Here is a 57,671-nt window from a genome sequence, read left to right on the forward strand (position 1 = left end):
AACGGACGCTTCCTTCGTACTCACCCTCTCGGGCTTTCCTCCGGGCGCTTCCCTTCGGTGTTTCCAACCTTACCAGATTCATTTTCCGTTCCGTTCCCGGTTCGGATTCTGTTTCCGGTGGCCGTTGGAGGGCCTTTTGTCTTTCGACTGCCTTTCGGCGGATCCGACTTTATCAGAGATTCTGAGCCGGAATTCCCGCCCCTCGGGTGGTCCATCCGAGCGCACGAGTGCGCCCCGGACTTCCCCTCAGGCGGAGCCGTAAACGTACTGGAGCGGGGCGGCCGATGCAAATCGGGGCGCCCCGCTCCAAGATCACTCCACCAGGTGTCAGTTCCGGTGCCAGGACCGGCTGCAGACCTGGTGTCAGACCTCGACCACGACCGGGAGGATCATCGGGCGCCGGCGGTAGCTGTCGGAGACCCACTTGCCGACCGACCGCCGGATGAGTTGCTGCAGCTGGTGGGGCTCGGAGACACCGTCCGCCGCCGACTTGTGGATGGCTTCCTCGATCTTCGGGATCACCGCGTCGAACGCGCCGTCCTCGATGCCGGAGCCCCGCGCGTGGATGTTGGGGCCGCCGACCACCTTGCCGGTCGTGGAGTCGACCACGACGAAGACCGAGATGATGCCCTCGTCGCCCAGAATGCGGCGGTCCTTCAGCGAGGCCTCGGTGACGTCGCCGACCGAGAGGCCGTCGACGTACACGTATCCCGCCTGCACCTTGCCGGTGATCTTGGCCTTGCCGTCGACCAGGTCGACGACCACGCCGTCCTCGGCGATGACGATGCGGTCCTTGGGGACTCCCGTCATCGCGCCGAGCTCGGCGTTGGCCCGGAGGTGGCGCCACTCGCCGTGGACCGGCATGAGGTTCTTCGGCTTGCAGATGTTGTAGAAGTACAGAAGTTCACCGGCCGAGGCGTGGCCCGAGACGTGAACCTTGGCGTTGCCCTTGTGGACGACGTTCGCACCCCAACGGGTGAGTCCGTTGATCACCCGGTAGACGGCGTTCTCGTTACCCGGAATGAGTGACGAGGCCAGGATGACGGTGTCGCCCTGGACGATGCGGATCTGGTGGTCGCGGTTGGCCATGCGGGAAAGGGCCGCCATCGGCTCGCCCTGGGAACCCGTGCAGACCAGCACGACCTCGTGGTCCGGGAGGTCGTCCAGCGACTTGACGTCCACGACCAGGCCGGCAGGGACCTTGAGGTACCCGAGATCACGGGCGATGCCCATGTTCCTGACCATCGAGCGGCCGACGAAGGCGACCCTGCGGCCGTACTCGTGTGCCGCGTCGAGGATCTGCTGGATGCGGTGCACGTGGCTGGCGAAGCTCGCCACGATGATGCGCTTCTGGGCGCCCGCGAAGACGCCGCGCAGCACGTTCGAGATGTCGCGCTCGGCCGGGACGAAGCCGGGGACCTCGGCGTTGGTCGAGTCGACCAGCAGGAGGTCGATGCCCTCCTCGCTCAGGCGCGCGAAGGCGTGCAGGTCCGTGAGGCGGCCGTCCATGGGGAGCTGGTCCATCTTGAAGTCGCCCGTGTGGACGGCCATGCCCGCGGGAGTGCGGATGGCGACGGCCAGGGCATCCGGGATGGAGTGGTTGACCGCGATGAACTCGCAGTCGAAGGGTCCGATGCGCTCGCGATTGCCCTCGCTGACCTCGAGGGTGTACGGGCGGATGCGGTGCTCCTGGAGCTTCGCCTCGATCAGGGCGAGGGTCAGCTTGGAGCCGATCAGCGGGATGTCCGGCTTCAGGCGGAGCAGGTACGGGACACCGCCGATGTGGTCCTCGTGGCCGTGCGTGAGGACGATGCCCTCGATGTCGTCGAGGCGGTCCTTGATCGTGGTGAAGTCCGGCAGGATCAGGTCGACGCCGGGCTGCTCCTCCTCGGGGAACAGGACGCCGCAGTCGACGATCAGGAGCCGGCCGTCGTACTCGAAGACCGTCATGTTTCGGCCGATCTCGCCGAGACCGCCGAGCGGGGTGACGCGCAGGCCACTCTTCGGGAGCTTCGGCGGTGCGCCGAGTTCAGGATGCGGATGACTCAAAAGACTCTCCTCACCACACGCGCCACGTACCGCTTGGGCACGTGGCGCGCATGCATTCGTGCACTTGCTGTTGTCGTTGTTGTGGTGCGTATTCACTTGGTTCGTATTCAGTTGTGAAGTCTGTGGCTACAGCTCTACCCCGCCGGCGGCGAGATCGATCTTGAGCTGTGCAGTCTCGGCCTCGGTGAGCTCGACGAGCGGGAGGCGCAGCGGGCCTGCGGGCAGACCCTGGAGGGCGAGCGCGGCCTTGGTGGTGATCACGCCCTGGGTCCGGAACATGCCCGTGAAGACCGGGAGCAGCTTCTGGTGGATCTCGGTGGCCTTCTGGACGTCGCCCGAGGTGTACGCGTCGACGAGGGCGCGCAGCTCCGGTGTGACGACGTGGCCGACCACGGAGACGAAGCCGATGGCGCCGACCGAGAGGAGCGGAAGGTTCAGCATGTCGTCGCCCGAGTACCAGGCGAGGCCGCTACGGGCGATGGCCCAGCTGGCCCGGCCGAGGTCGCCCTTGGCGTCCTTGTTGGCCACGATCCGCGGATGGTCGGCGAGGCGGACGATGGTCTCGGTGTCGATCGGAACGCCGCTGCGGCCCGGGATGTCGTACAGCATCACCGGGAGGCCCGTCGCGTCGGCGATGGCCGAGAAGTGGCGGTACAGGCCCTCTTGCGGGGGCTTGTTGTAGTACGGCGTCACGGCGAGCAGGCCGTGTGCGCCGGCGCGCTCGGCGGCGCGGGCGAGCTCGATGCTGTGGTGGGTGTCGTTGGTTCCGATTCCGGCGACGACATGGGCACGATCGCCCACGGCGTCGAGGACGGCTCGTACGAGCTGGTCTTTCTCCGCGTCGCTGGTCGTCGGGGACTCGCCGGTGGTGCCGTTGATGATCAGGCCGTCGTTGCCTGCGTCCACCAGGTGGGTGGCGAGCCGCTGCGCGCCGTCGAGGTCGAGTGCGCCGTCCGCCGTGAACGGCGTGACCATGGCGGTGAGGACCCGCCCGAAGGGGGTCTGCGGAGTGGAGATCGGAGCCATGGGTAACACGCTACTCGTTGCTCAGCGCGTAGGGTCCCCTTGGGGGCCGTGACGTATGCCGTGGTCAGTGGAGCCCGGCACTGCCTGCTCGGGGGTTCAAGCAGTGCCGGGTCCGTTTGATCAGCCTAGATGAACTTCTCGAAACGCCGCAATACGGACACCGAGTAAGGCTGACCGTACATCTGTGCTCTACGGGGCCACACGGCCGTTTGCATTGAAGGCGGCATAGGTGAGCGGCATGAGCTTGGCCCAGTGCTCCTCCATCTTCTCGCCCACCATCTCGATCTCCCGCTGCGGGAAGGATGGGACCTTCGCCTGCTCGTGCTGGGTGCGCAGGCCGAGGAAGTGCATCAGCGAGCGCGCATTGCACGTCGCGTACATCGACGAGTAGAGGCCGACGGGGAGGACCGCGCGGGCGACCTCGCGCGCCACACCCGCGGCGAGCATCTCCCGGTACGACTCGTACGACTGGCGGTACGAGTCCGCCATCACGCGGCCGGTGAGCTCCTGCTGGGCCTGGGTGCCCTCGACGAAGACGTACTTCCCGGGGCGGCCCTCCTGCACGAGCTTGCGGGACTCGTCCGGGACGTAGAAGACGGGCTGCAGCTCCCGGTAGCGACCGGACTCCTCGTTGTACGACCAGCCGACGCGGTGGCGCATGAACTCACGGAAGACGAAGATCGGGGCGCTGATGAAGAACGTCATCGAGTTGTGCTCGAAGGGGCTGCCGTGGCGGTCCCGCATCAGATAGTTGATGAGCCCTTTCGAGCGCTCCGGGTCCTTGGAGATCTCCTCCAGGGACTGCTCGCCCGCGGTGGAGACCCTGGCCGCCCACAGCACGTCGGAGTCGCCGGCGGTGTGCTTCACCAGCTCGACGGTGACATCGCTGCGGAAGCCGGGCTTGTAGTCGGCGGGGATCTCGGTCACCGGCGGGGGTCCTTCCAGTTGCGTCGCTCGGGCGGCGCCCACTCTACGGCTCACCGCTGACAACGCAGGGCGGCGCAGCGCCCGACGCCTCCGGTCGCCGGGTCGCGACGGGACCGACGGGGCCTCCTGTGATTCTTCGGTCAATTCACTGGAATCGGGCACCTCCCGGACGTTCTGCGCGTCTGTACCTGTGGCAGCGACCGGACACATGGCGCGCGCATGACTCACCAGGCTCCAGGAGGCCCCATGTCCCTCACCCAGCAATCGCTGGGCGGTACCACCACCCCCGGGCGAGAGGCCGTTCCCTTCGCATTCGTCGCCGAGGCCGATCGCTTCCGCAGCAACGTCACTCCGCCGCCCAGGGAGCGCCCGAGCTGGTCGCAGCTGGCCGGACGTACGCTGATCGGCCTGACCGTCGTGGCCGGGCTGATCGGGTCGCTGCTGCTCGGAATGCCGGCGCTGGAATCACCGAAGGTGCCTTCGCATGCGCAGCAGGCCGAGGCGTCCGACGGCCGCTGACTCCTCCCGAACTGCCCCGACGGACAGGACAGGCGCCCCCATGGGCCCCCTGGGGTGGTCCGTCCGTGGCCGCCTCGGTAGCCTCACCAGGCACAGCCATTCGTGCTTGATGAGTGAGGTTCAGCCGTGCCCCTGCCCTTCCTGACGGCCGACCGCGCCTTCGACGCCCCGGCGGACGACGATGTCGCGCTGCCGTTCGACGACCATGACCGGTGGCGGCGGCCTTACCGCCCGGGTCCCTGGCGGGTGGCGGCCTCGGCGCTGGTACTGCTTCTGGCGGCGTTCGTGCTGATCGCCGCGGTGATCATCGCCTTCGCCGGTGCCGTGCGGGGCGCGGGGCTGTGCTTCGGGCTCGCCTCGCTGATGATCGCGGCGGCACTGCGGCTGCTGCGCATCGGCGCCTGGGTGAGCAGGCGCGGTCTGCGGTGCGTGGGCTTCGTCTCGACCAGCACCGTGGCCTGGGAGCAGATCACGGGGCTGCGCACGGTGCAGCAGCCGGTGCGCTGGCTGGGACTGCCACGGACCGTGCAGGGTCAGGCGCTCGTGCTCGTGCGCGAAGGGCGCGATCCGCTGACGCTGCTCACGGACCACAACGCGGACTTCCTGGCGCGGGTCGAGGCCTTCGACCGTGCGGCGGACACCGTCGAGGCGTGGGGCGCGGAGTACGGCGCGGTCAGGCCCTGACCGGCTTTCCGTCGTGCAGTGCGATCGCGCGCTGCATCGCCTGGCGGGCGCGCGGGGTGTCGCGGGCGTCGTGGTAGGCCACGGCCAGCCGGAACCAGCAGCGCCAGTCGTCGGGTGAGTCCTCGGTCTCCGCGCGGCGCTCGGCGAAGACGGCGTCCGCGGAGTCGCGGTCGATACGGCCGCCCGGGGTGCGGAGCAGCTCGTCGACCGGCAGTCCGCCCTCCGCATCCAGCTCCGCGGCCAGCGCATTGGCCTTGTTGACGAACTGGGTGTTCTTCCAGAGGAACCAGACACCGATCACCGGCAGGATCAGCACCGCGGCACCGAACGCGACGGTGAGCGCGGTGCCCTGCTGGATCAGCATCACGCCCCGGCTGCCGACCAGGACGAAGTAGACGACCAGGACGGCAGCCGTGACGAAGTACGAGATTCTCGCGCGCATGGCAGCCGGTCTCAGCCGAGGTCGAGGAAGTGCTCGAGGCCGAAGGTGAGCCCGGGCGTGGTCACCACGCGGCGCACACCGAGCAGGATGCCCGGCATGAAGCTGCTGTGGTGCAGGGAGTCGTGGCGGATGGTGAGGGTCTCGCCCTCGCCGCCGAGCAGGACCTCCTGGTGGGCCAGCAGACCGCGCAGCCGTACGGCGTGCACCGGCACCCCGTCGACGTCGGCGCCGCGCGCACCGTCCAGGGCAGTGACCGTCGCGTCGGGCTGCGGGGCGCAGCCCGCCTCGGCCCGGGCGGCGGCGATCAGCTGGGCGGTGCGCGTCGCGGTGCCGGAGGGGGCGTCCGCCTTGTTCGGGTGGTGCAGCTCGACGACCTCGACCGACTCGAAGTAGCGCGCGGCCTGGGCGGCGAACTTCATCGTCAGCACGGCGCCGATGGAGAAGTTGGGCGCGATGAGCACGCCCGTCGAAGGGGTGGGGGAAGCGTCGAGCGAGGTGCGCAGATGCGCGAGGCGCTCATCCGTCCAGCCGGTGGTGCCCACGACGGCGTGGATGCCGTGACGTACGCAGAAGTCCAGGTTGCCCATCACCGAGGCGGGTGTGGTCAGTTCGACCGCGACCTGGGCGCCGTTCTCGGCGAGGGTCTCCAGCTTGTCGCCCCGGCCGAGCGCGGCGACGAGTTCCATGTCCTCGGCGGCCTCGACGGCTCGTACCGCCTCGGAGCCGATACGGCCCTGGGCGCCGAGGACGGCCACGCGCAGCTTGCTCATGTTGCGTTCGCTCTCTACGAGACGGATTCGTGCAGGCGGTCCGCCTGCTTGTCCTTCAGCGGGCCGATCACCGACAGCGAGGGGCGCTGTCCCAGTACGTCACGGGCGACCGCCCGTACGTCGTCGGGGGTGACCGCGGCTATGCTCGCCAGCATGTCGTCGACCGACATCTGGGAGCCCCAGCACAGCTCGCTCTTGCCGATACGGTTCATCAGCGCGCCGGTGTCCTCGAGGCCGAGGACGGTCGAGCCGGAGAGCTGGCCGACGGCCCGGTCGATCTCGTCGTCCGGCAGGCCCTCGTTCGCGACCCGGTCGAGTTCCCCGCGGCAGATCTTCAGCACGTCGTGGACCTGGCTGGGCCGGCAGCCGGCGTAGACGCCGAAGAGCCCGCAGTCGGCGAAGCCCGACGTGTACGAGTACACGCTGTAGGCGAGGCCGCGCTTCTCCCGTACCTCCTGGAAGAGGCGGGAGGACATGCCGCCGCCGAGGGCCGTGTTCAGCACACCGAGGGCCCACCGACGGTCATCGGTGCGGGCCAGGCCCGGCATGCCGAGGACCACATGGGCCTGCTCGGTCCTGCGGCCCAGCACCTCGACCCGTCCCGCGGTACTGATGGTCCGCCGGCCGTCGCGCGGGGCAACCGGCGTGGCGTCCGTGCGGGACAGGGCGCCGGCCTTGTCGAAGGCCTTGCGCACCTGGCGTACGACGGTGGCGTGGTCGATGTTGCCTGCGGCCGCGACGACGAGGTGCGTCGGGTCGTAGTGCTTCCTGTAGAAGCGGGCGATCTGCGAGCGGTTCAGCGCGTTGATGGTGTCGACGGTGCCGAGGACCGGCCGACCGAGCGGGGTGTCGCCGAACATGGTGCGCGCGAAGAGGTCGTGGACGACATCGCCCGGGTCGTCCTCGGTCATCGCGATCTCTTCGAGGATGACGCCCCGCTCGGCGTCGACGTCCTCGTCGAGGATCAGCGAGCCGGTGAGCATGTCGCAGACGACGTCGATCGCCAGCGGCAGATCGGTGTCGAGCACCCGCGCGTAGTAGCAGGTGTACTCCTTCGCCGTGAAGGCGTTCATCTCACCGCCGACCGCGTCGACGGCGGAGGAGATGTCGAGGGCGGAGCGCTTGTGCGTGCCCTTGAAGAGGAGGTGCTCCAGGTAGTGCGTGGCGCCGCTGAGCGAGGGGGTCTCGTCGCGGGAGCCGACGTGCGCCCAGATGCCGAAGGTGGCGGAGCGCACGGACGGCAGGGTCTCGGTGACGATGCGCAGGCCCCCGGGGAGGGTGGTCTTGCGGACCGTGCCGATGCCGTGCTCTCCCTGGAGAAGCGTTTGGGTACGGGCGACGGCCCGCGCCTCCGAGGAGGTGCGGGCCGTCGTCCTGGAACTACGGGACGTCACTTGTCGGTGTCGTCCTTCGCCTCGTCGGCAGCGTCCTCGTCCGCGATCACGGGGATGAGGGACAGCTTGCCGCGCTGGTCGATCTCGGCGATCTCGACCTGGACCTTGGCCCCGACGGCGAGCACGTCCTCGACGTTCTCCACACGCTTGCCGCCGGCGAGCTTGCGGATCTGCGAGATGTGCAGCAGGCCGTCCTTGCCGGGGAGCAGGGAGACGAACGCACCGAAGGTCGTCGTCTTCACGACGGTGCCCAGGTAGCGCTCGCCGACCTCCGGCATGGTCGGGTTGGCGATGCCGTTGATCGTGGCGCGGGCGGCCTCGGCGGCCGGGCCGTCGGCGGCACCGATGTAGATGGTGCCGTCGTCCTCGATCGTGATCTCGGCGCCGGTGTCCTCCTGGATCTGGTTGATCATCTTGCCCTTGGGGCCGATGACCTCGCCGATCTTGTCCACGGGGATCTTGACGGTGATGATCCGCGGGGCGTTCGGGGACATCTCGTCCGGGGTGTCGATCGCTTCCATCATCACGTCGAGGATGTGGAGGCGGGCGTCGCGGGCCTGCTTGAGGGCCGCGGCCAGGACGGAGGCCGGGATGCCGTCCAGCTTGGTGTCGAGCTGGAGGGCGGTGACGAACTCCTTCGTACCGGCGACCTTGAAGTCCATGTCACCGAAGGCGTCCTCCGCACCGAGGATGTCGGTGAGGGCGACGTAGTGCGTCTTGCCGTCGATCTCCTGGGAGATCAGACCCATGGCGATACCGGCGACGGGGGCCTTGAGCGGCACACCGGCGTTCAGCAGCGACATGGTGGAGGCGCAGACGGAGCCCATGGACGTCGAGCCGTTGGAGCCGAGGGCCTCGGACACCTGGCGGATCGCGTACGGGAACTCCTCGCGGGTCGGCAGGACCGGCACGATGGCACGCTCGGCGAGGGCGCCGTGGCCGATCTCGCGGCGCTTCGGGGAGCCGACGCGGCCGGTCTCACCGACGGAGTACGGCGGGAAGTTGTAGTTGTGCATGTAGCGCTTGCGGGTCACCGGGGAAAGGGTGTCCAGCTGCTGCTCCATGCGGAGCATGTTGAGGGTGGTGACGCCCAGGATCTGGGTCTCGCCACGCTCGAACAGGGCGGATCCGTGCACACGCGGGATCGCCTCCACCTCGGCGGCGAGCGTACGGATGTCCGTGACGCCACGGCCGTCGATGCGCGTCTTCTCCTTGATGACGCGCTCACGGACCAGGGACTTGGTCAGCGAGCGGTACGCGGCGGAGATCTCCTTCTCGCGGCCCTCGAACTGCGGGAGCAGCTTCTCGGCGGCGAGACCCTTGACGCGGTCCAGCTCGGCCTCGCGGTCCTGCTTGCCGGCGATGGTCAGCGCCTGGGAGAGCTCGTCCTTGACCGCGGCGGTGAGCGCCTCCAGGACGTCGTCCTGGTACTCCAGGAAGACCGGGAACTCGCCGGTCGGCTTGGCGGCCTTGGCCGCGAGGTCCGACTGGGCCTTGCACAGGACCTTGATGAAGGGCTTCGCGGCCTCGAGACCCGCGGCGACGACCTCCTCCGTCGGGGCCTCGGCACCGCCCTTGACGAGCTCGATGGTCTTAACGGTGGCCTCGGCCTCCACCATCATGATCGCGACGTCGCCGTCCTCCAGGACGCGGCCCGCGACCACCATGTCGAAGACGGCGTCCTCGAGCTCGGTGTGGGTCGGGAAGGCCACCCACTGACCGTTGATCAGCGCGACACGGGTGCCGCCGATCGGGCCGGAGAAGGGCAGGCCGGCCAGCTGCGTGGAGCAGGAGGCGGCGTTGATCGCGACCACGTCGTACAGGTGGTCGGGGTTGAGCGCCATGATCGTCTCGACGATCTGGATCTCGTTGCGCAGGCCCTTCTTGAAGGACGGGCGCAGCGGGCGGTCGATCAGGCGACACGTGAGAACCGCGTCCTCGGACGGGCGGCCCTCACGGCGGAAGAACGAGCCGGGGATCTTGCCCGCGGCGTACATCCGCTCCTCGACGTCGACCGTCAGAGGGAAGAAGTCCAGCTGGTCCTTGGGGTTCTTGGATGCGGTGGTGGCCGACAGCACCATGGTGTCGTCGTCCAGGTACGCCACGGCGGAGCCGGCGGCCTGCTTGGCCAGGCGGCCCGTCTCGAAGCGGATGGTGCGGGTGCCGAAGGAGCCGTTGTCGATCACGGCTTCGGCGTAGTGGGTCTCGTTCTCCACCAGCGATATCTCCTCGTCTGCGTCCCCTCGCCCGTGTGGCGTGGGGGACGGTGGCGGAGAAGCGCGCCTTGCGTGCGGGCCGGTCTTCGATCGAAGCACCCGGGTGATGTGTTCCGGGGGCCACTACCGAGGACCGGCGGCGGAGGGGCGCTCCTCCTCTTCGGTATTGCGTTTTCGGATACTGCTTCGGTACTGCGTTATTGCGTTGTGCTGTGTGACCAGATTACTGAGGTTTCCCTCAGGACCGCACGTACAGCAAAGGGAGCGGCCCCCTCGGAGTGGGAACCGCTCCCTTCACGGCGTCTTACTTCGCGCCCGCCGCACCGCGACGGATGCCGAGGCGGTCGACCAGCGCACGGAAGCGCTGGATGTCCTTCTTGGCCAGGTACTGCAGCAGACGGCGGCGCTGGCCGACCAGGATCAGCAGACCACGGCGGGAGTGGTGGTCGTGCTTGTGGGTCTTGAGGTGCTCGGTCAGGTCCGAGATGCGGCGGGAGAGCATGGCGACCTGGACCTCGGGGGAGCCGGTGTCGCCCTCCTTGGTGCCGAACTCGGCCATGATCTGCTTCTTCGTAGCGGCGTCGAGAGACACTCGGTACTCCTCTTCGGTGTTCGATGCGCCTGCGAGTGCCCCTGGTCTTGGTCTCAGGGGAGCTTCCGTTACTCGGAGGCGAAGGCGCGATGGGCGCTGCTCCCAGATGGGTCCGGGGGCGCGTACACAAACGGCCGTCGATAAGCTTACACGCTGTGCTCACCGGTCCGAACCGGCGGCCCGGACCGGGCGTCCTAGCTGGTCAGCGACCTGGCCGCGTCGAAGACGTCCAGGACGGCCAGGCAGAGCGGGACGAGGGAGAGGAGCACCGCGCCCTCGGTGAGGTCGAGCAGCCGGCCCCAGAAGGGTGAGAGGCCCTTCTTCGGAATGACCAGCCCGATGGCGGTGAACAGCGCGGCTCCGGCGGCGACGGCCGCGGTGAGCCAGACCGTACGGATGTCGAGGCCGCCCCGGTCCCCGAAGATCAGCAGGTCCTTGACCAGGCCGGCGGGCGGGTTCAGGGAGAGGCCGAGGACGAGCAGGGCGATCGCGGCGATGCCCGCGACCAGCACGCAGGCGACCTGTGAGGTGTAGCGGAAGAGGCGGGCGCGCAACAGCATGGCCAGGCCCGCGGCCAGGGCCAGGAACTGGCCCCAGACGTTGCCGGCGAAACCGAGGACGGCCGCGGAGCCGACCACGACCGCGGCGCAGCCGCCGACGAGGCCGAGCAGCATCTCGTGGCCGCGGCGGGCCTGCAGTGCGATGCGCTCCGCATCGACGGGCTGGGCCTGCGGCGTCTCGTGCGGGTCGGCGTGGAAGTCGTCGTCGGTCGCGCTGCGTGGCGAGGCGTACCCGATGGGCAGCCGGGCGAAGCGGGCCGAGAGGCCGGGCAGGAAGGCGACCAGGGCGATCGCCGCGGGGGCGCAGACCGCGGCGGTCGCGGTCGCCGACGCCTCGGCGAGGATCGCGGCGAAGGTGGCGAGGGTGCCGACGGTGGCCAGGAAGGTTGCGGCGACGAACGGCGCGTCGCCGCTCGGGGTGAGGACGACCAGGGCGACCGAGGCGACCAGCACCGTCACACAGCCGAGCAGGAACTGCAGCCTGCCGGGTCCGTGGCCGGCCGCGGGGCCGACGATCCCCGAGCCGGCGATGAGCAGCAGCGGGAGCGCTCCGAGGCCGAGGGCGACGGCGGTGGCCCGGTCGGAGTAGACCCGGGCCCGTACGCCGGCGAAGGCGGTCAGCAGCACACCGGCGGCGCCTGCGACGACGCCGGGCAGGCTGTGCATGTCGTGACGGACCGGGTCGGCGAACCAGAGCACGAAGCCCATCAGGACGAGCAGCAGCACTCCGCCGACGAGTCCGGCGCCGCGCAGCAGGTCGTCGCTCCACAGATGGCGGTCGCGGGTGACGGCCGCGGCGACGGCGTCGGATACGTCGTCGAAGACCGCGGGAGGCAGCGACCGGGCGAAAGGGCGGAGGCTGAGCACCTCTCCGTCGAGCACCTGCTGGGCGGCGAGGGTGCGCGCGCCGTCGAGGACGGTGCCGTCACGGCGGACCAGGTGGTACCCGGTGGGAGTTCCGGCGGACTGCGTCTGGCCGGTGAGCCGCAGGATCTCCGGGTAGACGTCGGCGACGGCGATGTCCTCCGGGAGGGCGACGTCGATCCGGCTGTCGGGCGCCACGACAGTGACGCGGCAGAAGCCGGTCGCTGCGGTCGTACTCACGTGTCTGGACCCCCTGAACGGCGATGGCGCACGGGCTGATTCGCGGTTGCGCACGGTGCGCGGACACCCTACCGGGACGTGGTGTCACTGCCTGCAAGTAGGATCACCGTCGCGCGGAGGGAAGTCCGCGAAGCAAAGGCAGTCACGGGGGCGCCGGTGCGGATTCCGGCATCGTCAGGCCTCCGGCTTCCGTCCGTACCGAGGAATTGATGAACCGGTGAGCCAGATCGTCGTCAAACGCCCGCCGCGCTCCCTTCCGCCCGAAGTACCCAGCGAGGAGCTGACGCTGGAGTCCCCGCCGGAGCTGCCGCGGGGTCAGCAGGAGTCCATGCTGATGCAGCTTCTGCCGATGCTCGGCATGGGCTCGTCGGTGGTCTTCTTCTTCATGCCGAACGCCCATCCGTTCATGCGGATCATGGGTGTGCTGATGCTGGTGTCGACGGTCGCGATGGCGATCGCCCAACTCGTCAGATTCCGCAAGGGTACGCAGGGGCAAATTGCCGATGTCCGCCGCGACTACCTCAAATACCTCTCGCAGACGCGGCGTACGGTCCGCAGGACCGCGCGGGCGCAGCGCGATGCGCAGTTGTATCTGCACCCCGCCCCCGAGCAGCTGTGGTCCGTGGTGGCCGAGGGCTCGCGGGTGTGGGAACGGCGGGCCGGCGACAGGGACTTCGGGCAGGTACGCATCGGGCTCGGTGCGCAGCAGCTGTCGACGCCGCTGATCGCGCCCGACACGGCGCCGGTGGACGAGCTGGAGCCGCTGTGCGCGGGGGCCATGCAGCAGTTCCTGGCGGTGCACGGCTCGCTGGACGGACTGCCGATGGCCGTGTCGATGCGGGCGTTCTACCACGTGACGGTGTCCGGTGAGCCGGAGTCGGCGCAGTCGACGGCCCGTGCGCTGGTGTCGCAGCTGGTGACGCTGCACTCCCCCGGGGACCTGCAGGTCGCGGTGGTCGCGGCGCCCGGCGCGGTGGCGCGCTGGGACTGGACGAAGTGGCTGCCGCACGCCCAGGTGCCGGGGCAGGTCGACGGGGCCGGTACGAAGCGGCTGTTCGGCGACGACCTGGGCGAGCTGGAGCAGTTGCTGCGCAGCAGGCTGGACGGGCGGCCGCGGTTCGGCCGGGACAGCCAGCCGGTCCTGGACCAGCCGCACATCGTCGTCGTGCTCGACGGCGGGATGGTGCCGCCGGACTCGCTGTTCGCGGCCGCCGAGGGAGTGCAGGGCGTCACGATCGTCGAGGTCGTCCCGGGTGAGCTGGACGAGCCGCGGGGCGGGCTCTCGATCGTCGTACGGCCCGGCCGGCTGCGGCTGGAGTCGGGCGCCGGCTACGCGTACGAGGGTGTGCCGGACGGGATCTCGCTGCCGGCCGCCGAGGCGCTGGCGCGGCAGCTGGCGCCGCTGCGGATGGGCGGGGGCGACGACGACGAACCACTGCTCGCCAACCTGGACTTCACGGATCTGCTGAACCTGGGCGACGCGGCGTCGGTGGATGTCACGCGCACGTGGCGGCCGCGCTCGACGGCGGAGCGGCTGCGGGTGCCGATCGGTGTCGGCGAGGACGGCCGGCCGGTGATGCTCGACCTCAAGGAGGCCGCGCAGGAGGGCATGGGCCCGCACGGGCTGTGCGTGGGCGCGACCGGCTCCGGCAAGTCGGAGCTGCTGCGCACGCTGGTGCTCGGTCTTGCGGTGACGCACCCGTCCGAGACGCTGAACTTCGTGCTCGCGGACTTCAAGGGCGGTGCGACCTTCGCGGGCATGTCGCAGATGCCGCACGTGGCCGCGGTCATCACCAACCTCGCGGACGACCTGACGCTGGTCGACCGCATGGGCGACGCGATCCGCGGTGAGCTGCAGCGCCGTCAGGAGCTGCTGCGCTCGGCGGGCAACTACGCCAACATCCACGACTACGAGAGGGCGCGCGCGGCCGGTGCCCCGCTGGAGCCACTGGCCTCGCTGGTCCTGGTCATCGACGAGTTCAGCGAGCTGCTGACCGCCAAGCCGGACTTCATCGACATGTTCATCCAGATCGGCCGGATCGGCCGTTCGCTGGGTGTGCATCTGCTGCTCGCCTCGCAGCGCCTGGAGGAGGGCAAGCTGCGCGGACTGGACACGTATCTCTCGTACCGGATCGGTCTGCGGACGTTCTCGGCGGCCGAGTCGCGCACGGCGATCGGTGTGCCCGACGCGTACCACCTGCCGTCGGTGCCGGGCTCGGGCTATCTGAAGTTCGGCACGGACGAGATGACCCGCTTCAAGGCGGCGTACGTGTCCGGTACGTACCGCACGGGCGGGCCGCAGCTCTCCGCCGACCAGCTGCCGATCGAGCGGCGGCCCGCAGTCTTCACCGCGGCGCCGGTGCCGGTCGTGTACGCGGCGCCCGATCCGGCGCATCCCGCAGCCTCGCGCGACAGCGAGGACGACGCGCTCGCGGACACCGTGCTCGATGTGATCGTGCGCCGTCTGGAGGGGCAGGGCGTGCCCGCGCACCAGGTGTGGCTGCCGCCGCTGGACCAGGCACCGCCGCTCGACCAGTTGCTGCCGGGTCTCGCGCAGACGGCGGACCGCGGGCTGACGGCGACCGAGTACACGCGCCCCGGCGGTCTGGTCGTGCCGCTCGGTCTCATCGACAAGCCGTTCGAGCAGCGGCGCGAGGTGCTGTACCGGGACTTCTCGGGGGCGGCGGGCCACATGATGGTGGTCGGCGGTCCGCAGTCCGGCAAGTCGACGATGATGCGCACGCTGATCTCGTCGTTCGCCCTCACCCATACCCCGCACGAAGTGCAGTTCTACGCACTGGACTTCGGCGGTGGCGGTCTCGCCTCGCTCGCGGACCTGCCGCACGTGGGCGGGGTCGCGTCCCGGCTGGACCCGGAGCGGGTGCGGCGTACGGTCGCGGAGGTCGCGGGCGTGCTGAACCGGCGCGAGGAGTTCTTCCGCTCGCACGGCATCGACTCCATCGCCACGTACCGGCGCAAGCGGGCGGCGGGTGACCTGCCCGGCGAGGCCTGGGGAGATGTCTTCCTGGTCATCGACGGCTGGGGCGGCTTCAAGAACGACTACGACATGCTGGAGCCGGTCGTCGCGGACATCGCGGCGCGCGGTCTCGGCTACGGCATCCATGTCGTCATCACCGCCGCGCGCTACATGGAGGTGCGCGCGGCGCTCAAGGACCAGATGCTCGGCCGACTCGAGCTGCGTCTCGGTGACGTCATGGACTCCGAGTTCGACCGCAAGGTCGCGGCGAACGTACCGGCGGGCGTACCGGGCCGTGGCCAGGTGCCGGAGAAGCTGCACTTCATGGGGGCGCTGCCGCGGATCGACGGTTCGAGCAGCTCGGTCGATCTCGCGGACGGCACGGCGGCGTTCGTGCAGGCCGTGAAGGGCAGCTGGTCGGGCGCGGCGGCCCCGGGCGTACGGCTCCTGCCGCGCATGCTCCGCGCGGACCAGCTGCCGAAGGGCTTCGAGCACCCGCAGCACGGCATCGCGATCGGCATCGACGAGACCAACCTCGAGCCGGTGTTCGTCGACTTCGAGTCCGACCCGTTCTTCATGATCTTCGGCGAGAGCGAGTCCGGGAAGACGGGTCTGCTGCGGCTCATCGCCAAGCAGATCTCCGAGCGGTACACCCCGGAGCGGGCCCGGATCGTCGTCGGCGACTACCGGCGCACGATGCTGGAGGCGGTGCCGTCGTCGCATCTGCTGGAGTACGCGCCGATGGCGTCGGCCATGCAGATGCACATGGACGCGATCAACACGGTGATGACGAAGCGCGCCCCGAAGCCCGACATCACTCCCCAGCAGCTGCGCGACCGCAGCTGGTGGAGCGGCCCGCAGCTGTTCGTCCTCATCGACGACTACGAGCTCGTCGCGACCAACGCGGGCAACCCGATGCAGGCGCTCGTGGAGAACCTTCCGTTCGCGCGTGATGTCGGCATCCGCTTCATCGTTGCGCGGAGCGCGGCGGGCGCCTCCCGTGCGCTCTACGAACCCTTCATGCAGCGCATGAAGGAGCTGGGCGCCCAGGGCGTGATCCTCTCCGGCGACCCGGGCGAGGGCGACATCCTGGGCCACGTCCGCGCCCGCCCGATGCCTCCGGGCCGCGGCACGTTCGTGTCGCGCAAGCGGGGGACCCCGCTGGTGCAGCTGGGCTGGCCGGCGGCCCGGTAGGGGCACGGCGGGTGTCGTCGACGTCGCGCGCGGCCTCCACGCCCCCGGCATCGACAACCTGCCGCCTCGGCCCTGTACCTGCGGTGCGTCACCATGACGCTTGCCGGCCTGCCGGCTGACGGAGTTCGTCGGTGCGAAGGCCCGCGGCACGGCGCGGGCAGGGCTGCGCGTGGCGGCGGAGGAGGGGCTGGAGCCGGGCGCCGCACGTTTCCGAGCGGGCGATCCACGCGGACTCGGTCCGGCCCGCACGGGCCCAGGAGTTCGATGGGCGTCGTGGCCATCCGCCGCCCGTACGGCACCGGGCATGTCTTCCATGCGGGGAACACCCCTCACGGTGGAGTGTTCCCGGGCGGCCGGACGGGCAGGCTCGCCACGCTGGAACACGGTACAACGCGCATTTCCCCCATCCTCTACCGATAGATTCGGCGGCGGAATCAGCCATGCTCTCCAAGAACGACGCCGTCGAAGCCGGTCGGGCCTTCCTCGCCGAGGCGTATGCCGACGAGCCATGGGCGATCGTCGTGCAGCCGGAGCTGAGCCAGGAGCACCCGATCGCCCGGCAGGTCCGGTTCGACTCGAAGGAGCATCTCGACGCCGGGGAATTCGGCGAGGCCCCGTTCACGCGTGTGGTGGTGGTGCTGGTGCCGAAGGACGGATCGCCTGTGAACTTCCCGCCCTCGCACATACCGGTGGCCGACCACCTCGATCTGCCCATGCGCGGCGAGTGGCCGCCCAACAAGGCCTGAACCATGAACATCACCCCCCAGCACCTCGCACTCCACTGGCTCAACGCCACCTACCGCGGCCTCGTCGAGCTCGCCGTTCCCCATCCCGTCGCCGAGGACGCAGGCACCTGGCTGTTCGCGTGCCGGACGGTCGAGCAGCCCGGACATCCGCGTACGCCGATGCTGGCGGCGTCCCTCGTCGTGCCCAAGGACGGCGGGGTGCCCTTCCATCCGGCCGCCAACGATCCGTGGGGGGACGCCGCCTCGTATGCGAAGTCGCCGTCACCGCGTGAGGCGGCCACGCAGGCCCGGCGGCTGAACTCCCGTGGGTGTGTGGTCTCCGTCGCCGCCGCGCTGGCCGGGGGGCCGTCCACGCCGCTGCCCTGGCAGCCCGCACACGAGGCGCCGGGCTGGTGGGAGCTACTGCTCAAGCGGCACTTCCCGGAGGCGGAGCAGTTGCGTTGCGCGACGTGGGACCAGGTCATCGCGCAGGCGCGTGAGCCCGGTCCCGGCACGCAGGGTGTCGTCTGGGTGCGCAGGGCGGCCGGAGGTGTCGAGGCGAGCGGGCATCTGCTGTACGCGCACAACAACAACGGGAACGTGGTGTTCCTCGACGGGATGACGGGCGGTCTCGCCCGGCTCGACACGACCGGGGTGACGGAGCTGGTCTTCGCGCGGCTGGGACCCGAGGCGCTCGCGGCACCCGCCGTGGCGCCGGATCCGTACCGGGGAGCGGCGGACGACTTCGGCGCGGCCGTCGAGAAGGCGCAGGACTGGCTGCGGCGCGCGTACCACGAGCCGGTGCGGCTGGTGAATCCGAGTCCCGCCGACGAGATGGAGCGGGGCTGGCTCTTCGCCTGCAACACGGAGGCGTTCCTCAACACCGGCGACTGGCGGCACGGCATGCTCGATGCCGCTCTGGTCGTACCGAAGGCGGCGGTACAGCCCTTCGGCCTGCCGAACGCGTCCCCGTGGGCCTGGCTCGAGGCCTGGAACCGTGGCGGGGAGCCCGGCAACGGCTCGCTCGTCGCGCCGCCCGAGCCCCGGTATGCGGCCTGGCTCGGGCCCACGCTGGGCGAGCTCGGGCAGCCCGTCATCTCGGCCTCCGAGCACGGCGAATGGGGCTCGCTGCTCGACGAGCTGTCGGCCATGCCGGTGGGCGCGCGTGCGCTGATCTGGGCGCGGCGCACGGACCGGAGAAGACGGGAGTCCGTGGGGCTGCTGCTCACCGGCCTCCGGTCGGAGCAGGGCATCGGCGTGGTGGACAGTTCGGCGGCGCCGGTCACCGACCTCGGCGAGGTGGCGGCGGCGCGCTTTCACCTGATCCGGTACCGGTGATCACCGCTCAGGCGCACGGCAGGGCCCAGTAGGGTGAACTGGTAGCTCGCTCGCACGACCGGATTGACCCGAAGGGGCCGCACCCATGACCGACGCAGCTGACAAGGAACGCCAGAAGGAAGAGCTGTACGCGCTCGACATCTCGGACGTCGAGTGGCACGGTGCGCCCGGGACGAGTCCGGACGAGGAGCGGGTGGAGATCGCCTATCTGCCCGGTGGGGCGGTGGCCATGCGGTCGTCGCTCGACCCGGAGACGGTGCTGCGGTACACGGAGGCCGAGTGGCGTGCGTTCGTCCTGGGGGCGCGCGACGGGGAGTTCGACCTGACGTAGGTGTCGTCGTACGCGAAGGGGGTGCCGACCGGCACCCCCCTTCGCTTGCGAGCGAACGCGGCTCGTCAGTGCATCATGCGGAAGCGGGCGGCGTTGCCGCGGTCCGTGTCCTGGTAACCGATGACGGACTCGTCCAGCAGACGGGCGATGGTGGCCAGCTCCTGGTTCATGCCGGCCAGGTCGGTGGCGAGCTGCTTCTGGATGGCCCCGTAGGCCTCCTTGGTCTGACCGTCCCAGGTCTGCGCGACCTGGTTGACGTGCCGGAGGAGGGTCTCGAGCTGCTCGTTCAGGTACGTGGAGGTGGCGCGGACGTCGCCGGCCGCCTGGGTCACTGTGTCGTAATTGACGGCAGTGGTCATTGCTTTGCTCCTTGGTGACGAAGTTCAGGCGAGAGGCGCGGGGCGTCAGATGCTCAGGATGGCGCTCTGTCCACCGTTACCGCCCTCGGCGGCGGTGAAGGAGCGGATACGGCGCTGCTCCTCCTCGTCGAACCCGTCGGCACTCATCTTGATGAGGTTCTCGAGGTTCTCCAGGTCCTGCTGCACACCCCGCAGACGCCGGTTCAGGTTCGCCTGCGTCGCGTCGTACGCCTGCATGGCCGCGCCCTGCCAGCCCGCCTGGATGCGGTCGACCACGCCGTTGAGCGAGGTGATGCGGGCGTTGATCTCGCTCTGGAGCGTCTGGACCTTCCCCGCAAGGGAGACAAGCTCACTAGTGGTTACGTTCAGGTCTTTCGACACCTCGTGCCCCTTCTTCTCCATGTGCAGCGGACGGGAAGCCCTTGATGCCGCCCCCGTGCCAGGTCACTCGCGTGATCCCGTTCGTTCACTCTAGTCACTCGATATGACAGTTCCAACTGCAAAGCCCCGTAAGGAGACTTGGTTCACCGGCCCTGCCTGCGGCGGCTGTCCCGCACCACCGTCGCACTGCCCGCGACCACCGCGACCAGCACCCCGCCGATGCCGAGCGCGTACGTCGCGTACCGCTCGTCGCGCTCCTGCGGGGTCTCCGAGAGCGCGAGATGCGCCGGTTCGGGGGCCGGCGGCTTCGGCGGACCCGGGTCCGGGGCCGGGGCCTCCGGCGGGCCCGCGTCGCCGTCCAGCGCGCGTACGGGATCGACGACGCCCCAGCCGATGAAGTTGTCACGGCCGTTGACGGCGCGCTCGGCCGTCTGCTCGATCTGGGCGACGATCTGGTGCGCCTTCCACTTCGGGTACTTGGCGCGCAGCAGGGCCGCGACCCCGGCGACGTACGGGGCGGAGAAGCTCGTGCCGTTGTCGACGCACTGGCCGCCGCCGGGGACGGTGGAGACGATGTCGACACCGGGCGCCGCGACCCCCACGAACTCACCGGCCTGCGAGAACGCGGCACGTTCGTTGTTGCGGTCGGAGGAGGCGACGGCGAGTACGCCGTCGAAGGCGGCCGGATAGGTGTTCTTGAGCTCTCCGGCCATGCCGTCGTTCCCGGCGGACGCGACGACGACGATGTCCTGCGCGATCGCACGTGCGACCGCCCGGCCGAGGTCCGACTGCGGGCCCAGCGCCTGCGTCGTGTCCTGTGAGATGTTGATGACGTCGGCCCTGTTGGCGATGGCGTGGTCGATCGCGTCCGCCATCGTGTTGGACTTGCCGCTGTTCTTCTCGTCGTTCTGGCGGATCGGGATGATCGTGGCCTCGGGGGCGAGCCCGACGAAGCCGGTGCCCTTGCGGGGGCGGGCGGCGATGATTCCCGCGACCTTGGTGCCGTGGCCGACCTCGTCGACCGTGCCGTCGGTCTTCCCCCGGTCGCTGTCCCGGTCGTCCTTGCCGGGCTTGAGGAAGTCCCTGCCGGCCGAGGCGTCGACGGCGGGCCTGAGCTGCGGGTTGACGTCGTCGACTCCGGTGTCGATGACGGCGACACGGATGCCCTTGCCCTTGGTGTCCTGCCACAGTTCGTCGAGAAGCACCCGCTGGAGCGACCACGGGATGCTCGCGATCTGCTTCTTCATCGGGAAGGTGCACTCGCCGCTGCCGTCGAGGCCGACTGCAGGGCCGGGGCCGGGGCCGGCGGGGGGTTCCGCCGCCTGCGCGGCCGGGGCCACGGACATCAGGCCGGTGAGGGCGGCGGCGGCCAGCAGAGCAGCCGTACGGTACGTCACTGGCGCATCCCTCACGAACCCTGCGGCTGGCGCGCGCTGTTGGTGTCCAGGCGCGGGCCCTTGGACAGGAACTCCGACCAGGTGATCGGTACGAGCGTGGGGACGACCTGCTCGTAGCCGAGGCGGATCTGTGCCTGGCTGGGCTCGGGCCGGCCGTCCTGCTGCTTCTTCTGGTCGCCGGTGCCGATGTCGGAGCGGGCGGTGTCACTGTCGCCGTTCGACTGGACCGCGTACCGCAGACCGGTGTCCGTCACGAGGAACAGCGAGCCGTCAGGGCTGGTCTGCCTGCCCTGGACCTGGGTGTAGAGCAGGCCGCTGCCGGGAGTGACGTACGTGCTGGTGCCGCCCGCGGTGATGTCCGCCGGGTACGTGGTGCCGGCCCAGGCGGACAGGGTCGTCCGTCCCTTGTCGTCGACCTTGCGCAGGACGCTGCAGACCGTGTCCCGCGCGCCGGCCCCGCCCGTGGAGTTGACCTGCTCGGACCGCTTCGAGGGCCAGCGCAGCTCCGCGCCGAAGGCCTCGGACTCGGGCTCGAACGAGGCCGCGTCCACGGTCGTCGCGCTGCCGTCCATGTCGAGGGAGGCTGTCTGCGGGGAGTTGATGAGCAGCCAGGCGGTGAAGTCCGAGACCGGCCGGACCTTCCCGGGCAGCACGACGTAGTGCTGCGGGCCGGAGCCCGTCTGCGCCTGGAGGACCATGCCGATGCGGTCCTCGGTCTCGGTGAGACCGCCGCCGATGCCCGCGCTCGTCCCGGCCGCTCCGGGGATCTCGGGGAATTCGACGGGGCTGCCTTCGTGAAGCGTGGCCAGCCAGTCGTCGGTGACGGCCTGCGGCTCCCGGCTGCCGACGAGGGCGCGAGTGAGGACGGCGGCGTCCGAATCCTCCCCGAGCACCTGGTACTTGATGCCGCCCGCGTCGACGAGATAGCGGTCGCCGTTCTGGCCCTTGACGTAGAGCACCTGTCCGCTGGTGAGCCGCTGCTTGCCCTCGGTCTTGGGCAGATCGCGCTCGGCGAGGACGAACGTCGCCTTCTGCACGCTGGCGCCCTTTCCGCCGCCTGGCTGTTCGCAGACGGCCCAGCGCTTGGGCTTGGCAGCCTCCGCGTCGTCGGGCAAGCGGTCGGGGGCGTACGGAATGCCGAGGATCGGTCCGCGCGGAGGATTGCCCGCGTCGAGTACGTCATCACTGACCTGGATGACCCCGAACTCCTGCGGGTTGAGCAGGAGACGGGCGGAGGCAAGGTTGAGCACGGGGTGCAGCAGCTTCTTCTTGCCGGTGGAGAGCACCACGTAACGGGTCGTGGACTCCTTGCCGACGATCACCTTGGCGCCCGGCTTGTCCCAGCCCTTGGGCGCCTTGGGCTTGAACATGCCGAAGGCACCGAAGCCGGCCACGATGAGTGCGCCGACGACGAGGCTCGGGACGACGGCGCGCAACGGGCGCGGCGCCCCCTCCTCCGTACCCGTGGGTGAGGGTTGGAGGAATGCGGCCACCGTGCGCTTCTTCGCAAAGGTGTACGCGTTGAGCTCATCCCGCCGTGATGCCATGAGTCCCCATTGGTCGAAAAGCCACAGTCCTCACCGCGGGCCGGGAGCGAGCGCTCCCCGGAACCCGGTTGTCGGACCGGCCCCCTACTATGCCTGTTGATCGAGGGCGCTTGCGGGGCGGGTAGGGTGATGCCGCCGCCAATGCCCTGGCGGGCCAGGGTGATCGGGACGAATCGGGGGGTTTCTCCATCATGGCTTCCGCGACGCGCACGCGGGCGGCCGCGGCCGCGCCGTCCACCGTGGCCCCCTCCGCTCCGGCCCCCGGTACGCCCCGGCGGTCACGGTCCGCCGCACCGCCGGCAGGGGATCGGGGCACGGCCGCGCCGCGCCTCAAGGCCCGTGCCGGACACTTCGGTTCGTTCCGATTGCAACAGCTCGTGCTGATCGAGTGCGCGGCCGCGCTGCTCCTCGTCGCCTGGGTGACCCAGCCCCTGCTGCTCGTGCCGGCCGGCGTGGTTGCCGCGCTGCTGGTGCTGCTGGCCGTGCTCCGCAGGCACCGGCGCTCGCTGCCCGAGTGGCTCTCGACGGTGATGGCCCTGCGCGCACGGACGCGCAGGGCCGCCTCGCTGGTCCTGCCGCCGGACACCGAGCCCGGGCTCGCGCCCGTCGTCGAGTGCGACCCGGCCCTGCGCACCTATTCGTACAGCGACCGCGACCGGCGCCCGGTCGGAATGATCGGTGACGGCACGTTCCTGACGGCTGTCCTGCAGGTCGAGTCGGACGCGACGGCGCTGCGCCCGGACCGCGGCGCACAGCCGCTGCCCGTGCGTCTCGTACGGGACGTGCTCGACGTCGACGGGATACGCCTGGAGTCGGCGCAGGTCGTGCAGCACACCCAGCCCGCCCCGGCTCCGCATCTTCCGCAGCAGTCGGTGGCCGCGCGCAACTACGCGCCGCTGCAGGCGCAGACGGGTGCGCCTGCGCTCCGGATCACCTGGATCGCGCTCAAGCTCGACCCCGAGCTCTGCCCCGAGGCGGTCGAGGCGCGCGGCGGCGGACTGGCGGGTGCCCAGAAGTGCGTGGTGCGTGCGGCCGACCAGCTGGCAAGCCGACTGGTCGGGGCCGGGTTCGGCGCGACCGTGCTGACCGAGCAGGAGCTCATCGGGGCCGTCGCGACCTCCACCTGCGCCAACCCGATGGCGACAGCGCAGGCGAGCCGGGCCGATGTGCCGGGGCGGCGCACCGAGGAGACGTCGCGGACCTGGCGCTGCGACGACCGCAGGCACACGACGTACTGGGTCGGGCGATGGCCACAGCTGCGCGGAGGCGGCGCCCCGGGAGGCGCGTCGATGCCTCAGCTCGTCGCGCTGCTCACGTCGCTGCCCGCCCTCGCCACGACCTTCAGCCTCACGCTGGGGCGCGGCGACCGGCAGGAGGTGACCGTGACCGGGCATGTGCGGATCACCGGACGGAGCGACGAGGAGCTGGTGAGCGCCCGTCATGAACTGGAGCGTGCGGCGCGCGGGGTGAAGACCGGACTGGTCCGGCTGGACCGTGAGCAGCTGCCGGGACTGCTGGCCTCGCTGCCGCTGGGGGGTGCGCGCTGATGTCCATGCCGACTTCTGTACCGCCGGGTTCTGTGCCGCGGTCTTCCGGGACACCGGCTGCCGGGGTGGCTTTCCCCGCGGTGCCGCCGTCGTCCGCGGTGCCGTCGTCGTCCGCAGTGCCGCCTGCCGGGTCGTCCGTACGGAGTGGGCGCGGTGCCCAGCCCTCGGGACGCGGCGGCAGGCCGAGGATCGGCTTCGGGCTCATCGGGCCGCGCCGCGATCGGCACGCCGTTGCGCTGGATCAACTGGATGCGCTGGCCCTGCCGGTCGGCGACGACGGCATGGTGATCGGTGTGGACGCCGAGGGCCGCCCGGCCGTGCTCGGCATCAACCGGCCCACGCCGTACGAGGTCACCCTGATCGGCGGCCTGTGGACGGCACAGGTCATGGCGCTGCGCGCGGCCGCGACGGGTGCACGGATCACCGTCGAGACGGGCCGGGCCCCGGCCTGGACGAGCCTTGCCCAGGCGGCCGGCGGCGGGCAGTCGTGCATCACCCTGCACGACGTTGGGCGGGTACCGCCGCAGGGGCCGTCGGCGGGCAGCCCCGTCGTGGTCGTGCGCGACTGCGGAATGCGGCCGCCGCGCGGACGGGTGGTGTCGGGGCCCTGGCAGTCGGTGGTGACGCTGCTGCCGTATCTCAGCCCGGTGGCACCGAGGCTGATGGAGAAGTCGACCCTGGTCGGCATTCAGCGGGTGTCTCCGGACGAGGCCGCCCAGATCGGCCGCATCATGAGTCTGCCGCGGGGCGAGACGGAGGCACTCTCCACTCTTGCCGATGGTGTGACGTTGTGGTGCACGGCGCGTGACCGTCAGTTCGTCATGACGCAGGCGACGGACGCCGAGACCGGGCTCCTGGGCACCGCGCGCCGGATGGACTGACCCGGGTCCGTACGGATTTGACCGGTTCGACCTTCGCGCTGAGCCGCATTGAGGTCACTTCGCGGTCACTTGAGGGCAGGACGTGACGCACGGGACAGTCGGCGGCGACCGGTCCGCCCTGCCGTACTGACAGTGTTGACGATTAGGCTGGGAGTGGGCGCGGCGAGAACCTGCGGGCAGGTGCGTCGCGTCACACGGGGGAGAGCCGGGCGGGTCGGGCCGACGGTGACGGTCGCCCCCACCCACGACGGCACAAGGGTGCTCGACCACAGGAGGCAAAGTGAACGGCGATCGGGACGAGATCCGCGAGGGCTGGAACACGCCCGTCGACGATCAGTCCGACGCGGAGCCCGCCGAGATGACGGGTGAGTTCACCATCGACTACACCCCGCCGGCCTGGTACACGCAGAATGCGTCGGGGGACACCGGTGGTCAGGGAGCGACGCCTCCGCCGCCGTCCGGAGCGCCGATAGCCGTGCCCGGGCTGCCCGCGGGAAGCGGCTTCGAGCCCAACTGGGCGCCTGCGCCTGCGTCTCCTGCTCCTGCCGCGCCGGTTCCCGTTGCTCCGGCTCCGGCTCCGGCTCCGGCACCTCCCGTCGCCCCGATTGCTCCGGTCGTCGCGTCCGCGGACCCGGGGCCCTATGAGTCGCAGCCGTTCGGCGGCGGGGACCTGGAGAGCGGGGCGACGATGCGCTTCTCCCCCGCCGCACTGAAGCGCGAGATCGTGGAGCGCGAAGCCGCTGCCGCTGCCGAGTTGCCCGCCGAGGCGGCGGGTGAGGCACCGGTCGAAGACGACGTCCCGGCCGCGGAGGCCGACGCACCGTCTGTCGAGACCGGCGACTCCGAGACCACGGACGCCGAGGCCACGGACCCGGTGGATGCCGTGGACGGCGCGGACGGCGCGGACGGCGCGGACGGCGAGCAGGACGTTACGCCCGAGGACGCGGTCGACACCCAGGACGGCGACGGAGACGGCGAGGCGGAGTCCTCCCCCGAGGACGCAGTACGGATCACGACAGAGGACGCCGTCGTCGAACCGGCCGATTCCGTACCGACGGACGTGCCCGCCGATACGCAGTCGGACTCCGTTCCGCAGGACACCCCGCCCGCCCCGGCCGCGGCCCAGCCCTGGGCTCCCCCGCCGGTGGCGCAGGGCACCGGCCTGCCGCCGCTGCCCCCGGCATTCCACCCGGCCGCCCCGGCGGCCGCGCCGCAGTGGCCCGTATCGGCGTCAGAGCCGGCGGACAGGCCGGCCCTGCCGGCTCCGGCGGCCGACGCCGTTCCTCAGCACGGCGCAACCCCCAACCTGCCCGCTCAGCAAGATGGGTACGGCTTCCCCCAGCCGGGACAGCCCGTCCAGCCCGCGCCCACGGCACCGCACCCGGCCGCACAGCAGGGCGGATACGGCTTCCCGCAACCCGGACAGCCCGCCCAGCCCGCGCCCACGGCACCGCACCCGGCCGCACAGCAAGGTGGGTACGGCTTCCCCCAACCCGGACAGCCCGCCCAGCCCGCCCAGCCCGCCCAGCCCGCGCCCACGGCACCGCACCCGGCCGCACAGCAAGGTGGGTACGGCTTCCCCCAACCCGGACAGCCCGGACACCCCGGCCCCGGCGCCCCCGCAACCCCCAACCTGCCCCCACAGCAGGGCGGATACGGCTTCCCCCAACCCGGACACCCCGGCCCCGCGGCCCCCGCAACCCCCAACCTGCCCGCACAGCAGGGCGGATACGGCTTCCCCCAACCCGGACAGCCCGGACACCCCGGGGCTCCCGCGCCGCTGCCGCCCGCCGCGCCCGCGCCCCACGCGCCGCAGTTCCCGGTTCAGCAGGGCCAGGGACAGGCCCCTGGACAGCCGCAGGCTCAACCGCAGCCGCAGCCGCCTGCCGGTCCGGTCGACCCGCGCACCGGGGCCGCGTGGCCGACCCCGATGACGCACGACCAGCGCGAGCGTTCCGTACCGGGCGCCCCGCTCGGGTACACCGCGGCCGTCGAGCTGTCCTCCGACCGTCTTCTGCGCAACAACAAGCAGAAGGCCAGGTCGAGCCGTAACCCCTCCGGTGCGGCTGCCCGCTTCAAGATCGGCGGAAAGAAGGAGGAGCAGGAGAGGCAGCGCAAGCTCGACCTCATCCGCACCCCGGTGCTGTCCTGCTACCGGATCGCGGTCATCAGCCTCAAGGGCGGTGTCGGCAAGACCACGACGACCACCGCGCTCGGCGCGACCCTCGCCACCGAGCGGCAGGACAAGATCCTGGCGATCGACGCCAACCCGGACGCCGGCACGCTCGGCCGCCGCGTGCGCCGGGAGACCGGGGCCACCATCCGCGACCTGGTCCAGGCGATCCCGTATCTGAACTCGTACATGGACATCCGCCGCTTCACGTCGCAGGCGCCCTCCGGTCTGGAGATCATCGCCAACGACGTGGACCCGGCCGTCTCCACGACGTTCAACGACGAGGACTACCGGCGTGCGATCGACGTGCTGGGCAAGCAGTACCCGATCATCCTCACCGACTCCGGCACCGGTCTGCTCTACAGCGCGATGCGCGGGGTGCTGGACCTCGCCGACCAGCTGATCATCATCTCCACCCCGTCCGTCGACGGCGCGAGCAGCGCGAGCACCACGCTCGACTGGCTCTCGGCGCACGGCTACGCGGAGCTGGTACAGCGCTCGATCACCGTGATCTCGGGTGTCCGGGAGACCGGCAAGATGATCAAGGTCGAGGACATCGTGCAGCACTTCGAGACGCGCTGCCGCGGCGTCGTGGTCGTGCCGTTCGACGAGCATCTGTCGGCGGGCGCCGAGGTCGACCTCGACATGATGCGCCCGAAGACCCGCGAGGCGTACTTCAACCTGTCGGCGATGGTCGCCGAGGACTTCGTACGGGCCCAGCAGGCACAGGGCCTGTGGACGTCGGAGGGCCACGGTCACCAGCCGCCGCACTTGGCACCGCCGATGCCCGGCCGGCCCGTGCCGGGTCAGCCGATGCCCGGCCAGCCCGTGCCGGGTCAGCCGTACGCCCCCAACCCGCAGCAGCCGCCCTACGGCGGACAGCAGCCGTACGGCGCCCAGCCCCCGTACGGCGGACACCAGCCCTACCCGCCGCAGCCGGGCGTGCAGCAGGCCTGGCAGCAGTCGCTGCCCTCCCAGGCCCAGTCGGCGGCGAGCCCGGCCGGTCCTCCCCCGCCGCAGCCCGGCGGTCCGGGTCAGCCGCAGCCCGGCCACCCGCACCCGGGACAGCACGGCCACCCGGGGCAGCCCGGTCTGCAAGGTCAGCCCGGTCTGCAGGGTCCCGTCCCGCCCGCCGGACATCCCCACCAGCAGCCCCCGCAGCAGCCTCCGCAGGCGCCGCCAGCCCCTCAGCAGTAGGGCAGCAAGGGTATAGACCAATGAGGGCCCGCATCGTGATCCACGGTGCGGGCCCTTCCGTATTCCCGCAGCCCACAAGGGGTTTGACGCTTCGCCAAGGGCATCGTTGACACGTCTAGACCGCGCTGATAAACCTTCGCTTCACCAGTGGGCGCCCCAAGATCCACGTGCCTTCTCCGAGCGAGCAACGACGCGAGGTCAACGTCTCATGGTCACTAACGCTCCATCACGAAACGCACGGCAGCACCCGTTCATCCGACTGCTCCTCGCCTCCGGGGTCGCCGCCTCCGTACTGGTGGTCGCCCCCCAGCAGGCGCAGGCGGACGACGACGCCAAGGACGGCGGCAAGAACGTCCTCACCGTCGCCGTCTCGCAGAGCGTGGACTCCCTGAGCCCGTTCCTCGCGCAGCGGCTTCTCTCCACCAGCCTTCACCGGCTGATGTACGACTACCTCACGAACTACGACGTCAAGGACGCGAGTACGGTCCCCGGCCTCGCCACCGAGTGGAAGTCGTCGCCGGACAAGCTGACGTGGACGTACACCATCCGCAAGGACTCCAAGTGGTCCGACGGCAAGCAGGCCACGGCCGAGGACGCCGCCTGGACGTTCAACAAGATGATGACCGACGAGAACGCCGCCACCGCCAACGGCAGCTTCACGGCCAACTTCAGGACCGTCACCGCCCCGGACCCCGAAACCCTGGTCATAGAGCTCAAGCAGCCGCAGGCCACGATGACGGCCCTCGACGTCCCGATCGTGCCGAAGCACGTCTGGGAGAAGGTCGACGACTTCTCGAAGTTCAACAACGACAAGCAGTTCCCCATCGTCGGCAACGGGCCGTACATCCTCACCGACTTCAAGGTCGACCAGTACGTCAAGTTCACGCCGAACAAGGACTTCTGGCGCGGGGCGCCGAAGTTCGACGAGCTGGTGTTCAAGTACTACAAGGACGGTGACGCGGCGGTCGCCGCGCTGCAGAAGGGCGAGGTGTCCTTCGTCTCCGGACTCACCCCGGCTCAGGCCGCCTCGCTCAAGGCGGCGAAGAACATCAAGGTCAACGACGCGCCAGGGCGCCGCTTCTTCGCCCTCGCCACCAACCCGGGCGCGCAGTCGAAGGACGGCAAGAAGTTCGGCACCGGACACCCGGCCCTCCTCGATCCGGCCGTCCGCAAGGCGCTGTTCCACGCCGTCGACCGCAAGACGATCATCGACAAGGTCTTCCAGGGCCACGCCGTGGAGGGCGAGGGATACATCCCGCCGCGCTTCGGCTCGTACTTCTGGAAGCCGGCCCCGGAGCAGAAGATCGGCTACGACCCCGCAAAGGCCGCGGCACTGCTCGACCAGGCCGGGTACAAGAAGAACGGCAGCGGAAAGCGTGCGGGCAAGGACGGCAAGCCGCTGGACTTCCGGATCCTCTGCCACGCCACCGACCCGAACGACAAGGCGATCGGCAAGTACCTGCAGGAGTGGTGGGGCGAGCTCGGCATCGGGCTGAAGGTCGACTGCCTCGACAACGTCTCCGACCCCTGGGTCGCGGGCGACTACGACCTGGCGTTCGACGGCTGGTCCGTCAACCCCGACCCGGACTTCGTCCTGTCCATCCACACCTGCGCCGCGCTGCCCGCCACGCCCAAGGACACCGGCGCCACGGACAACTTCATCTGCGACAAGACGTTCGACGAGCTGTATGCGAAGCAGGCCGTGGAGTACGACGCGGCCAAGCGCGCCGAACTGGTCAAGCAGATGGAATCCCGGCTGTACGACACCGGGTACATGAATGTCATGGCGTATCCGAACGCCGTGGAGGCGTACCGTACGGACCAGATCAAGTCCATCAAGACCATGCCGGAGGCCGCCGGCAACATCTACGGCCAGGACGGCTACTGGAGCTGGTGGTCCGCCGAGCCTGCCGGTGACAGCGGATCGTCCGACAGCGGCTCCTCCGCCGTCGCCGTGGGGATCGGTATCGGTGCGATCGTCGTTCTCGCCGCCGCGCTGGGCCTCTTCGTCAGCCGGCGTCGCCGGGCCAGCACGGAAGACCGTGAATAGTCCATGAGCAGCACCGCAAGCACCACCACCACGACCACCGCCGTGGCGCGGGCCCCCGGATCCCCCGAGGCCCGCGCCGCGCGCGGCACCCGAATCGCCTATCTGAGGTACGTGGCGGGCAAGCTGGGCGGCGCGGCCGTGTCGCTGGTGGCCGTCCTCGTCACCAGCTTCTTCCTCTTCAGGATCATCCCGGGCGACCCGGTCAAGGCCATGACCCATGGCATGCCGACCAGCGCCGAGCAACTGGCCACCCTGCGCCGCCAGTTCGGTCTCGACCTGCCGCTGTGGCAGCAGTTCACGGACTACTGCGCGCATGCGCTGACCGGCGATCTCGGGACGTCGTACCAGTTCCACGCCCCCGTCGGCGAGCTCATCGCGCAGAAGGTTCCCGCGACGCTGCTGCTGACCGGTGTCGCCGTGATGATCTACTCGGCGCTCGGCCTGTGGCTCGGCACGCGCTCCGCCTGGCGGCACGGCGGGCTCGGCGACAAGCTCAACACGGGCGTGGCGCTGACCCTGTGGTCGGTGCCGTCCTTCTGGCTCGGACTGCTGCTGATCATCGTGTTCTCGGTGGGCGTCGGCCCGGTGCCGGGGATGTTCCCGACCGGCGGCATGGAGTCCGGCAGCGAGACGGGCATCGCCTACGTGTTCGACGTGGCGCACCACATGGTGCTGCCGGTGCTCACCCTGGTCGCGGTGGGGTATGCGCAGACGCTGCTGGTGATGCGCTCCTCGCTGCTCGACGAGATGGGCAGCGACTATCTGACGACGGCACGCGCGAAGGGGCTCCGGGACGACGACGTACGCCGCCGGCATGCCGTGCCCAATGCGCTGCTGCCGACCGTGACCATGGTGTTCATCAACCTGGGGCATGTGGCGGCCGGTTCGATCCTCGTCGAGACGGTGTTCTCCTGGCCGGGCCTCGGCGGCCTGTTCTACCAGGCGCTGAGCGTTCCCGATCTGCCCCTCGTCCAGGGGCTGTTCGTGGTGTTCGCGGGGGCGATGATCGTGATGAATCTGCTCGCCGATCTGCTGTATCCCCTGCTCGACCCGAGGGTGGGCCGATGACCAGCACACTCGTATGGGAGCGCCGCCGTGGTTCGGTGGCCCGCTTCTGGCGCCAGTACCGTACGCACCGGGCGGGTGTCGCCGGGCTCGCCGGGCTCGCGCTCCTCGCCCTGATCGCGCTGGCCGCGCCGCTGCTGGTCGGCAGCGACGTCCAGAGCGTCACCGACGCCCCCGGCACGGCACTGGAGTCGCCGAGCTCGGCATTCCCGCTCGGGACCGACCAGTTCGGGCGCTCGCTGCTCGGACTGCTGATCTGGGGGGCGCGGATCTCGCTCACCGTGGGGCTGCTCGCCGCAGCCCTGTCGGTGGCCATCGGCACCCTGGTCGGCATCCTTGCGGGGCACTACGGCGGCTGGTTCTCGACGGTCGTCATGCGCATCACCGACTGGTTCCTGGTGATGCCGACGCTCGTGCTGGCGATCGTCCTGGCGACGGTGATGTCGCGCAGCGTGTGGACGGTGATCCTGGCGATCGGAGTCACGTCCTGGCCGACGACGGCACGGCTGGTCCGCGCGCAGACGATCGCGGTCGAGTCCCGCCCGTACATCGAGCGTGCGAAGGCGCTCGGCGGCGGGCACGGGCACGTCATGGCCCGCCATGTGCTGCCGAACGTGATGCCGCTGGTGCTCGCCCAGACGACCCTCGGCATCTCCAGCGCGATCCTGACCGAGGCGACGCTCGCGTTCCTCGGACTCGGCGACCCGACGGTCGTGTCGTGGGGCGGCATGCTCCAGGACGCGCGGGAGGCCGGGGCCGTGTCCTCGGGCCACTGGTGGTACCTGGCCCCGCCCGGAATCGCGGTCGCGCTGGTCGCGCTGGCGTTCACGCTGTGCGGACGGGCCGTCGAATCCGTGCTCAACCCGAAGCTGGGGGTGGGTCGTTGAATCTCCTCGAGATCAAGGACCTGAAGGTCACGTACGGGACGGGGGCGGCAGCCGTGCCCGCCGTACGAGGCGTCGACCTGACCGTGGAGGCGGGGCAGAAGCTCGGCCTCGCCGGGGAGTCGGGGTGCGGGAAGTCCACGCTGGCGCTGGCGCTGCTGCGGCTGCTGCCCGCGTCGGCCCGGCTGACCGGGGAGATCCTGCTGGACGGCGAGGACGTCCTGGCCATGAAGTGGGGCCGGCTGCGGGCCGTGCGGTGGGCGGGCGCGTCGATCGTGTTCCAGGGCGCCATGCACTCGCTCAACGCCGTGCAGCGGGTCGGCGACCAGATCGCCGAGCCCCTGCTCGTCCACCGGCAGGCGACTCCGGGCGCGGCACGAAGGCGCGTGGGCGAACTGCTGGAGCATGTCGGACTGCCGGCCGCGCGCGCGGAGGCGTATCCGCACGAACTGTCCGGTGGCCAGCGACAGCGCGTGATGATCGCCATGGCGCTCGCCTGCGGCCCGCGGCTGATCGTCGCCGACGAGCCGACCACCGCGCTCGATGTGATGATCCAGGCGCAGATCCTGCGGCTCATCGAGCAGCTGGTGGCCTCGGAGGACATCAGCCTGCTGATGATCAGCCACGATCTGGCGGTGCTCGCGGACACGTGCGACCGACTCGCGGTGATGTACGCGGGGCGGGTCGTGGAGGAGGGCCCGGCGCGGGAGGTGTACGACGCGGCGCGGCACCCGTACGGGCGGGCCCTGTCGGCGGCGTTCCCGCGGATCGGCGACCCGGCGTCGCGTCGTGCACCCCAGGGGCTGCCGGGTGACCCGCCGGACCCGGCGTCGCTGCCGGGCGGCTGCGCGTTCCACCCCCGCTGCCCGGTGGCACTGGAGGTGTGCGCCGAGGACGACCAGCAGCTGCGCGATGCGGGGGCGGGACGGCGGGCGGCGTGCGTGCACGTCGGGGCAGGGGTGCAGGCATGACGAACGTCGAGGAGTCCTCCATGACCACAACGCCCCTGATGTCGGCGGCCGGCCTGCGGGTGGTGTTCCCCGGTCGCCGGGGCTCGGCGGCCGCGCGTGCCGTGGACGGGGTCGATCTGGACATCGGCGCCGGGGAGATCGTCGCGCTCGTCGGCGAGTCCGGCTGCGGCAAGACGTCGCTCGCGCGGACGCTGCTCGGGCTGGTCGAGCCGACGGCGGGCCGGGTGACGTTCGGCGGTGCGCCGCTGTCCTACGGGTCGCGGGCGCTGAAGGCCTACCGCAAGCGGGTCCAGCTCGTGCTGCAGGACCCCAGCGGCTCGCTCAACCCGCGGCACACCGTGTACGACGCGGTGGCGGAGGGGCTGCGGATCCACGGGTACGACGGGGACGAGCGGGCGGCCGTCGCCGAGGCTCTCTCCCGGGCGGGGCTCCGGCCGCCCGAGCGCTTCTTCCTGCGCTATCCGCACGAACTGTCCGGCGGCCAGCGACAGCGCGTCGTCATCGCGGGCGCGCTGGTCCTGGAGCCCGAACTGATCGTCGCCGACGAACCGGTGGCCTCGCTGGACGCGTCCGTACGGGGCGAGATCCTGGCCCTGCTGCTGAGACTGCGGGACGAGCTGGGCCTCTCCGCGCTGGTGGTGACCCACGATCTGGGCCTGGCCTGGAACATCGCGGACCGGGTCGCCGTGATGTACCTGGGCCGGATCGTGGAGACGGGCACGGTGGAGTCGGTCCTGACGAACCCTCGGCACCCGTACACGCAGGCGCTGCTGTCGGTGCTCCCCGAGTCCGCCGAGCCGCCGGTGGTCCTCACCGGGGAACCCCCGGACCCCTCCCGCATCCCCTCCGGCTGCCGCTTCCACGCCCGCTGCCACGTCCTCGCCTCGGGCGCGGCGGACGCCGCGGGCGTGGCTCCCCGCTGCCGCACGGAGGACCTCCCCGTCCTCCCGGGCACGGGCACGAGCGCGGTGGCCTGTCACTGGGCGGCAGCACGCTGAGTTGCCCCGGGCCGCGTTCCGTATGCAGCCCGGTGGGCGGTTTGTGCCCACCCTCCTCCGTGGCCCTTCGGGCATAGGAGGTACCCCCACCTCCCTCAAGACTCCGTCGTGGGGGGGGACCCTGGGGGGTGCCTCCCAAGCGAAGCTCTGGGGAGAAACGACCGCCCACAAGCCACTGGCGCGACGGCCGCCCACCGTGCTCAGCCACCGGGGCCGGCCCCCGAGGGGGACGCGCAGGGGTCGCGTTCTGGACGCAAAGGCGCCCGCAGCTCGCGCGAAGCGCGGTGAGGACCGACTGTCCGGGACATGAGCCCCGGAGCGGACCCCAGCGGCAACCGCACGCCACGGGCAACCCCACACACCCAGCCCGCCCGGGGTCCCCCCACGCCGCAGGGCGTTGGGGGAGCTTGTGGACGGACACCCCGGACGCCGACCCGGCACCGGGTCACCCCGCACCCCGCACGGCCCAGCCGCGGGCGCGGGCAGCCGCGGAGGTCCGGAGGGCGCTACGCGTCGTACGCCGCCGTGAGTTCGCGCGCCCGCTTCACATCCGCCGCAATCGCGTCCAGCAGCGCCTCGATGGACGCGAACTTCTCCATGCCGCGGACGTAGGCGAGGAAGTCCACGGCCACGTGGAGCCCGTACAGGTCGAGGCCGACGCGGTCGATCGCGTACGCCTCGACCGTGCGCTCCGTGCCGTCGAACTGCGGGTTCGTGCCGACGGAGACGGCCGCGGGCATGCGCTCGCCATCGGCCGTGAGCCAGCCGGCGTACACACCGTCCGCGGGGATCGCGGTGTGCGGGAGCGTCTCGACGTTCGCCGTCGGGTAGCCCAGCTCGCGGCCGCGCTGGGCGCCGCGGACGACGACGCCCTCGACGCGGTGGGGGCGGCCGAGGATCTCGGCGGCGCCTTCGACGTCGCCCTCGGCGACGAGTCGGCGGGTCAGCGTCGACGAAAAGGGCTCGCCGCCGCCCGCTTCGCCGCGCACGTACAGGTCGACGACCTCGACCTCGTAGTCGTACGTACGTCCCAGCTCGGTCAGGAAGTCGACGTTCCCCGCCGCCTTGTGGCCGAAGCGGAAGTTCGGGCCCTCGATCACGGCGCGGGCATGGAGCTTGTCGACGAGGACCTTCACGATGAAGTCCGCGGGCGAGAGCTTGGAGAACTCCGAGGTGAAGGGGAGGATCAGCACGGCGTCCACGCCGAGCTCCGCCATCAGCTCGGCGCGCCGGTGGTGCGGGGCGAGCAGCGGCGGATGGCTGCCGGGGCGCACGACCTCGCTCGGGTGCGGGTCGAAGGTGACGACGACCGACGGCACGCCGAACTCACGTGCACGCTCCACGGCCCGCCCGATGATCAACTGGTGGCCCCGGTGCACACCGTCGTAGGAACCGATGGTGACGACGCTGCGCCCCCAGTCCTGGGGAATGTCCTCCAAGCCACGCCAGCGTTGCACTGTGACCGCTCCTCGCCCGAAGCCGGTCCGAACCCGAACCGAACCTGTGTACGTGATTACCGATTACGCAGGTCTAAGACTGCCATGCCCGCCGCCGTCGGTTGGAATCGGCACCTTGCTGTCCGGTCCTCGGCCCCCGCCGCGCGCCCGCGCCGACGGTCGTGCGCAGCGAACGCGCCCCCCGGTGCTCCCCGGTTCACTCCGAGCGCCCGCCCTCCGGGGTGAATCGGTGCGGCGCCGTGGACAGACCCCTTCCGAGGGGGATCGTGGAGCGGGCAGCGGCCGTGCCCGCTCCACGGTGGAGGCACTGGAGGCCCGGGAGTCCCCGGAGAGAGCGGGCCCGTCACGCGCGTCGGGCGAAGCCGTCAGGCGCAGCTCAGGCGAAGATCGCGAGGCTCTTCGCCTTGCCCTTGTGCTGTTCCACGAGGGCCAGGAGCCGGTCCTCCGGCCCGAAGACCGCCACAGGCCCCTCTGCCCCGTATGCCGGCATGTCCAGCCGTACGCCGTTGACCAGCAGCCGGGCCTGCTTCTCGTCGACGTTCCAGCGCGGGAACGCCGCCGCGGCGGCCTCGCCGATCGGCATGACCGTCAGCTCCTCCTGGAGCTGGTCCAGCGTCTTCGCCACATCGAGCTTGTACGGGCCCACACGAGTGCGGCGCAGCGCGGTCAGATGACCGCCGACGCCGAGCCCGGCACCCAGGTCACGGGCGAGGGCACGGATGTACGTACCCGAGGAGCAGACGACCGAGACGACGAGGTCGACGACGGGGGTGCCGTCGTCCGCCACGGCCTCGCGGATGTCGTACACCTGGAAGGACGAGACGGTCACCGGCCGGGCGGGGATCTCGAAGTCCTCGCCGCCGCGCACGCGCGCGTACGACCGCTTGCCGTCGATCTTGATGGCGCTGACCTTGGACGGGACCTGCATGATGTCGCCGGTCAGCTCGGCGACGCCCGCGTAGACGGCGTCGCGCCCGACCCCCGACGCGTCGGTGGACGAGGTGATCTCGCCCTCGGCGTCGTCCGTGACCGTGTTCTGGCCGAGCCGGATCGTGCCGAGGTACTCCTTCTCGGTCAGTGCGAGATGGCCGAGGAGCTTGGTGGCCTTCTCGACACCGAGGACCAGGACACCCGTGGCCATCGGGTCGAGCGTGCCGGCGTGACCGACGCGGCGCGTCCTGGCGATGCCGCGCATCTTGGCGACGACGTCGTGCGAAGTGAAGCCGGACGGCTTGTCGACGATGACAAGTCCGTCCGGCGTCCTGTTGTGCTGTGTCATTCGGAGGCTGCGTCCCCGTCCTCGTCCTCGTCCTCCGGCTTGCGGTACGGATCGGCGTCGCCGGCGTACGTCTTGCCCGTGGAGGCCTCACGGACCTCTGCGTCCTTGGCGCGCGCCTTGTCGAGCAGATCGTCGATCGTGCGCGCGTTGTCGGGGAGGGCGTCCGGGACGAAGCTGAGGGTCGGCGTGAAGCGGACCCCGGTCTGCCGGCCGACCTCGGAGCGGAGGACGCCCTTGGCGGACTCCAGCGCCGCGGCGGACGCGGCACGCTCCTCGTCGTCCCCGTAGACCGTGTAGAAGACCGTGGCCTCCCGCAGGTCGCCGGTGACACGGGCGTCCGTGATCGTGACGAAGCCCAGCCGCGGATCCTTGATTCGCCGGTCCAGGGTCTCCGCGACCACGACCTGGATGCGATCGGCCAGCTTGCGGGCCCGCGCGTTGTCGGCCACCGGTCCTTCTCCTCTTTCTTGCCGGGGTCCGGGGTTGGCCCCCGGGAAATGCAGTCTGCTGTCTGCTAGTCGTCGTCGCTGTGCAGCCGCCGTCGAACCGACAGCAGCTCCACTTCGGGCCGGCCGGCGACAAGGCGCTCGCACCGGTCCAGCACGTCTGTGAGGTGTCCCGGATCCCCGGACACCGCCGCGAGGCCGATCTCGACCCTGCGGTGAAGGTTCTGCCCGCCCACCTCGGCCACCGCCACCGCGTATTTGCGCTGGAGCTCGGCCACGATCGGGCGGACTACGGAGCGTTTCTCCTTCAGCGAGTGGACGTCGCCGAGGAGCAGATCGAAGGACAGCGTCCCCACAAACATGTATGTCCGGATGTCCCGCCGGTACGGGTTTGGGTATGTCCTGCCCGCTCTTGGCAGGGACATCAAGAACCGTACACGCAACGGCCGGGGCCGATCGACGGGATTACGTCCCGTCGACCGGCCCCGAACACCGCGTGCGTCAGCCGCGCGGCTTCTCGCGCATCTCGTACGTCGCGATGACGTCGTCGACCTTGATGTCGTTGAAGTTTCCGAGGTTGATACCACCCTCGAAGCCTTCGCGGATCTCGGTGACGTCGTCCTTGAAGCGACGCAGACCCTCGATGTTGAGGTTCTCCGCGATGACCTTGCCGTCGCGGATGAGGCGGGCCTTGGTGTTCCGCTTGACCTCGCCGGAGCGGATGAGGACACCCGCGATGTTGCCCAGCTTGGACGAGCGGAAGACCTCGCGGATCTCCGCCGTACCGAGCTCGACCTCTTCGTACTCCGGCTTGAGCATGCCCTTGAGGGCCGCCTCGATCTCCTCGATCGCCTGGTAGATGACCGAGTAGTAGCGGACGTCCACACCCTCGCGCTCGGCCATCTGCGTGGCACGCCCTGCGGCGCGCACGTTGAAGCCGATCACGATGGCGTCGGAGCCGGTCGCCAGGTCGATGTCCGACTCGGTGACCGCACCGACACCGCGGTGCAGCACCCGGATGTCGACCTCTTCGCCGACGTCGAGCTGGAGCAGCGAGGACTCGAGAGCCTCCACCGAACCGGACGCGTCGCCCTTGATGATGAGGTTGAGCTGCTGGATCTCGCCGGCCTTGAGCACCTTGTCGAGGTCCTCGAGGGACACCCGGCGGGTGCGCTTGGCGAACGCGGCGTTGCGCTCACGGGCGGCACGCTTCTCGGCGATCTGGCGGGCCGTACGGTCCTCGTCGACAACCAGGAAGTTGTCGCCGGCGCCCGGGACGTTGGTGAGACCCAGGACCAGGACGGGAGTCGACGGAGTCGCCTCCTCGACGTTGTTGCCCTTGTCGTCGAGCATCGCGCGGACTCGGCCGTACGCGTCGCCGACGACCATCGTGTCACCGATGCGGAGGGTGCCTCGCTGGACCAGGACGGTCGAGACGGCACCGCGGCCGCGGTCGAGGTGGGACTCGATCGCGATGCCCTGTGCGTCCTGCTCCGGGTTGGCACGGAGGTCCAGGGCGGCGTCCGCCGTCAGGACCACGGCCTCCAGCAGCTTGTCGATGTTCAGACCCTGCTTGGCGGAGATGTCGACGAACATGGTGTCGCCGCCGTACTCCTCGGCCACCAGGCCGAACTCGGTCAGCTGACCGCGCACCTTCGTCGGGTCCGCACCCTCGACGTCGATCTTGTTGACCGCGACCACGATCGGCACGTCGGCCGCCTTGGCGTGGTTCAGCGCCTCGATCGTCTGGGGCATCACACCGTCGTTGGCCGCCACCACGAGGATCGCGATGTCGGTCGACTTGGCACCACGGGCACGCATGGCGGTGAACGCCTCGTGACCCGGGGTGTCGATGAAGGTGATGCGACGCTCTTCGTCGTTGACGTCGGTGGAGACCTGGTACGCACCGATGTGCTGCGTGATGCCGCCGGCCTCGCCCGCGACGACGTTCGTCTTGCGGATCGCGTCCAGCAGTCGGGTCTTACCGTGGTCGACGTGACCCATGACGGTCACCACCGGCGGACGCGCGACCAGGAGTTCCTCGCCGCCCTCGTCCTCACCGAACTCGATGTCGAAGGACTCGAGCAGCTCGCGGTCCTCCTCCTCGGGGCTGACGACCTGAACGGTGTAGTTCATCTCGTCGGCGAGGAGCTGCAGCGTCGCGTCGGACACGGACTGCGTGGCCGTGACCATCTCGCCGAGGTTCATCATCACGGCGACGAGCGACGCCGGGTTGGCGTTGATCTTCTCCGCGAAGTCGGTGAGGGACGCACCGCGCGACAGGCGAACGGTCTCGCCGTTGCCGCGAGGCAGCATCACGCCGCCGACCGACGGGGCCTGCATGGCCTCGTACTCCTGGCGCCTCTGCCGCTTCGACTTGCGGCCACGACGGGCCGGACCGCCGGGACGGCCGAAGGCGCCCTGCGTGCCACCACGGCCGCCGGGACCACCCGGACGTCCGCCGAAGCCGGGACGGCCACCGCCGCCACCGAAGCCGCCACCGCCACCGCCGCCGCCGGGGCCACCGCCACCGGGACGACCGGCGAAGCCGCCGCCACCACCACCGGGACGACCGCCACCGCCGGGACCCGCGGGACGACCCGCGAAGCCACCGCCGGGACGACCGGCACCGCCGGGACGACCGGCACCACCGGGACCGCGGCCGCCGCCACCGGGGCCGCCGCCGGGACGCGGGCCCGCAGCGGGACGCTGCGGCATCATGCCCGGGTTCGGACGGTTACCACCGGGACCCGCGGGGCCACCGGCGGAGCGGGGCGCCTGCGGACGCGGCATGCCGCCCGGAGTCGGACGGGACCCGCCGGGACCGGCCTGCGGACGGGAACCGCCCTGACCGGCGCCCTGCGGACGCGGACCACCCGGGGCACCGGGGCCACCGGGACGCGGGGCACCGCCCGGACGGGGCGCCTGCGGGCGCGCCATGCCGCTGGAGCCACCAGAGGTGAACGGGTTGTTGCCCGGACGCGGACCCGCGGGACGGGCACCGCCCGAACGCGGGGCCTGACGCTCGCCACCGGGGCGCGGGGCACCCGGGCGGGCACCGCCACGCTCGCCCTGGCCCGGACGGGCAGCAGGACGCGGGCCGGGAGTGGCACCGGGCCGGGGACCGGCGGCCGGAGCCGACGGGGGCGCGGTGAACTCGGGCGCGGCCGGAGCGGCCGGGGCCGGCTTCGGGGCGGCCGCGGGCTTGGGACCCGGGGTCGGCCGCGGGCCGGGGGCCGGGGCCGAGGCCGAGGCCGCGGGAACAGTCTTGGAAGCCTCGGCGGCCGCCGGCTTGGGGGCCGGGGCACCGGGCTTGGGGGTAGCGGGACGCGCCGCCTGCGCCGGGGAGGGCGCGGCGGGCTTCGCGGGCGCCGTCTTGCGCGGCGCCGCGGGCTTTCCTGCAGCACGGCCGGAGCCGCTGCCCTGCTGGAAAGCATCAGTCAATTTGCGTACAACCGGCGCCTCGATCGTCGAGGACGCCGAACGGACGAATTCACCGAGTTCTTGGAGCTTGGCCATGACGACCTTGCTCTCCACACCGAACTCCTTGGCGAGTTCGTATACCCGGACCTTAGCCACTTCGCTCCTTTTAGGTCCGGGTTACCGCCGGACCGTCGCTACTTCATGGGCGTACTCATCGCGTACTCATCGAGTGCTCATCGCAATCTCGACCTACTTCCAACTCGCGAGGTACCTGACCGCACGGCGGTTCCGTGCCGTACTTCTTCTTACGGTGCTGCCTGCTCGACATACCGGCGAACATCCGCGACATCGAGCGGTCCCTGGACCTTGAAGGCCCTCGGGAACGCCCGGCGGCGGACCGCCAGGTCGAGACAGACCGAGGCGGGGTGCACATACGCACCCCGGCCGGGCAGCGTACCGCGCTGGTCGGGGACGCATGCGCCCTCGACCGCCACGATGCGCAGCAGATCGCTCTTGGCCGCTCGCTCCCGGCATCCCACGCAGGTTCGCTCAGGGCATGCGCGGACGTGCGTCCGGCCAGACACGCTCAAGTCTACCTCCCCGCACCGACCTCACCCCTTTGGGGCAAAAATCGAACAGTTGATGGCTCAAAACCCGTGGCGATCTCCCCGTGTCCGAACGGGTACCCGCCGTGGCCTATTCCCTGGGATCCGGGGGTCCGAGGGACGTCCCCCGTACGAGCACAGCCCGGCGCCCGGGGGGTCGTCCCCCCGGGCACTGCCCGTCGGCGGGATGCCGACGGAAGAGTGTCAGTCCTGCTCGGGGCCCGGCTCCGGCGCCTGCTCCGTGTCCGGACGGATGTCGATACGCCAACCGGTGAGCCGGGCGGCCAGACGGGCGTTCTGCCCTTCCTTGCCGATCGCCAGCGACAGCTGGTAGTCGGGCACCGTCACCCGGGCGGAGCGGGCGCCGAGGTCGACGATCTCGACCTTCGAGACCCGGGCCGGGGAGAGTGCGTTGGCGACCATCTCGGCCGGGTCGTCCGACCAGTCGACGATGTCGATCTTCTCGCCCAGCAGCTCGGCCATGACATTGCGCACACGTCCGCCCATCGGACCGATGCAGGCGCCCTTGGCGTTGAGCCCGCTGCGCGTCGACCGCACGGCGATCTTGGTGCGGTGGCCGGCCTCACGGGCGATCGCCGCGATCTCGACCGAGCCGTCGGCGATCTCGGGGACCTCCAGGGCGAAGAGCTTCTTCACCAGATTGGGGTGGGTCCTCGACAGGGTGACGGACGGACCGCGCACGCCCTTGGCCACCCGGACGACGTACGTCCGCAGGCGCAGGCCGTGCGTGTAGTCCTCACCGGGAACCTGCTCCTGCACCGGCAGGATGGCCTCCAGCTTGTCGTCCAGACGGACCAGGACGTTCTTGGGGTCCTTGCCCTGCTGGACCTGACCGGCGACGACATCGCCCTCGCGGCGGGCGTACTCGCCGAAGGTCACGTCGTTCTCGGCGTCCCGCAGCCGCTGCTGGATGACCTGGCGGGCCGTGGAGGCGGCGATGCGGCCGAAGTCGTGCGGGGTGTCGTCGAACTCGCGGGGCTCCTGGCCCTCCTCGAGCTCGGACGGGTCCTCCTTCGCCCACACGGTCACATGCCCGGTCTGACGGTTGAGCTCGACCCGTGCGTGACGGCGGCTGTCCGGGGTGCGGTGGTACGCGATGAGGAGGGCCGACTCGATCGCGTCGACCAGCAGGTCGAAGGCAATCTCCTTCTCCTGCGCCAGGCCCCTCAGGAGCTTCACGTCGATGTCCACGGCTACGCCTCCTCTTCCTTCTTGTCCTTACGGCTGAACTCGATCTCCACGCGCGCCTTGGCGATCTCGCCGAAGGCGATCCGCCGGACGGTGGGCTTACGGCCCTTCACGCCCGGCACCTCCAGGCCGAGGCCGTCGTCGTCCACGTCGAGGATCCGCGCGACCAGCTCGCCGGCCGGCTCCCCCTCCGGGGTGGTCAGCTGGAACCTGGCGAGCCGGCCCTTGGCGCGTACGTAGTGGCGGTGCTCCTTGAGCGGGCGCTCGGCCCCCGGCGAGGTCACTTCGAGCTGGTACTCGCCCTCGCCCATGGCGTCGGTCTCGTCGAGCTTGTCGGAGATGACACGGCTCAGCTCGGCGCACGCGTCGAGATCGACGCCCTCTTCGGAATCCACGACGACTCTCAGCACGCGGCGGCGGCCGGCCCGGGACAGCTCGATCTCTTCCAGATCCAGATCCACGGCGCTGACGAGCGGTTCGAGCAGTCCGCGCAGCCTCTCGCTCTGGGTGGTGCTCATCCGGGTGACTCCTCGGCCGCGTGTGCTGTTGTGGGTTTCGTCGTGTGTCAGCACAAAGGGTATCCGGTCGCGGAGGGTGTTGCCGTCCACGCAGGGCTGACCCGCAGGTACGCTCGCCTGCGGTGATCACACCGAAGACAGGTACCGGGCCCGAGGAGAGACGCGTGGAGCGCACCGGGACGACGCGCAGACGGGCGCTCATGGCGACGGGGGTGGTGGCGGCGAGCGCGATGGCGGCCTCCGCCACGCTGGCCGGCTGCTCGTCGGAGGCCCCCGCCGAGCGGCGCGGCACGGCGCCGGGACCCGTCTCGGCGGAGACGATGCTGCGGCGCCGCAGCACGGCGGCCAGCCGTGCGCTGCTCACGCGGTACGACGCGGTTCTGCTCGCCCATCCTGGTCTGGCGGCGCGCTTGACGCCGCTGCGGGACGAGGTGGCGCGCCATGTGGAGGCGCTGGCGCCGACGGAGCCGGAGACAGGGGCACCGGCCGCGGCGAGCACCACCCCGAGCCCTTCCGCCTCCGCGTCCGCCTCCGCGTCCACCGCGGCGCAGCCGGTACCGGCCGATGCCGACAAGGCCGTACGGGAGCTCGTCGCGGCCGAACGCGGCACCGCCGACAAGCACACCGTCGCCCTCGTCCACGCGCCGCCCGAGTACGCCCGGCTGCTGGCGTCCGTCGCCGCGGCCGGTGCCGTACACACCTACCTGCTGACGAAAGGGGCCCCGTCGTGAGCACGCTGGCCGCGGCACAGGCCGCACTCGCCGCGGAGCATGCCGCCGTGTACGGGTACGGGGTCGTCGGCGGCCGGTCCGGCCAGGCCCGTCGGACCGAGGCGGCGGAGGCGTACGCGGCTCACCGGGCCCGGCGTGACGCGCTGGAGCGGACGGTGCGCGACCTGGGCGGGGTGCCCGTGGTGGCGGTCGCCGCGTACGCGCTGCCGTTCGCGGTGCCGGACGCGGCCGCGGCGGTGCGGCTCGCCGCGGTGCTCGAGGACCGGATCGCGGGCGTCTACTCCGATCTCGTACGCGCCGCCGAGGGCCCGCTGCGGCGGGAGGCCGCGGGGGCGCTGCGCGAGGCGGCGGTACGGGCCGCGCGGTGGCGCGGCGGCGGCGTAGCCTTTCCGGGGCTCGCCGAGCGGGCGACAAGGCTGTGAAGGGGAACAACGCACGTATGGGTTTCGAACCGCCCCGGCGTCTGGTGCGGGCGCTCGGCGACAGTGACTGGCTCGGACAGCTGCCCAAGCTCCTGGAGGACGCGGTCGCCCGGCACGGACTGGACGTCGAACGGGTGGCGGTCCCCGGCGGGCGGAGCAGCCTGGTCGTCCTCGTACGGCGCCAGGACGGTTCCCCGGCGGCGCTGAAGCTCGTCCCGCCGTCGGCCGCGGCCGAGGCGGAGCCTGCCGCGCTGGCGCACTGGAACGGCTTCGGTGCGGTGCGGGTGGTGGACGCGTCCGAGGGGGCGCTGGTGCTGGAGCGGTTGCATCCGGAGGTGTCGGTGCGGTCGTTGCCGGAGTCCAAGGCGCTGCTGGAGGCGGCGGGGACGGTGCGGCGGCTGTGGGTCGCCCCGCCTGCGGGCCACGCCTTCGAGTCGGTGGCCGCGCGTACGGGCCGGCAGGCCGCCGCGATGTCGGCGCCCGCGGAGGGGGTGCCTGCGGCGCTGGTGGCAGCCGCGATGTCGGCGCGGGAGGAGCTGGTCGCCACGTCCCCCGAAGCCACGGAAGACCTCCTGCTCCACGGCAACTTCCGCCAGAGCAAGGTTCTCGGAGGTGACCGTGCGCCGTGGCTGGCGGTCGGGCCGGAGCCGGTCGTCGGCGAACGCGCGTACGACCTGGCCCGGCTGGTCCGCGACCGCGTCGAGGACCTCGTCGCGACGACCTCGGGCCCCTCGGCGGCCCGTCGCCGCGTGAACCGCCTCGCGGAGTCGCTGGACGTGGACCCCGAGCGGCTGCGGGGCTGGACGCTCTTCCGCGCGGTGGAGTCGGCGGCGCGGGCGATGGCCTCGGGCCGCGTCCAGGAGGCGGAGCTGACGCTGGAGTTCGCGGCCTGGCTCTGAGCTGGTGGGCTGCCGCCCCGAGCCCCCGCAGAAGCCCCCGGACGGGGCGGCCCGGTGCCGCAGGGCGCGGGTTCCCGTGGTGCGGGTGCGGGGTGCGGGCTCTGAGCTGGTGGGCTGCCGCCCCCGAGCCCCCGCAGAAGCCCCCGGACGGGGCGGCCCGGCACGGCGGGGTGCGCGTTCCGGTACTGCGGATGCGGGGTGCCTCCGGCGGGATGGGCGGTGCCGTGACGGCGTCCGGTGTGTCCGTCCTCCAGCGCCGGACGGGCTGGGTGTGAGGGGTTGCCCGGTGTCGGGTCGGTTGCCGTCGGGGTCCGCTCCGGGGCTCGTGTCCCGGACTGTCGGCCCTCACCGCGCTCCGCGCGAGCTGCGGGCGCCTTCACGTCCAGAACACGACCCCAACGCGTCCCTCCCTCGGGGGCCGGCCCTCGAGGGCTGAGCCCGGTGGGCGGCCGTCCCATGGTCAGCGGGCGGTCGTACTGCCCCAAGGTCTTTTGCCCACCCGTCCCGCGGAGCGGGACGGATGGGCACGAACCACCCATCGGGCCGGGACGGCAAAAACCGCCCCCGCCGGCTCGGAGGCCGCGAGCCCGGAGGGGGACGCCCCTCCGGGACCAGCGCCCCGTCAGCCCAGGAGGCGGGCGATCGCCTCCGCGACCGGGAGCTCCTCGCGGTCGCCCGTGCGGCGGTCCTTGAGTTCGACGACGCCCTCGGCCGACCGGCGGCCGGCGACCAGGATCTGCGGGACACCGATGAGTTCCGCGTCGGTGAACCTGACGCCCGGGGAGACGCCCGCCCGGTCGTCCACCAGGACGCGCACACCCGCCGCGCCCAGCTGCTCGGCGACGTCGAGCGCCAGCTCGGTCTGGAGCGCCTTGCCCGCGGCGACGACGTGCACGTCCGCCGGGGCGATCTCGCGCGGCCAGCACAGGCCCTGCTCGTCCGCGTGCTGCTCGGCCAGGGCCGCGACCGCGCGCGAGACGCCGATGCCGTACGAGCCCATGGTCACCCGGACGGGCTTGCCGTTCTGGCCGAGCACGTCGAGCTGGAAGGCGTCCGCGTACTTGCGGCCGAGCTGGAAGATGTGACCGATCTCGATCGCGCGGTCCAGCTTCAGCCCGGTGCCGCAGGACGGGCACGGGTCGCCGTCCTCGACCACGACGACGTCGAGGTGGTCGTCGACCTCGAAGTCACGGCCGCAGACGACGTTCTTCGCGTGCGTGTCCGGCTTGTTCGCACCGGTGATCCACGCCGTGCCCGGCGCGATGCGCGGGTCGGCGATGTAGCGGACCTTCTCCAGGCCCTGCGGGCCGACGTAGCCACGGACCAGGTCCGGGCGGCCCTCGAAGTCCTCCGCGGTGACCAGCTCGACCACGGCGGGCGCGAGGTGGTCGGTGAGCTTGCCGAGATCGACCTCGCGGTCCCCGGGGACGCCGACCGCGACGATCTCGCCGTCGACCTTCACCAGGAGGTTCTTCAGCGTCGCGGAGGCCGGGACGCCGAGGTGCTCGGCGAGCGTCTCGATGGTCGGGGTGTCGGGGGTGTCGAGCTCCTCGACCGGGCCGTGCGCAGAGGCGTCGGCGGGCGACGCGGCCTTGAAGGTCACGGCCTCGGTGTTCGCGGCGTAGTCGCAGGCCGGGCAGTACACGAAGGTGTCCTCGCCCGCGGGGGCCGGCGCGAGGAACTCCTCCGACGCCGAGCCGCCCATCGCGCCGGAGACGGCGGAGACGATGCGGTGCTCCAGGCCCAGACGCTGGAAGATCTTGATGTACGCCTCGCGGTGCAGCCGGTACGACTCGGCCAGGCCCTCGTCCGTCGTGTCGAAGGAGTACGAGTCCTTCATCTGGAACTCACGGCCGCGCAGGATGCCCGAGCGCGGACGCGCCTCGTCGCGGTACTTCGTCTGGATCTGGTAGAGGATCACCGGCAAGTCCTTGTAGGACGTGCACTGGTCCTTGACGAGCTGGGTGAAGATCTCCTCGTGGGTGGGGCCCAGCAGGTAGTCCGCGCCCTTGCGGTCCTGGAGGCGGAAGAGCTCGGCGCCGTACTCGTTCCAGCGCCCGGTCGCCTCGTACGGCTCCTTGGGCAGGAGGGCCGGAAGCAGCACTTCCTGGGCGCCGATGGCGTCCATCTCCTCGCGCACGACGCGGGCGACGTTCTCCAGGACCCGCATGCCCAGCGGCAGCCAGCTCCAGATCCCGGCGGCGTTGCGGCGCACGTAGCCGGCGCGGACCAGGAGCTTGTGGCTGAGCGTCTCCGCATCCGCCGGGTCGTCGCGCAATGTCTTGACCATCAGACGGGACATGCGCTGGACCTGGGCTGCCATGGGTTTTCTCCTGCGTACAAGAAAGGGTGGTGTGCAGGAGGTTAGCCGGGCGGTCCCTGAGGGCGGAAATCAGTTCCGGCGCGGCAGCGGCAGCGGCGCCCCTGCTCACGTCCGCCGCAGCGGCAGTGGCGCCCCCATCACCGCATACGGCTTCGGTGCGCTGGGGAACAGGACGTGGCGGGCCAGGTCCTCGTAGCCGAGGACGCGGTAGAGCCCGCGGGCCGGGCTCTCGACGTCGATGGCGGAGAGGATCGAGCGGGGCTGGGCGGCGCCGTCCGTGATGGTGGTGATCAGGGTGCGGCCGATGCCCCGGCCCTGGTACGCGGGGTGGACGTGGAGCTCGGTGATGACGAAGGAGTCGTCGAGCCAGTTGTCGGCGCCGCGGCTGCGCAGGTAGGGCTCGACGACGGTGGACCACCAGTGGGTGCGGTCGTTGGGCATGCCGTAGACGAAGCCGACGAGCCGGCCCTCGGGGGTCGTCGCGCCGAGGGCGCAGGCGCCGGGGTAGAGCAGGTGGCGGAGCACGATATGGCGGCGGATCGCGATCTCGTCCTCGCTGAGCCCGAAGGCGAGGGCCTGAACGGCGAGCGCGTCGTCCACGCGCGCCGCGAGGTCGACGGGTCCGACCACGACATCGTGTTCCATGCCGGGCACCCTACTTGGCCCTGGAGCTGGTCAGAACAGCACGCTCATGAAGGCGCCCACCTCGCGGAACCCGACGCGGCGGTACGCCGCACGAGCGGCCGTGTTGTAGTCGTTGACGTACAGGCTGGCGACGGGTGCCACATCGGCGAGCGCGTAGCGCAGGACCGCGGCCATGCCGGTCTCGGAGAGCCCGCGGCCGCGGAACTCGGGGTCGACCCAGACACCCTGGATCTGGCAGGCCTGCGTGGTCGCCGCGCCGATCTCGGCCTTGAAGACGACCTTGCCGTCGTCGATACGGGCGAAGGCGCGCCCGGAGCCGACGAGTTCGGCGACGCGTGCCTGGTAGAGCAGTCCGCCGTCGCCGGCGAGCGGTGAGACCCCGACCTCCTCCGTGAACATGGCCACGCACGCAGGCATGATCACGTCCACCTCGTTCTTGCGGATGCGGCGGACGTACGGGTCGGGCGCGATGTCCGCCGGCAGGGACTCGGTGACCATCAGGGGCTGGTGGGCGCGGACCTCACGGGCCGGTCCCCAACTGGGCTCGAGGAGCTGCCACAGCAGGCCGGTGGACTCGGCGGGGCCGACGATGGAGGAACAGCGGCGGCCGGTCCTGCGGGCGCGCTCGGCGAAGGCGCGGACGGCCTCGGGCGGTGCGCAGATGGGGACGAGATTGGCGCCGGAGTAGCAGAGCGAGCGGAGCCGCCCGTCCTCGTACCAGCCCCACATCTCACCGCCGAGGCGCCAGGGGTCGAGCCCGGCGACCTGGACGCGGGACGTGACGAACGCGTTGGCGACGGGCTCGCTCTCAAGGACGGCGAGCGCTGCGCCGAGGTCGCCGGGGTCGAGGACCCGGGTGGTCGTCTGCGTCAACACGAGAGCCGCTCCCACACTCCTTCGGCACCGTTCCGGGCCTGGTCCGCTGGTCTCCGCACTGTACCCGGAGATGCCGAGTCGCACCGCACGCGCAAGGGGGACCGGGCCCCAGGTGGGGCCCGGTCCCGGGCGGTGCTCTGCGTGCGCGGCGGATCCGCGGCGGATCCGCGGTGGATCAGCTGACGGAGACCTCGGGCTCGCCCGATGCGATCCCGTCCTTCTCCATCTGCTCGGCGATCTTCATGGCCTCTTCGATGAGGGTCTCGACGATCTTCGACTCGGGCACGGTCTTGATGACCTCGCCCTTGACGAAGATCTGGCCCTTGCCGTTGCCGGACGCGACGCCGAGGTCGGCCTCACGGGCCTCGCCCGGACCGTTGACGACGCAGCCCATGACGGCCACGCGCAGCGGGACCTCCATGCCCTCCAGGCCCGCGGTGACCTGGTCGGCGAGCTTGTAGACGTCGACCTGGGCGCGGCCGCAGGAGGGGCAGGAGACGATCTCCAGGCGGCGCTGGCGGAGGTTCAGCGACTCCAGGATCTGGATGCCGACCTTGACCTCCTCGGCCGGCGGCGCGGACAGCGAGACGCGGATCGTGTCGCCGATTCCCTCGCTCAGCAGCGCGCCGAAGGCGACGGCGGACTTGATCGTGCCCTGGAACGCAGGGCCGGCCTCGGTGACGCCGAGGTGCAGCGGGTAGTCGCACTGGGCGGCCAGCTGGCGGTAGGCGTTGACCATGACGACCGGGTCGTTGTGCTTGACCGAGATCTTGATGTCGCGGAAGCCGTGCTCCTCGAAGAGCGACGCCTCCCACAGCGCGGACTCGACGAGCGCCTCGGGGGTGGCCTTGCCGTACTTCTTCAGCAGCCGGGCGTCGAGCGAGCCCGCGTTGACGCCGATACGGATCGGGGTGCCCGCGTCCTTGGCGGCCCGCGCGATCTCCTTGACCTTGTCGTCGAACTGCTTGATGTTGCCCGGGTTGACCCGGACCGCCGCACAGCCCGCGTCGATGGCGGCGAACACGTACTTCGGCTGGAAGTGGATGTCCGCGATCACCGGGATCTGCGACTTCCTGGCGATCGTGGCGAGCGCGTCGGCGTCGTCCTGCGTCGGGCAGGCGACGCGGACGATCTGGCAGCCGGACGCCGTCAGCTCGGCGATCTGCTGCAGTGTCGCGCCGATGTCGGAGGTCCGCGTCGTCGTCATCGACTGCACGGACACCGGAGCGTCTCCGCCGACGGCGACCGAGCCGACCTGGATCTTTCGGCTGACCCGGCGGTCGGCGAGCTTGGTCGGAACGGACGGGATACCGAGAGAAATCGCGGTCATCTGCTGTGCAACCCCAAGGTGTGGATCGAGGTCCCGATGTCGGCGGGCTCCAGCCTTTGAGATTACGCCACGGGCCTCTGCCTGAGCACATCGCGCCCGTCGTGGCTCCCGAAGAACGAGTGGCCGGGCGTCAAGCATGCCCGGCCACTCTGAACGGCTCGTTGCTAGGAGATTTTCACCGGGTTGACGATGTCGGCGACAAGGACGAGCAGGGTGAAGGCGATGAAGATCCCCGCCACCACATAGGCGACCGGCATCAGCTTCGCCACGTCGAACGGTCCCGGGTCGGGCCGGCGGAACAGCCTGGCGACATGGCGGCGTACCGACTCCCACAGCGCCCCCGCGATATGGCCGCCGTCGAGCGGCAGCAGCGGAAGCATGTTGAACAGGAAGAGGGAGAGGTTGAAGCCCGCGAGCAGCATCAGGAACGTGGCGACGATGTTCTGGGTCGGTACGTCCAGGTTGAGCACCTCGCCGCTGATGCGCGCGGCACCGACCACGCCGACCGGCGAGTCGTCCTTGCGTTCGCCGTCGCCGAAGGCCGCGTCCCACAAATCGGGGACCTTGGCGGGGAGCGAGATGATCGACTCGGCGCCGGCCTCGATCATGTCGCCCATGCGGTCCACCGACTGGCCGAAGCTCTGCGGCACGATCTCGGTCCTGGCGGCGAAGCCCAGGTAGCCGGCCTTGACGAAGCCTTCGGGCACGACCTCCCCGTCGGCGTCCTTCTCGACCACCACGTTCTCGGCGAGCGTCGCGTGGAGGACCTTCTCCTCGCCTCCGCGTTCGACGGTGACGGTGGCGGGGCCGATGGTGGCGCGGATGCGGTTGGACAGGTCGGCCCAGTCCTTGACCGGCGCCCCGTTGAAGGCGACGATCCGGTCGCCCACCTGAAGACCGGCGGCCTGGGCAGGACCCACCGGGTCACCCTTCGCGCACTTCTCGCGCTTCTCGCTCTGCTCGATGACGCACTTCTGGACGCCGGCCACCTCGGTGGTCTGCGTCGGCGTGCCGAACGTCATCAGCACTCCGAGGAAGATCGCGACGGCGAGCACCAGGTTCATGAACGGACCCGCGAACATCACGATGACGCGCTTCCAGGGCTTGCGCGTGTAGAAGAGCCGGGTCTCGTCGCCGGGCTTCAGCTCCTCGAAGGCCGCCGAGCGGGCGTCCTCGATCATTCCGCGCCAGGGCGAGGTGGAGCGGGCCTCGATGCGGCCGTCCTCGCCCGGCGGGAACATCCCGATCATGCGGATGTAGCCGCCGGCCGGGATCGCCTTGATTCCGTACTCCGTCTCGCCCTTGTGCCGCGACCAGATCGTGGGGCCGAAGCCGACCATGTACTGGGGCACCCGGATGCCGAAGAGCTTGGCCGTGGAGAGATGGCCGAGCTCGTGCCAGGCGATGGAGAAGAGCAGTCCGACGGCGAAGAGCACTATGCCGAGGACCGTCAACAGAATCGTCATGCGCGAGCCTCCGCTGTCGCCTTCGCTGTCTGTTCCGCCTGGCCGGCCTGGTGGGCCTGCCCTGTCCGGCCGGTCCGTCCGGCCAGTTCCCGGGCGCGGGCGCGCGCCCAGGTCTCCGCTTCCAGGACGTCCGGGACCGTCAGCGAGGTTCCCCGTGCACCCTGATGCTCACCGACGACTGCCGTGACCGTATCCATGATTCCGTTGAACGGCAGCCGTCCCGCGAGAAACGCGTCGACGCACTCCTCGTTCGCGGCATTGAACACCGCAGGGGCCGTGCCGCCCAGTTCCCCGACATGCCGGGCGAGTCCGACGGACGGGAAGGCCTCGGTGTCGAGCGGGAAGAACTCCCAGGTGGAGGCCTTGGACCAGTCGAAGGCGGGGGCGGCGTCGGGCACCCGCTGGGGCCACCCGATGCCGATGGCGATCGGCCCGCGCATGTCCGGCGGGGTGGCCTGGACGAGGGTCGAGCCGTCCGTGAACTCCACCATCGAGTGAACGTACGACTGGGGGTGGACGACGACCTCGATGCGGTCGAACGGGATGTCGTAGAGGAGGTGCGCCTCGATGACTTCCAGGCCCTTGTTGACGAGGGTCGCGCTGTTGACGGTGATCACCGGGCCCATGGCCCAGGTGGGGTGGGCGAGGGCGTCCTCGGGAGTGACGTCGGCGAGCTCCGCCCTCGTACGGCCGCGGAAGGGGCCGCCGGACGCCGTGACGACGAGCTTGCGGACGTCGGCGCGGGTGCCGGCGGCCAGAGCCTGGAAGAGTGCGGCGTGCTCGGAGTCGACGGGGATGATCTGGCCGGGCTTCGCCAGCGCCTTGACCAGCGGGCCGCCGACGATCAGCGACTCCTTGTTGGCGAGGGCGAGCGTGCGGCCCGCCTCGAGGGCGGCGAGGGTGGGCGCGAGGCCGATGGAGCCGGTGATCCCGTTGAGCACGGTGTGGCAGTCGGATGCGGCGAGCTCGGCCGCCGCGTCGGGTCCGGCGAGGATCTCGGGGAGCGGCTCGCCCGTCCCGTACTGCGCTCGCAGGGCCTCGCGGAGCGCGGGTACGGCGTCCTCGCGCGCGACGGCGACCGTGCTCACCCGCAGCCTGTGCGCCTGCTCGGCGAGCAGCCCGACCCTGCCGCCCGCGGCGGAGAGCGCGGTGACGCGGAAGCGGTCGGGGTTGCGCAGGACCAGGTCGACGGCCTGCGTGCCGATGGACCCGGTGGCGCCGAGGACGACGATGTCCCGGCGGCCTTCGGCCGGATCGAAGGCGATGTGCGGGTCGGCGAGGGGGGATGGGCTGTCGCTCATGCCCCCCATTGTTGCCGCATCCGCTGTGGGCCCGGACAGGGTGTCCCTGTCCGGGGCGTCTCTACGCGCCTTTCGGCTCGCCGACGGAGAACTTCTCCCACTGCGCCGTGATCACTTCCTCCGGCACTCCCCCGATGTCCTTGGTGTCGGTGATCTCTGCGCGGAAGGACAGCGTGGTCGGCCCGGAGCGGACGACGGTGAGGTACTCGTAGAGCTTCAGCTTCCCCTTCACGTCGAGGATCGTGAAGCGGTACGCCTTCGCCTCGTCGCCGACGGCCGGGGCCTTGGCAGGCTCCACCTTCAGATACTTCGCCTTCGCAATGGCGCGTACCTCGGTGAACCCGGCGGCGCACTCCCTGCCGGCCTTGTCCAGGGCCTTCATGACACCAGCGGCGTCCGCCGGGGTGTAGCTGCGCAGCTGTACGGCGACGGTGGTGCCGATCATCTCGTCGGGAACGTCGACCTTGCGGTGCACCTCTGCCGCGGGAGCGTACGAGGTGGCGCCCTTGGCAAGGCTGACCAGCGGCTGGCAGGTGGCGGGGTCGGCGGTGTACTCCTCGCCGAGCGGGGCGCCGAGGGTGAACTCGGACGCGGTGTACCTGCCGACCTTCTCTCCGTCGGTGAAGGCGAGCGCGGTGAGCTGCTGCCGGCTGAGGGCGCCGGGGGAGGCCGAGCCGGTTCCGGCGCTCGCCGTCGGCTTGTTGTCGCCGTCGGGCTTCCCTTCCTCCGCGTCCCCGCCGCAGCCGGCCGTGCCGCCGAGCACGGCTGCGACGAGCGCGACGGCGGCCGCGCGCCGCGTCAGCCGGTGTCCCGCGTGGTTCCCCGCCCCGAACATCCCTGCCCCGTTCCTTGGTTGATGCCGATCGACTGATGGTGGTCGACGCCCGATTGTGGTCCATGAGGGCGCCCCGCGTCACGGCGTATTGATTGCGAGTCAGTTGCGATCGAGAAGGGGCGTCCGGTTCGACGGCGTACGAGGTGGCGCGACAGCCGCCGGGCGGAACGGTGAACGTGTCTCCCGCGCGGGCCACTTCGACGCCGAAGGCGCGCATCATCGCGAGGGTGATCTCGATGTACGGGGCGGAGACGAGATCGGTGACGGTGATGCGCAGTCCCTCGTCGGTGCGGGCCGAGCATGAGCAGGGCGGTGAGGTACTGGGACGACTGGCCCGCGTCGAGGGTGAGTTCGCCTCCCTCGATGGCGTGCGCGGCGATGCGGAGGGGGTGGTGACCGTCGGCCTCCTCGTGGCGAAGGTCCACGCCGAGGGTGCGGAGGGCTTCGGTGAGGGGGCCGAGGGGCGGCGGCGCATCCGGGGCGAGGCGTCGAAGCGGTAGGTGCCGTGGCCGGCGGCGGCGAGGGCCGGAGAAGCGGGCGGTGGTGGCGCCGTCGCGGCAGTACACGTCCGCCTCGGCGGCGGCGGGACCCTGCGGCCTGCCCTCGATGCGCCAGGCGTCCGGGGCGCGCTCGACCCGGTACCCGAGCCGGGTCAGGCCCTCGGCGAAGCCCTCGGTGTCGTCCGGGAGGAGCGGACGAAAGGAGGGTGGTCGTTCCGTCGGCCGCGGCGGCGAGGAACAGGGCGCGGGCGGTGACGGACTTGGAGCCGGGAAGGTCGATGACGGTCACGCCCGGCATCCTGCCGCCGTGGGCCCGCGTTGCGGACAGGCGGCCAGGGGGTGGGACGACTCCCCCTCTCATGCGGGCAGGCGTTCCGCCCATCACAGGGCTCCACACGCCGACCCGGCCGCGGGCGTCCGCCCCGCCCCGGAAACGCCGCCCCTGTGGTGGGCAGTCGTCCCGCGGGGCGGGACGACTGCCCCACAGCACCCCGGTGCGGGCACCCCTCCATGAGAGGCGCCCGCCCGTTCCGCCCTGGCGGAACGCATGCCACAACCGGTGGGTGGGTCGGGGCACATGCGCCGCCCCGGGATGGGTCAGCGGATCGGCCGGTGGACGTTCTCCCGGGTCGCCGGGCCCGGCGTGGCCTCCGCGATCCAGGGGCCATCGCCGCTGGGGTCGATGACGCCCTGTTCCAGCCAGGTGTACGTGCCCGCGAGGACACCGTTGACGACCCTGCGGTCGAGGTCGTCCGTGTTCGCCCAGAGGCGGCCGAAGAGTTCGTCGACGCGGATGCGCGACTGGCGGCAGAACGCGTCCGCGAGCTGGTACGCCTCGCGGCCGTGGTCGCCGGTGATCCGCATCTGCTCCGCGCGTACGCACGCCGCGCTCATCGCGAAGAGTTCGGCGCCGATGTCGACGACCCGGCCGAGGAAGCCCTGCTTGGTCTCCATCCGGCCCTGCCAGCGGGACATCGCGTAGAACGTGGACCGCGCGAGCTTGCGTGCCGAGCGCTCCACGTACCGCAGGTGCGTGGCGAGATCGGTGTGACCGCTCCGGTGGAACTCGGCGTACGAGCCCGGCAGTTGCCCCGGTCCGGCCATCAGCTTCGGCAGCCAGCGAGCGTAGAACGCGGTCGCCTGCGCGCCCGCCTTCGCCTTGTCGCCGAGGGACTTGTCCGGGTCGATGATGTCGCCGGCGACCGCGAGATGCGCGTCGACCGCCTCACGGGCGATCAGCAGATGCATGATTTCCGTCGAACCCTCGAAGATCCGGTTGATCCGCAGGTCGCGCAGCATCTGCTCGGCCGGCACCGCTCGCTCGCCGCGCGCGGCCAGCGACTCCGCGGTCTCGAAGCCGCGGCCGCCGCGGATCTGGATCAGCTCGTCGGCGATCAGCCAGGCCATCTCGGAGCCGTACAGCTTGGCGAGCGCCGCTTCGATGCGGATGTCGTTGCGGTCCTCGTCGGCCATCTGGGACGACAGGTCGACCATGGCCTCCATGGCGAAGGTGGTCGCCGCGATGAAGGAGATCTTCGAGCCGACGGCCTCGTGCTTGGCGACGGGCTTGCCCCACTGCTCACGCACGGCGGACCACTCGCGGGCGATCTTGAGGGACCACTTCCCCGCGCCCACGCACATCGCGGGCAGCGACAGCCGCCCGGTGTTGAGCGTGGTCAGGGCGATCTTGAGGCCCGCACCCTCGGGGCCGATGCGGTTCGCGGCCGGAACGCGGACCTGGTGGAAGCGGGTCACGCCGTTCTCGATGCCGCGCAGGCCCATGAAGGCGTTGCGGTTCTCGACCGTGATGCCCGGGGACGCCGCTTCGACGACGAAGGCGGTGATGCCGCCCTTGTGACCATCGGACCTGGGCACGCGGGCCATGACGACGAGCAGATCGGCGACCACGCCGTTCGTGGTCCAGAGCTTGACGCCGTCGAGGACGTAGTCGTCGCCGTCGGGCACGGCCATGGTCGCCAGGCGCGCCGGGTCGGAGCCCACGTCCGGCTCGGTGAGCAGGAAGGCCGTGATGTCCGTACGGGCACATCGCGGCAGGAACGCGTCCTTCTGCTCCTGCGTGCCGAAGAGCTTCAACGGCTGCGGCACGCCGATCGACTGGTGCGCGGAGAGCAGCGCGCCCACGGCAGGGCTGGCGGAGCCGACGAGGGCCAGGGCCTTGTTGTAGTACACCTGGGTGAGCCCGAGCCCGCCGTACTTCGGGTCGATCTTCATGCCGAGGGCACCGAGCTCCTTCAGCCCGCTGATCACCTCGTCCGGGATCCGGGCCTCGCGCTCGATGCGGGCGCTGTCGATCTGTGTCTCGCAGAAGTCGCGCAGTTTGGCGAGGAACTGCTCGCCGCGCTGGACGTCTTCGGGGGACGGCATCGGATGGGGATGGATCAGGTCGAGCCGGAAGCGGCCAAGGAACAGTTCCTTGGCAAAGCTGGGCTTGCGCCAGCCCTGCTCGCGGGCGGCCTCGGCAACCTGACGGGCTTCCCGCTCGGAGACCTTGGGCGCGGTTTGCGGTTTCGAAGGGGCGGACATGAGGGACTCACCTCGCCGCAGCGTCGGGGGCGGCCGCACGGAATTACCGTGCGGTGCTACTCGTCCGTATCTACCCGAATACCGACCACCTCACCAGTCCTGCGGCGCACCCGGGTGTACGTGTGCACGCAGAGACACGAAGACGGCCGAAGCCCCCGCACAGTGGGCTCCGGCCGTCGGCTCACGTCGTACTACAGGGCCAGTCCGGTGAGGACGAGCACCCGCTCGTACGTGTAGTCGTCCATCGCGTACCTGACGCCCTCGCGGCCCACGCCGGACTGCTTGACGCCGCCGTACGGCATCTGGTCGGCGCGGTAGGAGGGGACGTCGCCGACGATCACGCCGCCGACCTCGAGTGCGCGGTGGGCGCGGAACGCGGTCTGCAGGTCGCGCGTGAACACGCCCGTCTGCAGGCCGAACTTGGAGTTGTTGACCTCGGCGAAGGCCTCCGCCTCGCCGTCGACCCGGTGCAGGGTCAGGACCGGTCCGAAGACCTCCTCGCAGGCGAGGGTGGCGTCGGCCGGCAGGTCGGCGAGCACGGTCGGGGCGTAGGTCGCGCCGTCA

General features: G+C 70.9%; 48 protein-coding genes and 2 pseudogenes (1 of these 50 running past the window's edge). 18 read left to right on the forward strand and 32 right to left on the reverse strand.

Annotation, left to right across the window (positions count from 1 at the left end):
- Nucleotides 1-363: 363 nt before the first annotated feature.
- The 3 genes from ACWCP0_RS23325 to thyX form a co-directional block, all read right to left on the reverse strand.
- Nucleotides 364-2,049, reverse strand: a complete 1,686-nt coding sequence (locus ACWCP0_RS23325) for a ribonuclease J (RefSeq protein ID WP_451080744.1) — start codon at nucleotides 2,047-2,049, stop codon at nucleotides 364-366.
- Nucleotides 2,050-2,175: 126 nt separating this feature from the next.
- On the reverse strand, nucleotides 2,176-3,075 hold the full coding sequence (gene dapA, locus ACWCP0_RS23330) for a 4-hydroxy-tetrahydrodipicolinate synthase (RefSeq protein ID WP_451080745.1): 900 nt from the start codon (nucleotides 3,073-3,075) through the stop codon (nucleotides 2,176-2,178).
- Nucleotides 3,076-3,264: 189 nt separating this feature from the next.
- The gene (gene thyX / locus ACWCP0_RS23335; protein ID WP_451080746.1) at nucleotides 3,265-4,002 is read right to left on the reverse strand and encodes an FAD-dependent thymidylate synthase; all 738 of its coding nucleotides are present in this window, start codon (nucleotides 4,000-4,002) and stop codon (nucleotides 3,265-3,267) included.
- A 246-nt stretch (nucleotides 4,003-4,248) separates the two neighbouring features.
- On the opposite strand from thyX, the gene ACWCP0_RS23340 reads away from it, so the two are divergent.
- Both ACWCP0_RS23340 and ACWCP0_RS23345 read left to right on the forward strand, forming a co-directional pair.
- Complete coding sequence (locus ACWCP0_RS23340) at nucleotides 4,249-4,521, forward strand: hypothetical protein (RefSeq protein ID WP_451080747.1); 273 nt, start codon at nucleotides 4,249-4,251, stop codon at nucleotides 4,519-4,521.
- A gap of 126 nt (nucleotides 4,522-4,647) precedes the next feature.
- Complete coding sequence (locus tag ACWCP0_RS23345; RefSeq protein WP_451080748.1) at nucleotides 4,648-5,205, forward strand: hypothetical protein; 558 nt, start codon at nucleotides 4,648-4,650, stop codon at nucleotides 5,203-5,205.
- On the opposite strand, the gene ACWCP0_RS23350 is transcribed toward ACWCP0_RS23345, so the two are convergent.
- From ACWCP0_RS23350 to eccD, 6 genes are all read right to left on the reverse strand, one after another.
- Nucleotides 5,195-5,647, reverse strand: coding sequence for a hypothetical protein (locus tag ACWCP0_RS23350; RefSeq protein WP_451080749.1), 453 nt, complete (start codon nucleotides 5,645-5,647; stop codon nucleotides 5,195-5,197). The genes ACWCP0_RS23345 and ACWCP0_RS23350 overlap by 11 nt on opposite strands.
- 11 nt (nucleotides 5,648-5,658) lie before the next feature.
- Nucleotides 5,659-6,417: a 4-hydroxy-tetrahydrodipicolinate reductase gene (dapB, locus tag ACWCP0_RS23355; protein WP_351223695.1), complete on the reverse strand. Its 759-nt coding sequence runs from the start codon at nucleotides 6,415-6,417 to the stop codon at nucleotides 5,659-5,661.
- Nucleotides 6,418-6,431: 14 nt separating this feature from the next.
- A complete protein-coding gene (locus ACWCP0_RS23360) occupies nucleotides 6,432-7,811 on the reverse strand; it encodes a M16 family metallopeptidase (RefSeq protein ID WP_451080750.1) in 1,380 nt (459 codons plus the stop codon).
- On the reverse strand, nucleotides 7,808-10,027 hold the full coding sequence (locus ACWCP0_RS23365; protein ID WP_451080751.1) for a polyribonucleotide nucleotidyltransferase: 2,220 nt from the start codon (nucleotides 10,025-10,027) through the stop codon (nucleotides 7,808-7,810). The genes ACWCP0_RS23360 and ACWCP0_RS23365 overlap by 4 nt, the downstream gene beginning before the upstream one ends.
- 304 nt (nucleotides 10,028-10,331) lie before the next feature.
- On the reverse strand, nucleotides 10,332-10,619 hold the full coding sequence (rpsO, locus tag ACWCP0_RS23370) for a 30S ribosomal protein S15 (RefSeq protein WP_168437547.1): 288 nt from the start codon (nucleotides 10,617-10,619) through the stop codon (nucleotides 10,332-10,334).
- 194 nt (nucleotides 10,620-10,813) lie between these two features.
- Nucleotides 10,814-12,283 (reverse strand): type VII secretion integral membrane protein EccD, encoded by a 1,470-nt coding sequence (gene eccD / locus ACWCP0_RS23375; RefSeq protein WP_451080752.1) that lies wholly within the window; start codon nucleotides 12,281-12,283, stop codon nucleotides 10,814-10,816.
- 217 nt (nucleotides 12,284-12,500) lie between these two features.
- Between eccD and eccCa the strand changes: the two genes are divergently transcribed.
- The 4 genes from eccCa to ACWCP0_RS23395 all read left to right on the forward strand — a co-directional run bounded on the left by eccCa (nucleotide 12,501) and on the right by ACWCP0_RS23395 (nucleotide 18,848).
- The gene (eccCa, locus tag ACWCP0_RS23380; protein WP_451080753.1) at nucleotides 12,501-16,454 is read left to right on the forward strand and encodes a type VII secretion protein EccCa; all 3,954 of its coding nucleotides are present in this window, start codon (nucleotides 12,501-12,503) and stop codon (nucleotides 16,452-16,454) included.
- Between the two features lie 440 nt (nucleotides 16,455-16,894).
- Nucleotides 16,895-17,200 (forward strand): YrhB domain-containing protein, encoded by a 306-nt coding sequence (locus tag ACWCP0_RS23385; RefSeq protein ID WP_451080754.1) that lies wholly within the window; start codon nucleotides 16,895-16,897, stop codon nucleotides 17,198-17,200.
- A 3-nt stretch (nucleotides 17,201-17,203) separates the two neighbouring features.
- Complete coding sequence (locus ACWCP0_RS23390) at nucleotides 17,204-18,517, forward strand: YrhB domain-containing protein (RefSeq protein WP_451080755.1); 1,314 nt, start codon at nucleotides 17,204-17,206, stop codon at nucleotides 18,515-18,517.
- An 85-nt stretch (nucleotides 18,518-18,602) separates the two neighbouring features.
- A complete protein-coding gene (locus ACWCP0_RS23395; protein WP_351223682.1) occupies nucleotides 18,603-18,848 on the forward strand; it encodes a DUF397 domain-containing protein in 246 nt (81 codons plus the stop codon).
- A 65-nt stretch (nucleotides 18,849-18,913) separates the two neighbouring features.
- Here ACWCP0_RS23395 and ACWCP0_RS23400 read toward each other — a convergent pair whose 3' ends face one another.
- The 4 genes from ACWCP0_RS23400 to eccB form a co-directional block, all read right to left on the reverse strand.
- Entirely contained in the window at nucleotides 18,914-19,207 is a 294-nt protein-coding gene (locus ACWCP0_RS23400) for a WXG100 family type VII secretion target (protein WP_451080756.1), read from the reverse strand.
- 45 nt (nucleotides 19,208-19,252) lie between these two features.
- Complete coding sequence (locus ACWCP0_RS23405) at nucleotides 19,253-19,588, reverse strand: WXG100 family type VII secretion target (RefSeq protein ID WP_451080757.1); 336 nt, start codon at nucleotides 19,586-19,588, stop codon at nucleotides 19,253-19,255.
- Between the two features lie 143 nt (nucleotides 19,589-19,731).
- Nucleotides 19,732-20,985, reverse strand: coding sequence for a type VII secretion-associated serine protease mycosin (gene mycP / locus ACWCP0_RS23410; RefSeq protein ID WP_451080758.1), 1,254 nt, complete (start codon nucleotides 20,983-20,985; stop codon nucleotides 19,732-19,734).
- 11 nt (nucleotides 20,986-20,996) lie between these two features.
- On the reverse strand, nucleotides 20,997-22,532 hold the full coding sequence (eccB, locus tag ACWCP0_RS23415) for a type VII secretion protein EccB (protein WP_451080759.1): 1,536 nt from the start codon (nucleotides 22,530-22,532) through the stop codon (nucleotides 20,997-20,999).
- Nucleotides 22,533-22,723: 191 nt separating this feature from the next.
- On the opposite strand from eccB, the gene eccE reads away from it, so the two are divergent.
- The 8 genes from eccE (at nucleotide 22,724) to ACWCP0_RS23455 (ending at nucleotide 34,298) form a co-directional block, all read left to right on the forward strand.
- Entirely contained in the window at nucleotides 22,724-24,079 is a 1,356-nt protein-coding gene (gene eccE, locus ACWCP0_RS23420) for a type VII secretion protein EccE (RefSeq protein WP_451080760.1), read from the forward strand.
- Nucleotides 24,079-24,960, forward strand: coding sequence for a hypothetical protein (locus ACWCP0_RS23425; RefSeq protein WP_451080761.1), 882 nt, complete (start codon nucleotides 24,079-24,081; stop codon nucleotides 24,958-24,960). The genes eccE and ACWCP0_RS23425 overlap by 1 nt, the downstream gene beginning before the upstream one ends.
- Nucleotides 24,961-25,240: 280 nt before the next feature.
- The gene (locus ACWCP0_RS23430) at nucleotides 25,241-28,330 is read left to right on the forward strand and encodes an SCO5717 family growth-regulating ATPase (RefSeq protein WP_451080762.1); all 3,090 of its coding nucleotides are present in this window, start codon (nucleotides 25,241-25,243) and stop codon (nucleotides 28,328-28,330) included.
- Nucleotides 28,331-28,538: 208 nt separating this feature from the next.
- Entirely contained in the window at nucleotides 28,539-30,380 is a 1,842-nt protein-coding gene (locus tag ACWCP0_RS23435) for an ABC transporter substrate-binding protein (RefSeq protein WP_451080763.1), read from the forward strand.
- Nucleotides 30,381-30,383: 3 nt separating this feature from the next.
- Nucleotides 30,384-31,448: an ABC transporter permease gene (locus tag ACWCP0_RS23440; RefSeq protein ID WP_451080764.1), complete on the forward strand. Its 1,065-nt coding sequence runs from the start codon at nucleotides 30,384-30,386 to the stop codon at nucleotides 31,446-31,448.
- The gene (locus tag ACWCP0_RS23445) at nucleotides 31,445-32,332 is read left to right on the forward strand and encodes an ABC transporter permease (protein WP_451080765.1); all 888 of its coding nucleotides are present in this window, start codon (nucleotides 31,445-31,447) and stop codon (nucleotides 32,330-32,332) included. The genes ACWCP0_RS23440 and ACWCP0_RS23445 overlap by 4 nt, the downstream gene beginning before the upstream one ends.
- Complete coding sequence (locus ACWCP0_RS23450) at nucleotides 32,329-33,300, forward strand: ABC transporter ATP-binding protein (protein WP_451080766.1); 972 nt, start codon at nucleotides 32,329-32,331, stop codon at nucleotides 33,298-33,300. Before ACWCP0_RS23445 ends, ACWCP0_RS23450 begins: the two co-directional genes overlap by 4 nt.
- A 20-nt stretch (nucleotides 33,301-33,320) precedes the next feature.
- On the forward strand, nucleotides 33,321-34,298 hold the full coding sequence (locus ACWCP0_RS23455) for an oligopeptide/dipeptide ABC transporter ATP-binding protein (RefSeq protein WP_451080767.1): 978 nt from the start codon (nucleotides 33,321-33,323) through the stop codon (nucleotides 34,296-34,298).
- Between the two features lie 506 nt (nucleotides 34,299-34,804).
- On the opposite strand, the gene ACWCP0_RS23460 is transcribed toward ACWCP0_RS23455, so the two are convergent.
- The 8 genes from ACWCP0_RS23460 to rimP form a co-directional block, all read right to left on the reverse strand.
- Entirely contained in the window at nucleotides 34,805-35,755 is a 951-nt protein-coding gene (locus ACWCP0_RS23460) for a bifunctional riboflavin kinase/FAD synthetase (protein WP_451080768.1), read from the reverse strand.
- Between the two features lie 376 nt (nucleotides 35,756-36,131).
- Nucleotides 36,132-37,034, reverse strand: a complete 903-nt coding sequence (truB, locus tag ACWCP0_RS23465) for a tRNA pseudouridine(55) synthase TruB (RefSeq protein WP_451080769.1) — start codon at nucleotides 37,032-37,034, stop codon at nucleotides 36,132-36,134.
- On the reverse strand, nucleotides 37,031-37,483 hold the full coding sequence (gene rbfA, locus ACWCP0_RS23470; protein WP_451080770.1) for a 30S ribosome-binding factor RbfA: 453 nt from the start codon (nucleotides 37,481-37,483) through the stop codon (nucleotides 37,031-37,033). Before rbfA ends, truB begins: the two co-directional genes overlap by 4 nt.
- Before the next feature lie 65 nt (nucleotides 37,484-37,548).
- A complete protein-coding gene (locus ACWCP0_RS23475; protein WP_351223651.1) occupies nucleotides 37,549-37,842 on the reverse strand; it encodes a DUF503 domain-containing protein in 294 nt (97 codons plus the stop codon).
- Nucleotides 37,843-37,981: 139 nt separating this feature from the next.
- Nucleotides 37,982-41,059 carry a translation initiation factor IF-2 gene (infB, locus tag ACWCP0_RS23480; RefSeq protein ID WP_451080771.1) on the reverse strand — a complete coding sequence of 1,026 codons (3,078 nt, stop codon included), beginning with the start codon at nucleotides 41,057-41,059 and terminating at the stop codon, nucleotides 37,982-37,984.
- Nucleotides 41,060-41,208: 149 nt separating this feature from the next.
- Nucleotides 41,209-41,487 (reverse strand): YlxR family protein, encoded by a 279-nt coding sequence (locus tag ACWCP0_RS23485; RefSeq protein WP_451080854.1) that lies wholly within the window; start codon nucleotides 41,485-41,487, stop codon nucleotides 41,209-41,211.
- A gap of 225 nt (nucleotides 41,488-41,712) precedes the next feature.
- Nucleotides 41,713-42,720: a transcription termination factor NusA gene (nusA, locus tag ACWCP0_RS23490; RefSeq protein WP_351223647.1), complete on the reverse strand. Its 1,008-nt coding sequence runs from the start codon at nucleotides 42,718-42,720 to the stop codon at nucleotides 41,713-41,715.
- A 2-nt stretch (nucleotides 42,721-42,722) separates the two neighbouring features.
- Nucleotides 42,723-43,235: a ribosome maturation factor RimP gene (rimP, locus tag ACWCP0_RS23495; protein ID WP_451080772.1), complete on the reverse strand. Its 513-nt coding sequence runs from the start codon at nucleotides 43,233-43,235 to the stop codon at nucleotides 42,723-42,725.
- A 164-nt stretch (nucleotides 43,236-43,399) separates the two neighbouring features.
- On the opposite strand from rimP, the gene ACWCP0_RS23500 reads away from it, so the two are divergent.
- From ACWCP0_RS23500 to ACWCP0_RS23515, 4 genes are all read left to right on the forward strand, one after another.
- Nucleotides 43,400-43,966 (forward strand): hypothetical protein, encoded by a 567-nt coding sequence (locus ACWCP0_RS23500; RefSeq protein ID WP_451080773.1) that lies wholly within the window; start codon nucleotides 43,400-43,402, stop codon nucleotides 43,964-43,966.
- Nucleotides 43,963-44,388, forward strand: coding sequence for a DUF4439 domain-containing protein (locus tag ACWCP0_RS23505; RefSeq protein WP_451080774.1), 426 nt, complete (start codon nucleotides 43,963-43,965; stop codon nucleotides 44,386-44,388). The genes ACWCP0_RS23500 and ACWCP0_RS23505 overlap by 4 nt, the downstream gene beginning before the upstream one ends.
- A 17-nt stretch (nucleotides 44,389-44,405) precedes the next feature.
- Complete coding sequence (locus ACWCP0_RS23510; RefSeq protein WP_451080775.1) at nucleotides 44,406-45,287, forward strand: aminoglycoside phosphotransferase family protein; 882 nt, start codon at nucleotides 44,406-44,408, stop codon at nucleotides 45,285-45,287.
- Between the two features lie 92 nt (nucleotides 45,288-45,379).
- The gene (locus tag ACWCP0_RS23515; RefSeq protein WP_451080776.1) at nucleotides 45,380-45,562 is read left to right on the forward strand and encodes a hypothetical protein; all 183 of its coding nucleotides are present in this window, start codon (nucleotides 45,380-45,382) and stop codon (nucleotides 45,560-45,562) included.
- A 347-nt stretch (nucleotides 45,563-45,909) separates the two neighbouring features.
- On the opposite strand, the gene ACWCP0_RS23520 is transcribed toward ACWCP0_RS23515, so the two are convergent.
- From ACWCP0_RS23520 to ACWCP0_RS23570, 11 genes and pseudogenes are all read right to left on the reverse strand, one after another.
- Nucleotides 45,910-47,610 carry a proline--tRNA ligase gene (locus ACWCP0_RS23520; protein WP_451080777.1) on the reverse strand — a complete coding sequence of 567 codons (1,701 nt, stop codon included), beginning with the start codon at nucleotides 47,608-47,610 and terminating at the stop codon, nucleotides 45,910-45,912.
- Between the two features lie 105 nt (nucleotides 47,611-47,715).
- Entirely contained in the window at nucleotides 47,716-48,255 is a 540-nt protein-coding gene (locus tag ACWCP0_RS23525) for a GNAT family N-acetyltransferase (protein ID WP_451080778.1), read from the reverse strand.
- A gap of 30 nt (nucleotides 48,256-48,285) precedes the next feature.
- On the reverse strand, nucleotides 48,286-49,131 hold the full coding sequence (locus ACWCP0_RS23530) for a GNAT family N-acetyltransferase (RefSeq protein ID WP_451080779.1): 846 nt from the start codon (nucleotides 49,129-49,131) through the stop codon (nucleotides 48,286-48,288).
- 175 nt (nucleotides 49,132-49,306) lie between these two features.
- Nucleotides 49,307-50,461, reverse strand: a complete 1,155-nt coding sequence (ispG, locus tag ACWCP0_RS23535) for a flavodoxin-dependent (E)-4-hydroxy-3-methylbut-2-enyl-diphosphate synthase (protein WP_351223632.1) — start codon at nucleotides 50,459-50,461, stop codon at nucleotides 49,307-49,309.
- A gap of 164 nt (nucleotides 50,462-50,625) precedes the next feature.
- Nucleotides 50,626-51,927, reverse strand: coding sequence for a M50 family metallopeptidase (locus ACWCP0_RS23540; RefSeq protein WP_451080780.1), 1,302 nt, complete (start codon nucleotides 51,925-51,927; stop codon nucleotides 50,626-50,628).
- The gene (gene dxr, locus ACWCP0_RS23545; RefSeq protein ID WP_451080781.1) at nucleotides 51,924-53,228 is read right to left on the reverse strand and encodes a 1-deoxy-D-xylulose-5-phosphate reductoisomerase; all 1,305 of its coding nucleotides are present in this window, start codon (nucleotides 53,226-53,228) and stop codon (nucleotides 51,924-51,926) included. Before dxr ends, ACWCP0_RS23540 begins: the two co-directional genes overlap by 4 nt.
- A 61-nt stretch (nucleotides 53,229-53,289) precedes the next feature.
- Nucleotides 53,290-54,063: a hypothetical protein gene (locus ACWCP0_RS23550; RefSeq protein ID WP_451080782.1), complete on the reverse strand. Its 774-nt coding sequence runs from the start codon at nucleotides 54,061-54,063 to the stop codon at nucleotides 53,290-53,292.
- Between the two features lie 172 nt (nucleotides 54,064-54,235).
- A pseudogene (locus ACWCP0_RS23555) lies at nucleotides 54,236-54,283 on the reverse strand (hypothetical protein); the annotation flags it as partial.
- A 103-nt stretch (nucleotides 54,284-54,386) separates the two neighbouring features.
- Nucleotides 54,387-54,719, reverse strand: a pseudogene (locus ACWCP0_RS23560) (3-phosphoshikimate 1-carboxyvinyltransferase); the annotation flags it as partial.
- A 441-nt stretch (nucleotides 54,720-55,160) separates the two neighbouring features.
- A complete protein-coding gene (locus tag ACWCP0_RS23565) occupies nucleotides 55,161-57,107 on the reverse strand; it encodes an acyl-CoA dehydrogenase family protein (protein WP_451080783.1) in 1,947 nt (648 codons plus the stop codon).
- 191 nt (nucleotides 57,108-57,298) lie between these two features.
- Nucleotides 57,299-57,671, reverse strand: the 3' portion of a protein-coding gene (locus tag ACWCP0_RS23570) for an aldehyde dehydrogenase family protein (RefSeq protein WP_451080784.1). 1,073 nt of this gene lie beyond the right edge of the window; 373 of the gene's 1,446 nt are visible here — the last part of the coding sequence; the start codon falls outside the window, past its right edge; its stop codon occupies nucleotides 57,299-57,301.

This window comes from Streptomyces sp. NPDC001970 (assembly GCF_053594115.1).

Bases quoted from the DNA above. Each gene is read 5' to 3' on its own strand.
- ACWCP0_RS23425 (WP_451080761.1), top strand. From the start codon at position 24,079: ATGTCCATGCCGACTTCTGTACCGCCGGGTTCTGTGCCGCGGTCTTCC.
- dxr (WP_451080781.1), bottom strand. From the start codon at position 53,228: ATGAGCGACAGCCCATCCCCCCTCGCCGACCCGCACATCGCCTTCGAT.
- ACWCP0_RS23340 (WP_451080747.1), top strand. From the start codon at position 4,249: ATGTCCCTCACCCAGCAATCGCTGGGCGGTACCACCACCCCCGGGCGA.
- ispG (WP_351223632.1), bottom strand. From the start codon at position 50,461: ATGACCGCGATTTCTCTCGGTATCCCGTCCGTTCCGACCAAGCTCGCC.
- ACWCP0_RS23440 (WP_451080764.1), top strand. From the start codon at position 30,384: ATGAGCAGCACCGCAAGCACCACCACCACGACCACCGCCGTGGCGCGG.
- ACWCP0_RS23520 (WP_451080777.1), bottom strand. From the start codon at position 47,610: ATGGCAGCCCAGGTCCAGCGCATGTCCCGTCTGATGGTCAAGACATTG.
- ACWCP0_RS23445 (WP_451080765.1), top strand. From the start codon at position 31,445: ATGACCAGCACACTCGTATGGGAGCGCCGCCGTGGTTCGGTGGCCCGC.
- ACWCP0_RS23540 (WP_451080780.1), bottom strand. From the start codon at position 51,927: ATGACGATTCTGTTGACGGTCCTCGGCATAGTGCTCTTCGCCGTCGGA.
- ACWCP0_RS23350 (WP_451080749.1), bottom strand. From the start codon at position 5,647: ATGCGCGCGAGAATCTCGTACTTCGTCACGGCTGCCGTCCTGGTCGTC.
- ACWCP0_RS23390 (WP_451080755.1), top strand. From the start codon at position 17,204: ATGAACATCACCCCCCAGCACCTCGCACTCCACTGGCTCAACGCCACC.
- rimP (WP_451080772.1), bottom strand. From the start codon at position 43,235: ATGAGCACCACCCAGAGCGAGAGGCTGCGCGGACTGCTCGAACCGCTC.
- eccE (WP_451080760.1), top strand. From the start codon at position 22,724: ATGGCTTCCGCGACGCGCACGCGGGCGGCCGCGGCCGCGCCGTCCACC.
- ACWCP0_RS23565 (WP_451080783.1), bottom strand. From the start codon at position 57,107: ATGTCCGCCCCTTCGAAACCGCAAACCGCGCCCAAGGTCTCCGAGCGG.
- ACWCP0_RS23510 (WP_451080775.1), top strand. From the start codon at position 44,406: ATGGGTTTCGAACCGCCCCGGCGTCTGGTGCGGGCGCTCGGCGACAGT.
- ACWCP0_RS23550 (WP_451080782.1), bottom strand. From the start codon at position 54,063: ATGTTCGGGGCGGGGAACCACGCGGGACACCGGCTGACGCGGCGCGCG.
- ACWCP0_RS23395 (WP_351223682.1), top strand. From the start codon at position 18,603: ATGACCGACGCAGCTGACAAGGAACGCCAGAAGGAAGAGCTGTACGCG.
- ACWCP0_RS23435 (WP_451080763.1), top strand. From the start codon at position 28,539: ATGGTCACTAACGCTCCATCACGAAACGCACGGCAGCACCCGTTCATC.
- dapA (WP_451080745.1), bottom strand. From the start codon at position 3,075: ATGGCTCCGATCTCCACTCCGCAGACCCCCTTCGGGCGGGTCCTCACC.
- ACWCP0_RS23525 (WP_451080778.1), bottom strand. From the start codon at position 48,255: ATGGAACACGATGTCGTGGTCGGACCCGTCGACCTCGCGGCGCGCGTG.
- ACWCP0_RS23475 (WP_351223651.1), bottom strand. From the start codon at position 37,842: ATGTTTGTGGGGACGCTGTCCTTCGATCTGCTCCTCGGCGACGTCCAC.
- ACWCP0_RS23400 (WP_451080756.1), bottom strand. From the start codon at position 19,207: ATGACCACTGCCGTCAATTACGACACAGTGACCCAGGCGGCCGGCGAC.
- ACWCP0_RS23455 (WP_451080767.1), top strand. From the start codon at position 33,321: ATGACCACAACGCCCCTGATGTCGGCGGCCGGCCTGCGGGTGGTGTTC.
- eccB (WP_451080759.1), bottom strand. From the start codon at position 22,532: ATGGCATCACGGCGGGATGAGCTCAACGCGTACACCTTTGCGAAGAAG.
- dapB (WP_351223695.1), bottom strand. From the start codon at position 6,417: ATGAGCAAGCTGCGCGTGGCCGTCCTCGGCGCCCAGGGCCGTATCGGC.
- truB (WP_451080769.1), bottom strand. From the start codon at position 37,034: ATGACACAGCACAACAGGACGCCGGACGGACTTGTCATCGTCGACAAG.
- ACWCP0_RS23385 (WP_451080754.1), top strand. From the start codon at position 16,895: ATGCTCTCCAAGAACGACGCCGTCGAAGCCGGTCGGGCCTTCCTCGCC.